The 57,671-nt window shown below is 37.9% G+C and carries 61 protein-coding genes and 1 CRISPR repeat array (2 of these 62 cut by a window edge); of the genes, 23 read left to right on the forward strand and 38 right to left on the reverse strand.

Features of this window, described 5'->3' with window-relative positions:
* The 5 genes in view from BFP77_RS01935 to BFP77_RS01955 are tightly spaced (at most 12 nt apart) and all read right to left on the reverse strand, a layout consistent with a single transcriptional unit that may run on beyond the window.
* Window positions 1-181: the 5' end (the start) of a YitT family protein gene (locus tag BFP77_RS01935; protein WP_099572394.1), read on the reverse strand. It extends 704 nt beyond the left edge of the window; only the first 181 of its 885 coding nucleotides appear in the window; the start codon lies at window positions 179-181; the stop codon falls past the left edge of the window.
* A 12-nt stretch (window positions 182-193) separates the two neighbouring features.
* Window positions 194-1,597, reverse strand: a complete 1,404-nt coding sequence (locus tag BFP77_RS01940; RefSeq protein WP_099572395.1) for a TolC family protein — start codon at window positions 1,595-1,597, stop codon at window positions 194-196.
* 2 nt (window positions 1,598-1,599) lie between these two features.
* Window positions 1,600-2,952, reverse strand: a complete 1,353-nt coding sequence (locus tag BFP77_RS01945; protein WP_099572396.1) for an HlyD family secretion protein — start codon at window positions 2,950-2,952, stop codon at window positions 1,600-1,602.
* A 5-nt stretch (window positions 2,953-2,957) separates the two neighbouring features.
* Window positions 2,958-4,625: a peptidase domain-containing ABC transporter gene (locus tag BFP77_RS01950; RefSeq protein WP_099572397.1), complete on the reverse strand. Its 1,668-nt coding sequence runs from the start codon at window positions 4,623-4,625 to the stop codon at window positions 2,958-2,960.
* 6 nt (window positions 4,626-4,631) lie between these two features.
* Complete coding sequence (locus tag BFP77_RS01955; RefSeq protein WP_099572398.1) at window positions 4,632-5,306, reverse strand: TetR/AcrR family transcriptional regulator; 675 nt, start codon at window positions 5,304-5,306, stop codon at window positions 4,632-4,634.
* Window positions 5,307-5,436: 130 nt separating this feature from the next.
* Here BFP77_RS01955 and BFP77_RS01960 point away from each other — a divergent pair, with 130 nt between their 5' ends.
* Both BFP77_RS01960 and cutA read left to right on the forward strand, forming a co-directional pair.
* On the forward strand, window positions 5,437-5,802 hold the full coding sequence (locus BFP77_RS01960) for a hypothetical protein (RefSeq protein WP_099572399.1): 366 nt from the start codon (window positions 5,437-5,439) through the stop codon (window positions 5,800-5,802).
* 105 nt (window positions 5,803-5,907) lie between these two features.
* Window positions 5,908-6,225, forward strand: coding sequence for a divalent cation tolerance protein CutA (gene cutA, locus BFP77_RS01965; RefSeq protein ID WP_099572400.1), 318 nt, complete (start codon window positions 5,908-5,910; stop codon window positions 6,223-6,225).
* Between the two features lie 15 nt (window positions 6,226-6,240).
* Here the strand turns inward: cutA and BFP77_RS01970 are convergent, their stop codons facing one another.
* Window positions 6,241-7,161 (reverse strand): LysR family transcriptional regulator, encoded by a 921-nt coding sequence (locus BFP77_RS01970; RefSeq protein ID WP_099572401.1) that lies wholly within the window; start codon window positions 7,159-7,161, stop codon window positions 6,241-6,243.
* Between the two features lie 105 nt (window positions 7,162-7,266).
* Here BFP77_RS01970 and BFP77_RS01975 point away from each other — a divergent pair, with 105 nt between their 5' ends.
* From BFP77_RS01975 to BFP77_RS02000, 7 genes are all read left to right on the forward strand, one after another.
* Window positions 7,267-7,575, forward strand: a complete 309-nt coding sequence (locus BFP77_RS01975) for a hypothetical protein (protein ID WP_099572402.1) — start codon at window positions 7,267-7,269, stop codon at window positions 7,573-7,575.
* 28 nt (window positions 7,576-7,603) lie between these two features.
* Window positions 7,604-7,768: a hypothetical protein gene (locus BFP77_RS16885; protein ID WP_164721485.1), complete on the forward strand. Its 165-nt coding sequence runs from the start codon at window positions 7,604-7,606 to the stop codon at window positions 7,766-7,768.
* Window positions 7,769-7,778: 10 nt separating this feature from the next.
* The gene (locus BFP77_RS01980) at window positions 7,779-8,072 is read left to right on the forward strand and encodes a hypothetical protein (protein ID WP_099572403.1); all 294 of its coding nucleotides are present in this window, start codon (window positions 7,779-7,781) and stop codon (window positions 8,070-8,072) included.
* A 29-nt stretch (window positions 8,073-8,101) separates the two neighbouring features.
* Window positions 8,102-9,064: a sodium-dependent bicarbonate transport family permease gene (locus tag BFP77_RS01985; RefSeq protein WP_099572404.1), complete on the forward strand. Its 963-nt coding sequence runs from the start codon at window positions 8,102-8,104 to the stop codon at window positions 9,062-9,064.
* A 36-nt stretch (window positions 9,065-9,100) separates the two neighbouring features.
* Window positions 9,101-9,664 (forward strand): DNA-3-methyladenine glycosylase I, encoded by a 564-nt coding sequence (locus BFP77_RS01990; protein WP_099572405.1) that lies wholly within the window; start codon window positions 9,101-9,103, stop codon window positions 9,662-9,664.
* Window positions 9,665-9,736: 72 nt separating this feature from the next.
* Window positions 9,737-10,264, forward strand: coding sequence for a hypothetical protein (locus BFP77_RS01995; protein ID WP_257212833.1), 528 nt, complete (start codon window positions 9,737-9,739; stop codon window positions 10,262-10,264).
* Complete coding sequence (locus tag BFP77_RS02000; protein WP_099572407.1) at window positions 10,251-10,940, forward strand: DUF2490 domain-containing protein; 690 nt, start codon at window positions 10,251-10,253, stop codon at window positions 10,938-10,940. Before BFP77_RS01995 ends, BFP77_RS02000 begins: the two co-directional genes overlap by 14 nt.
* Here BFP77_RS02000 and aat read toward each other — a convergent pair.
* Window positions 10,923-11,594, reverse strand: a complete 672-nt coding sequence (gene aat, locus BFP77_RS02005) for a leucyl/phenylalanyl-tRNA--protein transferase (protein ID WP_099572408.1) — start codon at window positions 11,592-11,594, stop codon at window positions 10,923-10,925. The two genes, BFP77_RS02000 and aat, sit on opposite strands and share 18 nt — an antisense overlap.
* A gap of 132 nt (window positions 11,595-11,726) precedes the next feature.
* On the reverse strand, window positions 11,727-12,104 hold the full coding sequence (locus tag BFP77_RS02010; RefSeq protein WP_099572409.1) for a DUF3127 domain-containing protein: 378 nt from the start codon (window positions 12,102-12,104) through the stop codon (window positions 11,727-11,729).
* 128 nt (window positions 12,105-12,232) lie between these two features.
* Between BFP77_RS02010 and BFP77_RS02015 the strand changes: the two genes are divergently transcribed.
* Together BFP77_RS02015 and BFP77_RS02020 are read left to right on the forward strand one after the other, a co-directional pair.
* Window positions 12,233-13,381: a sensor histidine kinase gene (locus BFP77_RS02015; protein WP_099572410.1), complete on the forward strand. Its 1,149-nt coding sequence runs from the start codon at window positions 12,233-12,235 to the stop codon at window positions 13,379-13,381.
* A gap of 2 nt (window positions 13,382-13,383) precedes the next feature.
* Window positions 13,384-13,740 (forward strand): hypothetical protein, encoded by a 357-nt coding sequence (locus BFP77_RS02020; RefSeq protein WP_099572411.1) that lies wholly within the window; start codon window positions 13,384-13,386, stop codon window positions 13,738-13,740.
* Here the strand turns inward: BFP77_RS02020 and BFP77_RS02025 are convergent.
* Both BFP77_RS02025 and greA read right to left on the reverse strand, forming a co-directional pair.
* Window positions 13,727-14,119 carry an HIT family protein gene (locus tag BFP77_RS02025; RefSeq protein ID WP_099572412.1) on the reverse strand — a complete coding sequence of 131 codons (393 nt, stop codon included), beginning with the start codon at window positions 14,117-14,119 and terminating at the stop codon, window positions 13,727-13,729. The genes BFP77_RS02020 and BFP77_RS02025 overlap by 14 nt on opposite strands.
* 74 nt (window positions 14,120-14,193) lie before the next feature.
* Window positions 14,194-14,670, reverse strand: a complete 477-nt coding sequence (greA, locus tag BFP77_RS02030) for a transcription elongation factor GreA (RefSeq protein WP_099572413.1) — start codon at window positions 14,668-14,670, stop codon at window positions 14,194-14,196.
* Between the two features lie 133 nt (window positions 14,671-14,803).
* Between greA and BFP77_RS02035 the strand changes: the two genes are divergently transcribed.
* Complete coding sequence (locus BFP77_RS02035) at window positions 14,804-15,241, forward strand: hypothetical protein (RefSeq protein WP_180272286.1); 438 nt, start codon at window positions 14,804-14,806, stop codon at window positions 15,239-15,241.
* Window positions 15,242-15,257: 16 nt separating this feature from the next.
* Here the strand turns inward: BFP77_RS02035 and BFP77_RS02040 are convergent, their stop codons facing one another.
* From BFP77_RS02040 to BFP77_RS02050, 3 genes are all read right to left on the reverse strand, one after another.
* On the reverse strand, window positions 15,258-16,364 hold the full coding sequence (locus BFP77_RS02040) for a PAS domain-containing protein (RefSeq protein WP_099572414.1): 1,107 nt from the start codon (window positions 16,362-16,364) through the stop codon (window positions 15,258-15,260).
* Between the two features lie 87 nt (window positions 16,365-16,451).
* On the reverse strand, window positions 16,452-17,345 hold the full coding sequence (locus tag BFP77_RS02045; RefSeq protein WP_099572415.1) for an ABC transporter substrate-binding protein: 894 nt from the start codon (window positions 17,343-17,345) through the stop codon (window positions 16,452-16,454).
* Window positions 17,346-17,347: 2 nt separating this feature from the next.
* Complete coding sequence (locus BFP77_RS02050; protein WP_099572416.1) at window positions 17,348-19,522, reverse strand: TonB-dependent receptor; 2,175 nt, start codon at window positions 19,520-19,522, stop codon at window positions 17,348-17,350.
* Window positions 19,523-19,865: 343 nt separating this feature from the next.
* On the opposite strand from BFP77_RS02050, the gene BFP77_RS02055 reads away from it, so the two are divergent.
* Entirely contained in the window at window positions 19,866-22,331 is a 2,466-nt protein-coding gene (locus tag BFP77_RS02055) for an ATP-binding protein (RefSeq protein ID WP_099572417.1), read from the forward strand.
* On the opposite strand, the gene BFP77_RS02060 is transcribed toward BFP77_RS02055, so the two are convergent.
* The 14 genes from BFP77_RS02060 to BFP77_RS02125 form a co-directional block, all read right to left on the reverse strand.
* Window positions 22,306-23,667, reverse strand: a complete 1,362-nt coding sequence (locus BFP77_RS02060; RefSeq protein ID WP_099572418.1) for a sigma-54-dependent transcriptional regulator — start codon at window positions 23,665-23,667, stop codon at window positions 22,306-22,308. The genes BFP77_RS02055 and BFP77_RS02060 overlap by 26 nt on opposite strands.
* A 114-nt stretch (window positions 23,668-23,781) precedes the next feature.
* Complete coding sequence (locus BFP77_RS02065) at window positions 23,782-24,177, reverse strand: hypothetical protein (RefSeq protein ID WP_143751819.1); 396 nt, start codon at window positions 24,175-24,177, stop codon at window positions 23,782-23,784.
* A 136-nt stretch (window positions 24,178-24,313) separates the two neighbouring features.
* Window positions 24,314-24,565 (reverse strand): hypothetical protein, encoded by a 252-nt coding sequence (locus BFP77_RS02070; protein WP_099572420.1) that lies wholly within the window; start codon window positions 24,563-24,565, stop codon window positions 24,314-24,316.
* A 60-nt stretch (window positions 24,566-24,625) separates the two neighbouring features.
* A complete protein-coding gene (locus tag BFP77_RS02075; protein ID WP_099572421.1) occupies window positions 24,626-24,814 on the reverse strand; it encodes a hypothetical protein in 189 nt (62 codons plus the stop codon).
* A 127-nt stretch (window positions 24,815-24,941) separates the two neighbouring features.
* Complete coding sequence (locus BFP77_RS02080) at window positions 24,942-25,418, reverse strand: Hsp20/alpha crystallin family protein (protein ID WP_099572422.1); 477 nt, start codon at window positions 25,416-25,418, stop codon at window positions 24,942-24,944.
* Between the two features lie 401 nt (window positions 25,419-25,819).
* Window positions 25,820-26,056 carry a hypothetical protein gene (locus BFP77_RS17195; protein WP_257212834.1) on the reverse strand — a complete coding sequence of 79 codons (237 nt, stop codon included), beginning with the start codon at window positions 26,054-26,056 and terminating at the stop codon, window positions 25,820-25,822.
* A 309-nt stretch (window positions 26,057-26,365) separates the two neighbouring features.
* Window positions 26,366-26,557, reverse strand: coding sequence for a hypothetical protein (locus tag BFP77_RS16790; protein ID WP_143751820.1), 192 nt, complete (start codon window positions 26,555-26,557; stop codon window positions 26,366-26,368).
* A gap of 214 nt (window positions 26,558-26,771) precedes the next feature.
* Window positions 26,772-27,077, reverse strand: coding sequence for a hypothetical protein (locus BFP77_RS02095; RefSeq protein ID WP_099572424.1), 306 nt, complete (start codon window positions 27,075-27,077; stop codon window positions 26,772-26,774).
* A 158-nt stretch (window positions 27,078-27,235) separates the two neighbouring features.
* The gene (locus BFP77_RS02100; protein ID WP_099572425.1) at window positions 27,236-27,439 is read right to left on the reverse strand and encodes a hypothetical protein; all 204 of its coding nucleotides are present in this window, start codon (window positions 27,437-27,439) and stop codon (window positions 27,236-27,238) included.
* A gap of 290 nt (window positions 27,440-27,729) precedes the next feature.
* Window positions 27,730-29,268 carry a DUF4301 family protein gene (locus tag BFP77_RS02105; RefSeq protein WP_099572426.1) on the reverse strand — a complete coding sequence of 513 codons (1,539 nt, stop codon included), beginning with the start codon at window positions 29,266-29,268 and terminating at the stop codon, window positions 27,730-27,732.
* Window positions 29,265-29,828, reverse strand: a complete 564-nt coding sequence (locus tag BFP77_RS02110; RefSeq protein ID WP_099572427.1) for an AAA family ATPase — start codon at window positions 29,826-29,828, stop codon at window positions 29,265-29,267. Before BFP77_RS02110 ends, BFP77_RS02105 begins: the two co-directional genes overlap by 4 nt.
* A complete protein-coding gene (gene pnuC / locus BFP77_RS02115; protein WP_099572428.1) occupies window positions 29,789-30,421 on the reverse strand; it encodes a nicotinamide riboside transporter PnuC in 633 nt (210 codons plus the stop codon). Before pnuC ends, BFP77_RS02110 begins: the two co-directional genes overlap by 40 nt.
* Window positions 30,405-30,665, reverse strand: a complete 261-nt coding sequence (locus tag BFP77_RS02120; protein WP_099572429.1) for a thiamine-binding protein — start codon at window positions 30,663-30,665, stop codon at window positions 30,405-30,407. Before BFP77_RS02120 ends, pnuC begins: the two co-directional genes overlap by 17 nt.
* A gap of 151 nt (window positions 30,666-30,816) precedes the next feature.
* Entirely contained in the window at window positions 30,817-31,452 is a 636-nt protein-coding gene (locus BFP77_RS02125; protein WP_099572430.1) for a 4'-phosphopantetheinyl transferase family protein, read from the reverse strand.
* A gap of 82 nt (window positions 31,453-31,534) precedes the next feature.
* Here BFP77_RS02125 and ahcY point away from each other — a divergent pair, with 82 nt between their 5' ends.
* From ahcY to BFP77_RS02140, 3 genes are all read left to right on the forward strand, one after another.
* Window positions 31,535-32,851: an adenosylhomocysteinase gene (gene ahcY / locus BFP77_RS02130; RefSeq protein ID WP_099572468.1), complete on the forward strand. Its 1,317-nt coding sequence runs from the start codon at window positions 31,535-31,537 to the stop codon at window positions 32,849-32,851.
* A gap of 116 nt (window positions 32,852-32,967) precedes the next feature.
* A complete protein-coding gene (locus tag BFP77_RS02135) occupies window positions 32,968-34,071 on the forward strand; it encodes an SDR family oxidoreductase (RefSeq protein ID WP_099572431.1) in 1,104 nt (367 codons plus the stop codon).
* Between the two features lie 98 nt (window positions 34,072-34,169).
* A complete protein-coding gene (locus tag BFP77_RS02140; RefSeq protein ID WP_099572432.1) occupies window positions 34,170-34,691 on the forward strand; it encodes a 5' nucleotidase, NT5C type in 522 nt (173 codons plus the stop codon).
* Window positions 34,692-34,760: 69 nt separating this feature from the next.
* Here BFP77_RS02140 and BFP77_RS02145 read toward each other — a convergent pair whose 3' ends face one another.
* From BFP77_RS02145 to BFP77_RS02160, 4 genes are all read right to left on the reverse strand, one after another.
* Window positions 34,761-35,342, reverse strand: coding sequence for a DUF3332 domain-containing protein (locus BFP77_RS02145; RefSeq protein WP_099572433.1), 582 nt, complete (start codon window positions 35,340-35,342; stop codon window positions 34,761-34,763).
* A gap of 160 nt (window positions 35,343-35,502) precedes the next feature.
* Window positions 35,503-35,763 (reverse strand): 50S ribosomal protein L27, encoded by a 261-nt coding sequence (gene rpmA / locus BFP77_RS02150; protein WP_099572434.1) that lies wholly within the window; start codon window positions 35,761-35,763, stop codon window positions 35,503-35,505.
* A gap of 63 nt (window positions 35,764-35,826) precedes the next feature.
* Complete coding sequence (gene rplU, locus BFP77_RS02155) at window positions 35,827-36,510, reverse strand: 50S ribosomal protein L21 (protein ID WP_099572435.1); 684 nt, start codon at window positions 36,508-36,510, stop codon at window positions 35,827-35,829.
* A gap of 98 nt (window positions 36,511-36,608) precedes the next feature.
* Window positions 36,609-37,064: a DUF4199 domain-containing protein gene (locus BFP77_RS02160; protein ID WP_099572436.1), complete on the reverse strand. Its 456-nt coding sequence runs from the start codon at window positions 37,062-37,064 to the stop codon at window positions 36,609-36,611.
* Window positions 37,065-37,245: 181 nt separating this feature from the next.
* Between BFP77_RS02160 and BFP77_RS02165 the strand changes: the two genes are divergently transcribed.
* Both BFP77_RS02165 and BFP77_RS02170 read left to right on the forward strand, forming a co-directional pair.
* Complete coding sequence (locus tag BFP77_RS02165; protein ID WP_099572437.1) at window positions 37,246-38,568, forward strand: M16 family metallopeptidase; 1,323 nt, start codon at window positions 37,246-37,248, stop codon at window positions 38,566-38,568.
* Window positions 38,569-38,575: 7 nt separating this feature from the next.
* Window positions 38,576-40,648: a M16 family metallopeptidase gene (locus BFP77_RS02170; protein ID WP_099572438.1), complete on the forward strand. Its 2,073-nt coding sequence runs from the start codon at window positions 38,576-38,578 to the stop codon at window positions 40,646-40,648.
* A 167-nt stretch (window positions 40,649-40,815) separates the two neighbouring features.
* Here the strand turns inward: BFP77_RS02170 and BFP77_RS02175 are convergent, their stop codons facing one another.
* The gene (locus tag BFP77_RS02175) at window positions 40,816-41,559 is read right to left on the reverse strand and encodes a head GIN domain-containing protein (RefSeq protein ID WP_099572439.1); all 744 of its coding nucleotides are present in this window, start codon (window positions 41,557-41,559) and stop codon (window positions 40,816-40,818) included.
* 693 nt (window positions 41,560-42,252) lie between these two features.
* On the opposite strand from BFP77_RS02175, the gene cas9 reads away from it, so the two are divergent.
* The 3 genes from cas9 to cas2 all read left to right on the forward strand — a co-directional run bounded on the left by cas9 (window position 42,253) and on the right by cas2 (window position 47,847).
* Entirely contained in the window at window positions 42,253-46,512 is a 4,260-nt protein-coding gene (cas9, locus tag BFP77_RS02185) for a type II CRISPR RNA-guided endonuclease Cas9 (RefSeq protein ID WP_099572440.1), read from the forward strand.
* A 3-nt stretch (window positions 46,513-46,515) separates the two neighbouring features.
* Window positions 46,516-47,433: a type II CRISPR-associated endonuclease Cas1 gene (gene cas1, locus BFP77_RS02190; protein ID WP_099572441.1), complete on the forward strand. Its 918-nt coding sequence runs from the start codon at window positions 46,516-46,518 to the stop codon at window positions 47,431-47,433.
* A gap of 66 nt (window positions 47,434-47,499) precedes the next feature.
* Complete coding sequence (gene cas2 / locus BFP77_RS02195; protein ID WP_099572442.1) at window positions 47,500-47,847, forward strand: CRISPR-associated endonuclease Cas2; 348 nt, start codon at window positions 47,500-47,502, stop codon at window positions 47,845-47,847.
* 363 nt (window positions 47,848-48,210) lie between these two features.
* Window positions 48,211-52,118: a CRISPR direct-repeat array (repeat unit 46 nt; unit sequence CCTGTGAATCATCCTTAAAATTAAAGAACTGAAAGCAATTCACAAC).
* Between the two features lie 172 nt (window positions 52,119-52,290).
* Here the strand turns inward: cas2 and BFP77_RS02200 are convergent.
* Complete coding sequence (locus BFP77_RS02200) at window positions 52,291-53,169, reverse strand: DMT family transporter (protein ID WP_099572443.1); 879 nt, start codon at window positions 53,167-53,169, stop codon at window positions 52,291-52,293.
* 211 nt (window positions 53,170-53,380) lie between these two features.
* Between BFP77_RS02200 and BFP77_RS02205 the strand changes: the two genes are divergently transcribed.
* Window positions 53,381-53,689 carry a heavy-metal-associated domain-containing protein gene (locus tag BFP77_RS02205; RefSeq protein WP_099572444.1) on the forward strand — a complete coding sequence of 103 codons (309 nt, stop codon included), beginning with the start codon at window positions 53,381-53,383 and terminating at the stop codon, window positions 53,687-53,689.
* Between the two features lie 5 nt (window positions 53,690-53,694).
* A complete protein-coding gene (locus BFP77_RS02210) occupies window positions 53,695-54,114 on the forward strand; it encodes a hypothetical protein (protein WP_099572445.1) in 420 nt (139 codons plus the stop codon).
* Window positions 54,115-54,126: 12 nt separating this feature from the next.
* Here the strand turns inward: BFP77_RS02210 and BFP77_RS02215 are convergent, their stop codons facing one another.
* The 5 genes in view from BFP77_RS02215 to mutY are tightly spaced (at most 57 nt apart) and all read right to left on the reverse strand, a layout consistent with a single transcriptional unit that may run on beyond the window.
* Window positions 54,127-55,074, reverse strand: coding sequence for a pyridoxal-phosphate dependent enzyme (locus BFP77_RS02215; protein WP_099572469.1), 948 nt, complete (start codon window positions 55,072-55,074; stop codon window positions 54,127-54,129).
* 11 nt (window positions 55,075-55,085) lie between these two features.
* Window positions 55,086-55,643 carry a gliding motility lipoprotein GldD gene (gene gldD / locus BFP77_RS02220; protein WP_099572446.1) on the reverse strand — a complete coding sequence of 186 codons (558 nt, stop codon included), beginning with the start codon at window positions 55,641-55,643 and terminating at the stop codon, window positions 55,086-55,088.
* On the reverse strand, window positions 55,633-56,925 hold the full coding sequence (locus BFP77_RS02225; RefSeq protein WP_099572447.1) for a gliding motility-associated protein GldE: 1,293 nt from the start codon (window positions 56,923-56,925) through the stop codon (window positions 55,633-55,635). The genes gldD and BFP77_RS02225 overlap by 11 nt, the downstream gene beginning before the upstream one ends.
* Window positions 56,926-56,982: 57 nt before the next feature.
* Window positions 56,983-57,459 (reverse strand): single-stranded DNA-binding protein, encoded by a 477-nt coding sequence (locus BFP77_RS02230; protein ID WP_099572448.1) that lies wholly within the window; start codon window positions 57,457-57,459, stop codon window positions 56,983-56,985.
* 25 nt (window positions 57,460-57,484) lie between these two features.
* Window positions 57,485-57,671, reverse strand: partial view of an A/G-specific adenine glycosylase gene (gene mutY / locus BFP77_RS02235; RefSeq protein ID WP_099572449.1) — the 3' end only. 863 nt of this gene lie beyond the right edge of the window; the window shows 187 of its 1,050 coding nt (coding positions 864-1,050); its start codon lies off the right edge, out of view — the gene reads right to left on this strand; its stop codon occupies window positions 57,485-57,487.

Below are 57,671 nucleotides of genomic sequence, written 5' to 3' on the forward strand. Positions count from 1 at the left end.
CTGAAGTTTCTGCAATTAGTAGGGATATTCCCGTAGCACCACCATCAATGAATTTGTTGGGCAAAAGAAAGCTCTCCAAGGCGAACGCCGCGGAAAATATCCCTAGAACAATGAAAAATGAATCCTTTAACCATAGCTTATAGTCATTCTTTGAACTACTATTGGATGCTTCATTTTTCATTAACGTTTCGTATTATAGATTCTCTGGATTAACCGCTAGGCTTTTGAACAATTTTGCTTTTGCCGAATAGAATTTATTTTGAACCGAATTCTGTTTTAAAACAGCATCTATCAACTTACTTTCCCTTGAATTGATCAAGAACAGCGAACTTTCTCCAAAACTAAACTTTCTTTCTTCCGCAGAGAGCATCGTTTGGTAATTAGAAACGATATCATAAATCAGAACATTTTGGGTTTCAAAAGACTCTAGTTCATTATAAATAGCCAATACTTTATTGCGAATTTCAATTTGTGCATTGTCCAACTCAAACTGTGCATCGTTCAATTTAAGTTTCGCCAATCTTAAATCCCCTCTTTCTTTACGTAGAAAGAGTGGGAATTGAAACGCTAAACCTCCTTTATACTCCTCCGTAACAAAGGAATTGAGCACATCTGGGCTTTCTGTTAGAAAGTTATATTCTACATCTATTTTTGGGAGTAATTTATTGGTTTTTAGTTGTTTGTCTACACGCAGTCCGTCAATCTTAAATCCTAATGATTTTATCTTAGGATGATTCTCTACCGTAAAACTATCCAAGGGCTTGCCAAGAATTTCCAACGTATAGTCTATATCCGCGGCCAAATCCGTATCCGGGAATACGTTGGGTTGTAGTTCTAGTGGAATATTGTCATTTCCCCATAGAAAATTAGATAACTCTAAAGATTTATTACGAAAGCGTACGTTGGCCTGTTCTAATTCCAAGGCCCTGTTCTGAACGGCGATTTTCGCTTCTACCGTATCTATTGCGGCCTTATCGCCAGCTTCGGCACTTTTTTTGATTCCTTCGAAACGAATTTCTGCATTACTCAGAAAATTAGTAAACACTTCCCTGTCCAAATAAGCTTGTAGCCAATCAAAATAGGCCAAAGAAGCATCAAAAAGTATTTGGTTGACCAATAAATCACGATCGGCCTTGGTCTGCTCCCTGAAAAACTTTGCCTTCTTTAGGGTAGCCATACGCTCATTTATCCACAACCCTCTAGCAAGGGACATTGATATACCCGCACTGTAAAGACCATTATCCGGTACGGTCTCTGTTTGACTTATAAAATCACCTTGATTCTGTTCAAAATTTCCTTTCAATTCTATGCCATACCACGTTGGTATTTTGAAGGTGGCGTTCAGTCTATCCCAATATTCACTTCCCTTAAACTCCTTGCGCTCGTAATCTGCCTCTATCTTGGGATCAAAGCCTCCACGTGCTTTCATTAAATTTGCCTGACCAATACTCAGGGTTAGATCTGCCTGTTTGGCAATTGGATGGAACTTTTTTACATAGCCCAGATATTCATTGAACTCCAATTCTAAAGAATCCTGTACTTGGGCATGGGCCACGAAGAAAAATCCAAAAAATAAACAAACAATATATTTTTGCATCCTTATTTCTTTACTGGTTTACCTTGCGCTCCCTCGGGCTGATAATAATTTGGAGGGAAACCGTTTAACTGTCTCCATAGTTCATACCAGATGGGCACATCTTCCAGAAGTGCAATCGTGTCCGCACCAGAACCCGCTCTTAGCTCTGCCGGCCACTCATGATCGTCCGGATCTGGCGCCAATAAAATTCTATATTTTCCATTATCACTAATAAAGGTTTCAATGGCCACCACAACACCCCCATACGTACCGTAAGAAACATTGGGCCAACCGCTAAAAACTATTGCAGGCCAACCATCAAACTGAATACGGACTTTTTCACCCAGATGCATCAAGGGTAAATCCAAGGGCCTTACAAAGGTTTCCACAGCCATATCAATATCCGCGGGCATAATACCTACCAGGGACTCCCCTTCTTTGAAGGTTTGACCTATACCCCCTTGAATGGCCTTGTTAATGAAGCCGTTCTGTGGCGCTCGCACGTAATACATATCGTTCCGCATGGAATAGTTGGTAAACTCGTTCTCTAGTTTTGTTACTTGCGCCTCAGAATCGAACTGGCTGGATTGAGCGGTGAACATATCACTCTCCGCTTTTGAAATTTTATTGGTGTATTCATTCTGTACACGATTTATTTCTACTCTTGCATTAATTACCTCGTTCCTTGCGGCGAGTAATTTATTCTGCTGCGAGATTAGCTTTGCCTGAGTTTCCTGAAGTTTTAGTCGTTTTTCTTCTACATCCGTCACGGCTTTAAGGCCCTCGCTCTGCAATTGTTGCGTTCTGTTAAACTGCCTTTCTGCAATTCTAATATTGGTCTCAGCCGCTTCTAGATCAATACTATCGCTCTGAACTTTTAGTTTAGACTGCAGCAATTTGTTGCGGGCTTGCTCCAACTTCAATGCCCGCTCATTGGATAAAGCCGACATTTGGTTACGTAACGCTTTTACCTTTCCTTCATAGGAGAGTACAGATGCCGATTTTGCCCTTATTTGATCTCCTGTACGAGAAACCAAGTTAGGGTCAAAATATTCATTTTTAATCTCCGAAATAAAGAGGATGGTATCTCCTTTCTTTACATAGTCCCCTTCTTGTACGTACCATTTTTCAATCCTACCCGGTATGGGTGATTGTATGGTCTGTGGTCGTTGGTCCGGCTTCAAGGTAGTTAAGTATCCCTTTCCGGTCACGTTCTGTGTCCATGGAAGAAAAAAGAGAATTAATATCATGATCCCAAAGCCTTTCAGGAACCTATTAAAGTACTTGTAATACCTTTGATGAAAAACCCTGTTGGTGGATTGATAGCCTTTTAAATCTACTCGCTTGGCTAAGCTATTTTTAGATATGTTCAACATCTTCTCTACTTTTCGCTAATTAATTTTCCTGCATTTAAGGTCAAGATTCGACCACACCTTTTCACCCAATTGGGATTTTGACTTACAACGATCAAGGCCCAAGGATGTTCAACATCAATAAGAAAATCCATGATTCTTGTGGCCTCCTTAGAATCAAATTGGTCAAGAGGATCCTTTAGAATTAATAGTCTTGGTTTTCTAACAATACTTCTAGCTAAAACTATTTTTTTGGCTATTGTGCTTGATATTTGTTTCCCTTCTGGATAAATAACGGTTTTTAGTCCTAACTTCTGTTCTTTGACAAATTGTTTTAAACCAGATTTTTCAATGGCCCAACGAATGTCCTCTTTCGGAATTTCCTTATCTCCAAAAGTGATATTGTCTAAAAGCGTACCTTCAAAGGGAGACTCTTCGGTAAGTGACTGCCCCAATTGAGCCCTGTAGTAATTTAGGTGCAGACCTTTTAGGGAAATATTATTTACATATATGGTACCTTCCGTTGGCTCAATGATACCCGCTATTAATCGCAGTAATGTCGATTTTCCCGAGCCATTGGGTCCACTTAAAAGCACCCTATCTTTTGACTTTATTAAAATAGAAAGATCATCAATAATTTTCTTTTCGGAATTTGGAATGTGATAACTAATGTTACTTAACTCTAGGCTAAATTTATCATCATGTAAGAAAGGAAATTCCCCGTCCTGTGGTTCCAATTCTTTATCCACTACCTGCCCCAGCTTTTCCAAAGAGGTAAGAACGTCATAGAAAGACTCTAGACCTAAAATAAGTTTCTCTACCGATGCAATTACCAATAGTATAATAATTTCCGCCGCTACAAATTGTCCAATATTCATTTCTTGATTCAAGACCAATAGACCACCGATCAGTAAAAGACCAGCGGTTACCAAAATCTTAAAACCGATCATCTGAATAAATTGCAATACTAGAATCCTAAAATGACTTTCCCTGGAAACCAAGTATTTATCTACAAGGGTATCTGTCTTGTCCAAGGCGTGCGATGTTCTACCAGAGAGTTTAAAACTAACGATAGAACGCGCAATCTCCTGTATCCAATGCGCTACCTTATATTTACTTTTAGATTCCGCTAAACTCGTTTCAAGACCTTTCTGTACCGTGAACTTAAAAACCACGTAGATGAGAACGATCAACAAAATACCGTAGATGATGAAGAAGGGATGGTAAAACGACAGCAAGAGCAAACCAAAAATAATCTGTAAAAGTGCTGCTGGAAAATCTATCAACAACTTGGGTAAACCTTTTTGCACATTTAAGGTATCAAAAAACCTGTTTGCCAGTTCTGGCGGATAATTATCACGTAATTCGCTCATCTTTATCTTGGGAAAACGGTAAGAGAATTCAAACGATGCCCTAGTAAAAATTTTCTGCTGTACGTTTTCTATGATTCGTATCTGCATTAATTGCAGTACGCCTACAAAAGCAACTCCCAAGGTCACTAATACAACCAGTACTATCCAAGAAGTACTCACTTGGGCTCCTTGTATTAAATTTATGATGGCCTGGATACCTAGAGGTAGGGACAAACTGACGATTCCCGCAAAAATTGCATAGTAAAAGACTTGAAAAACGTCTCTCTTGTCCAGACGAAGCATGCCTATGAGACGCTGCCAAGCGGTTAAAATATTTTTTGACATTCCTTTTTAGGATTTAAGTGATGAGAACACTAGGTTTAAGAAGTATTGTTTTTGATCGTCATTTTCACGGAAATCCGTCAAAGAACTAAAGTGATCCCTAAGAAAGTGCTGGTGCAAAGAACCCTCTAAAAGCGTACTTGCCAAGCTTGAAGGATAAGGATATTCGGAATCCACACCATGTATCATTTTGCTAAGACGGTTCACCAACCTTTTGTAGATTACAAAGTATCCCTCTTTATTTTCCGTATCCACTTCTTTGGTCAAATAAGATTTCGAGTATTCGTTAATGACGATTTTATTTAAAAGCACCTCGTTAATATGTGAAAAAGAGGTGTCCTCAACTGTTGTTTTGGTCACAATCTCAATGGCCTTCCGTAATTTTTCCTCAGGATCGGCGATACCATTGGTCGCAAAAACCAATTGATACTCCAACCATCCCCAATACCAGGAGGTAAGATACAACAGTAATTTATGCTTGTTTTCAAAATACCTATAAATAGAGCTTTCATTGGATCCTATTTTAGTCCCTAATTTTTTGAAAGTAAAACTCTCAAAACCCATTTTGCTAATCATTAGGATACTATTCTCGACAATGCGCTTGCCCAAATCGGATGATTCCGGGTCTTTTAAAAAAATCTTCTCGTTGATTCTTATTGTTACAGTCTGTAGTAAATGTTCCATTAAGTGCTATTTTGATACGTACAAATATAATAGTAATGCTATTATTAATTAATAGTTTAACTAATATTTAACGATAGTGCTGCATTTATGAGCGTCTTAATTCCTTATATTGTATAAAATTTTTTTTGATATGAAGAAAACTCTACTATTGATACTTATCGTATTATCTCCACTATTTGGCCAGGCTCAAGAAATGTTCTATATACAGTTTGAGGATAATGAGGTCAATAGACGGTCTGCTACTGAACAGGTTAACTTGACAAAGAAACAGAACGGCCCTGCCATTATTATAGGTGGTTTGAACAATTGGGACGGGGGCGGAAATTATATCAATGTCTTTGGTACTAAATTTATTATCGACAGTTTAGATTTAAATTCTGATGGAACTAGAAGGGCGGTTCTCAGAAGAGAGGACGGTGAAAGCTTTTTTAACCATTTAACCACTATCAATGCCAAGTTGACACCTGTAGGCAAGCCCATTGAGGAGACACGCTAAAGTATTTATTTAACGTATAAATTTTTGTTCTCGACACCGGTCATATTAGGATAGTTCTTCGCTAGATATCCTTTATAATATGACCGGTGTTCTAAAATAAACATTATGATACTAGCACATATTATTGCAAAGGATAGAAAGCAAGCGCTTAAAATCATAAATCTATTGATGGACCAAAAATTACTTTTACAGGCCGTAGTATCTGAAAAAACGGTATACGAGAAAAAAAATGCTCAGGGCCAACTTGTAAGTTCAAAACAGACCCTAATCATAGGCAAGACAAAGGCACTTCTATTTAAAACTATCAACGATGTCCTAAAAACAAACTTTAAAACCAACATGCCTATGTTGTATTCCGTTCCTATTGTTTATATGGACGAGGAGCTCGCTTCGCTCATTAGGGAAAACACAGCCAAAGTCTAATTGGCCTTCAGTTCTTTAAATATTTTCGAACCAATCGAAATGTTCTGCTATAATATCCTCTTTTTCTTCCTTTACGTATGCTAAGAAGGCATTGGCGGCAGGAGAAAGGTTCTTTGATTGTAACCACACCAAATTCCATGTAGTAATTATAGGCAGACCTGAAACTTCTATAATCTGTAAATCCCCGTTACGTAATTCATTCTTAATCCCTATTAAAGGCATAATAGAATATCCTAAACCTGCTATTACAGCTTGCTTTACGGCTTCATTTGATGTTAGTTCTATTTTCTTTGATGTAGGTAGATTGTTCTTCCTTATAAATTCTTCCATTGCGCCTCTTGTGGCGGACCCCTGTTCTCTATAAATCAATGGAAGGTCCTTGAAAATCTTATTTTTATTCTTAGAATTAAAGTTGCGTTTCATATCACCCACCAAAAAGAGTTTATTGGTCATCAGGGCTATCTTATCCATTTTTAAATGCGTAGGCAATACGGAAACCAACGCAAAATCCACTTCATTCAACTCCAGTGCCTTAACCACTTTAGACTTATTGGTTACATCCATTAAAAGCTCTACCCCCTCATTGCCCTTTATAAAATTTGAAAGGAAATAGGGCATTACGTATTTACCCGTGGAGACTATCGAAATCTTTAACCTCCCCGACAAATTACCTTCGTACGATGACGATTTATAATTAATCGCATAGACTTGGTCCAAAATCTTTTCGGCCGCCTCGGCAATTTCCCGTCCAAAATCCGTGATATATAGTTTTCTCCCTACCACCTCTGTCAATGGTATGGAAAATTGATCTTGAAAATTTCTTAACTGAATAGATACCGCAGGCTGCGTTAAAAATAATTCTTCCGCTGCCTTTGTAATACTTTGTTTTTCTGACACTTTGAGAAAAACCTGAAGTTGATGTAAGGTATAATTCATAAATAATATTAATGTTTGATATAATAAATATAAATAAAAATTTATGGATTATTATTTTAAACTTTGTGCCAACTTAAAGAATAAGTTAAACTAAAAATTCAAATCATGAAAGCAACAGCAGAAAACGTAAGACCTAAAACTATGCAAAAAATAAATTTAGTGGATGGAAATTTCACTGTATCCGAAGCCTCCGATGTAGTTTTGGCCCTACTTAATGAGAAAATAAACTTTCACAAGCTACAACGACTTTCTTTATGTGAAGGGTATTCTGAGGCTAATACTAAATATCCGGATGAGCGCATCACCGAATTAGAACATGAAAAATCCATTGCAAAAGATTTCTTTGCACAAGCAAGAGCAGAAGGATTAACGCTTAAGATAGACGGCGTACTTAAAATATCAGTGAACAAATAGCCATAAACAACTTTCAAAAAAGAATCTTATGTCACTTAAAAAAGCACATCTGTATCTTGGTCTTGGCTTTGTAGCCATCGCCGGTTTTCTTATTACCTCATATACAAACGATAATCTATTCATGGACCGTCTGCTCGTTGCCTTGGGTATTATTTCCTGTATCCTTGTAGTTAAAGCGCTAGGTAATTCTTAAAAGAGAACTATTGAAACCAGATCAAACCATAAATCTTGTAAAGGGTACGTTTGCGCCCGCTGAAGCGGCGGATGTACTCTTTTCGCTCATAAGCGATAAAATAAAGTTTCATCATCTACAAATTCTTAGTCTTCAAAATGGAGTAGATACCAATACGGAATGGTCGGAACAGCGCATAGCGTCACTCAAGAATTCTAAAAACAGTGTAAAAGACCTTATCCTAAGAGCTAGGAACGAAGGTTATAAACTCCAAATTGATGGGGACATTTCCATCAAACTCATAGCTATCAATGAGAAGGCCTGAAACCTCCTTTTTAAATAATCAACTTACTTATGGATTTACATTTGTTGCTTGACAACCTGACCAACCCTGCCTTACTTTTTTTCTTTCTCGGTATTTTGGCGGTGTCCTTAAAGAGCGATTTAGAAATACCCGCCAATTCGTCAAAATTCATATCCCTTTACCTCATGTTCTCTATTGGATTTAAAGGTGGGATGGAACTTTCACATAGCAATCTGGATCTAGAAATACTGTGGTCATTATTGTACGGAGTCTTCTTGGCGCTATTTGTTCCGGTATTCAGTTATTTTATCCTTCGGAGAAAGTTCAGTGTTGCCAACTCCGGGGCTATAGCGGCCGCTTACGGTTCGGTGAGCGCCGTTACCTTCGTAACCGCTGTTTCCTTCTTGGAGATAGAACAGATACCGTTCGGGGGTCATATGGTAGCCGTTATGGCGCTTATGGAAGCGCCCTCCATCATTATCGGAGTGCTGTTAATGTCGTATTTCCAAAAGGATAAAAAAAACCAGATAAGCTTAACGGGGGTGGTAAAACACTCTTTGACCAACGGAAGTGTACTCCTCATCCTAGGTAGCCTTGTGATTGGATTTTTAGCTAGCGATCAACAGGCGAGAGGTATTGAGCCCTTTACAACGGATATATTTAAAGGATTTTTAGCTGTATTTCTGCTAGATATGGGGATTACCAGTGGTAAAAAACTTAATGATTTTCTAAAGAAAGGTTGGTTCGCATTTCTATTCGCCATTATTATTCCTTTAATTAACGGCATTACTGTTGCCATCGTAAGTGCCGCTTTTACAGAAAGTGTTGGAAACCGTTTTCTCTTTGCGATATTGGCCGCAAGTGCCTCTTATATCGCCGTGCCCGCAGCGATGCGGCTAGCGGCACCAAAAGCCAATCCCAGTTTATATCTGCCCATGGCCCTTGCCATTACCTTTCCGTTTAATATAACATTAGGTATGCCGCTATACTTGTGGGTAGTGCAATCTTTTTAAAGTTGGCCCTATCCTTTAAATTACTAATTTAAGGGCATGGAAAAACACAAATGTGGCTGGTGTGTTGGCGATACGCTGTATGAAGATTATCATGATAGGGAGTGGGGTGTTCCGGTCAAGGATGATGCTATGCTATTTGAGTTTCTTGTTCTAGAGACTTTTCAGGCAGGTCTTAGCTGGATAACCATCTTGAGAAAAAGAGAAAACTTCAGAAAGGCCTTTGATAATTTTGATTATCAAAAAATTGCCTTGTACGACACCAACAGAAAAGAAGAACTTTTACAGAACGCCGGTATTATCAGGAACAAACTTAAAATAAACGCTACTATCTCCAATGCCATAGCCTTTATGGAAGTACAGAAAAGTTTTGGAAGTTTCCATAAATATATTTGGGATTTTCTGGACCACAAACCAATAATAAACAAAATACAGAACTATAAAGAGGCCCCGGCGAATACTCCGCTTTCCGACCAAATTAGTAAGGATTTAAAAAAAAGAGGCTTTAAATTTGTTGGAAGTACCGTGGTCTACGCCTTTATGCAGGCAACGGGCATGGTTAACGATCATGAAATAAATTGCTTTAGGTATGCGCAGGTCTAGATATTAGAAACTATGAAAAATAAATTATTCGGGCTGTCCCTTATCATCATAATTTGCTGTTGCTCTTTTACTATGTCACAGGATAAATATGAACGCGAATTCCGCATTCGAAAATCACAATTTCCGATAGCCGCCTTGGATATGATGGAAAGTGAACTGCAAGAGGTGAAACGGCTCAAATTCTATAAAGAGACCGATAGCGCCAAAACGAGTTTTGAAGCGAAATTCAAAAAAGACAGACTCTGGTATAGTGTAGAATTCGACGAAAAGGGCCATCTGGAAGATATTGAGGTACTCATAAAGGAAGTAGATATCCCTTCCGATGCTTTGGCCAAAATGATAACCTATTTTGAATCTCAATTCTCAAAATATCGAATCAAAAGAATACAGCAGCAATATCCTGCAAACCAAGAACAACTTAAAGAAACGTTTAGGAATGCCTTTCAAAATCTGTTACTGCCCTCACTTAATTATGAACTTATTGTCGCCGGAAAAGTTGATAAAAACTACTTTGATTACGAAATCCTTTTTGATGCGGAAGGAAATTTCAAAAAGATAAGAAAGTCATTACCCCCTAACTACGATCATGTTCTTTACTAGGAAAAGCAGTATTCTATTTATTTGTTTTTGGACCGTTTTTTATACCGTAAAGGCACAGGATAATTGGACCGGTTATTGGCAGCCTCAACTTGCCCTGAATTACAAAGTAACTGCAAATTACTCCCATAACTTTTCCTTAGCAAAACGCACCTATCTGTACCAGGATTCTGCATTGGATTTTGAAATAAGACAATTAGACTTTGTACATTTTTCTAAACTTAAGATCAGTGATAATCAAAGTCTGGGTTTAGGGTTCCAATATAGATTTCGTGAAAATTTTGAACAGGACAAAGAAAATGAACTGCGTATAACGCAGCAGTATAATATTACCCATAAAGCGAGAGTTCTAAGATTTGGGCATAGATTAAGAACGGAACAACGCATTACGGCATCCGCTACCATACATAGGTTTAGATATAGATTTGCTTTGGATCTACCCCTGCAGGGTGTTGAATTGGATATTGGCGAATCTTATTTAGTACTAACCACCGAGTCTCTACTAAGTGCAGGAAAAGCTACGCGACCGGAATATGACCAACGTATAACCGCGCAATTGGGTTGGTTGATCAGTGAAAAAACCAAATTTCAACTTGGAGCGGAATACCGGGCGGAAAATTATAATGCGATTACGGAAAATGTAGCGTTCTTAATCACAAATCTAGTTCTGTCCCTTTAGCCTACTCATAAACAAGCTTCGGGGTATTTCCCTAGCCCCCAAACTCGCCAGATGGTCTGTATATAGCTGACAGTCTATCAACTTATAATGCTGTTCCTGTAGTTCTTCCGCCAATTTTATAAATGCAAATTTAGAGGCGTTAGACTTTAAGCTAAACATACTTTCTCCACAAAATATATGTCCCAAGTCAATTCCGTACAAACCCCCGACCAAATTATTTCCCTCCCAAACTTCATAAGATTTGGCGAAACCTTTTCGGTGCAGCTCCAAATAGGCCTTTTTCATTTCATCCGTTATCCAAGTTCCTTCCTGGTCATTTCTGGGAACGGCGGAACAATGTTCAATGACCTTTTTAAATCTTTTGTTCTTTGTTAAACGAAACTGGTTTGAACGGATTACTTTTTGCATGCTTTTAGAGATTTTAACCTCTTCCGGATACAACACCATTCGCATCTTTGGGCTCCACCACATAATGAGCGAATCATTATTGAACCACGGAAAAATTCCACTTTGATATGCCAATAAAAGCCGTTCGGAGGACAAATCACCGCCTACCGCCAGAAGTCCTTCGCAATTGGCGTTCTCCACCGAAGGAAAGTACAAGCGCTCCGAAAGGAAATGAATTGGTCCCTCTGACGTTTCCTCTTCCACCATTTTTATTCTCAAATTAGGAAAAAGGTCTAGAAAGCAAAAAACTTGTTTAACTTTTTAAGTCGAACAAGTTTTCGTTTTATTCCTTATGCTAGAGGTAAAACCTCTTCTGAAGAGCTATTTATACTGTAACCCTTAAAATGGAAGATCATCGTGATCTTCTTCATTTAAATTATCCGCAGGCTCAAAAGCTTCCATCGGAGGAACAGGTGGCATTCCTTCCGGTTGTGCTTGCTGCTGTAAATTCTCTATACGCCAACCTTGGATGGAGTTAAAATATTTTATTTCGCCTTGTGGGTTTGTCCACTCTCTACCTCTTAGATTTATGCTAACCTTAACATCCTGACCAACGGCATAACTGTTCAACAAATCACATTTGTCCTGAACAAATTCTACCATAATATGTTGCGGATACTGCTCATCGGTAGTTACTACTAATTCTCTTTTTCTGAAACCGTTGTTTCCAAAAGTTTTGGTCTCTCCGACCAACTTCACTTTTCCTTCTATTTCCATCTTAAACGCTCTTTTTACTGTAAAAATCAAAAATACGTAAAATGACACTACAATAAAACAATAGTCTATGAATACAACACAACAATTTTTTACAAATTAGGTTATCTTTAATAGTAGAAATCAAATGGATGCAATTTAATCCTAAGAGTAAAACTTCCAATATATTTTTATTAGCAGGCTCCTTCATCGTTGTGAGCCTTATCTTGTTGAATACCAATAGTTTTTTCAAGACCTTTAAGGAAGAAGAACGTCTAAAAATGGAGATTTGGGCCACTGCACAATCAGAATTCCTTCATTCTGCCGAGGACGTAGATTTGGGAGGTCTACATTTAAAGGTGTTCCAAAACAATACGTCTACCCCAATGATACTGATCAATAAAGACAGTACCATTAGGGTAAATAATATCCCTGCCGAGAAAGCATCCGACTCCATCTATATCCAAAAAAAATTAAGGCAATTTCAAAACGAGAACACTCCGGTATCCATCGACCAACAAGGCGAACATCTGGCTACGTTATATTACGGTAATTCCGAGGTATTGAACAAGTTAAAATATTATCCTATTGCCCTGCTATTAATTATCTTTCTGTTCGGAGCGGTCATCTATTTCCTGTTTAGAACAAACAAAGCCTCAGAACAGAATAAACTTTGGGCAGGAATGGCCAAGGAAACGGCACATCAGATCGGTACTCCGTTATCTTCACTATTAGGTTGGAACGAGTTATTGAAATCTGAACATATAAATCCTGATATCACCAAGGAAATAGCAAAGGATATCGCACGGTTGGAGACCATTACGGAACGCTTCTCCAAAATTGGTTCATTACCCAAACTTTACGAAAGCGATATTGTAATGGAGACGAAGACCGCATTCGAGTATTTAAAAAAAAGAAGTTCCAAGCTAATCCATTTCACCTTCAATTCTAGAATAGAATCACAATCGGTCCTGATAAATAGTTCTTTGTACAATTGGACTATAGAAAATCTAGTTAAGAACGGTATTGATGCCATGCGAGGCAAAGGAAGTATCTCCATAGATATTGTTCCCGACGGGAAATTCGTGAATATTTTAGTTGCCGATACGGGACATGGAATACCTAAAAGCAATTTTACCAGTATCTTTAATCCGGGCGTAACGTCCAAACGAAGAGGTTGGGGTCTGGGCCTATCACTGGTAAAAAGAATCATTGAAGAATATCATAACGGAAAAATAAAGGTACTTTCGTCAGGTAAAGAGGGTACCATAATGCAAATTTCCCTCAAAGCTCACAAGTAGTCATGGCAAAGGAAAAATTGATTGTTATAAAGGAAGCGGACCTTACCAATAATTGTCCCGAGTGTTTTAATCAGGACCTAAAACTTTCTTTTTATCAAAAACATACCTACGGACGTTTTTTTCATAAAACCACCAACGAGGTAAGTAACCAAATCGTTTGTCGTAAATGTAGCTCTATGATATATCCGGTTGCTTGGACGGACGATATTGAACGTATGTTCAACTACTATCAAAAAACAGTAGTACCAGAGAAAAAATCGAGTAAACCTACCTTTCTCTTTTATATATTGATTCTTATAGCACTGATAATCACAGCTATAGGGGTGTATTTTTCCTTGGGAGGAACTATTCAAATTTAGCACTTACGCATGCCGCTATGTCCTTAAATTCTTCTGGAGATAGACTAACCTTATGTTGAAAAGTAGCATCTTTCATAGTGGTCAAGGGAATTAAGTGTACGTGTACATGAGGCACCTCCAATCCAATAACGGACATCCCTACCCGCTTACAATCCAAGGTTTTTTGTAAGGCCAGACCTACCCTTCTGGAAAAAGCCATCAATGCGCCATACGTATCCTCGTCTAAGTCTAACAATTTATCTACCTCCTTTTTGGGTATACATAGGGTATGCCCCTTCGCATTAGGATTGATATCTAGAAAAGCCAGAAAATTATCGTCTTCGGTTATTTTGTAACAGGGTATTTCCCCATTGATGATTTTTGTGAATATGGTTGCCATGGCGGGTTGATTATATGAAACAAAAAATCCCGTTACGGGAAATAACGGGATTAAATATAGTTATTAAAAAGGCGCTATTCCCTAGTAATCTCAAGAATATCAAACTTCAAAGTTCCGTTTGGCACCGTTATTTCTGCCGTATCCCCAACACTCTTGCCTAAAAGACCTTTCCCTATTGGAGAACTGACCGATATTTTTCCCGTTTTTAAATCCGCTTCACTTTCAGCTACCAATTTGTATTTTACTTCCATGCCACTGGTCTGGTTCTTCAATTTTACAGTAGATAACACCAGTACTTTGGAGGTATCTAACTGTGATTCGTCTATTAATCTGGCATTGGCTAAAATTGCTTCCATTTTAGAAATCTTCATTTCTAATAGACCCTGCGCTTCCTTGGCCGCGTCGTACTCTGCATTTTCAGACAAATCTCCCTTATCACGAGCTTCCGCTATTGCCTGTGATGCTTTGGGCCGCTCTATATCTCTAAGATGATTCAGTTCATCTTTTAGCTTTTTTAAGCCCTCTACCGTGTAGTAAGATACGTTACTCATAATTTACTCGTTTAATAAATAAGAAAATCCTCTGCTTTACCCTAATAACGGGGCTTTTTTAGAGAGGATTTAACGCAAATATACATATTTTTTACGCAAATTTGTTCAAGTTTTAGTAAAACCATAACAGCATATGAGCCGTATTCTAGGGATTCTTTTAGTGGTATTGATAGTCTCCTGTTCCAATGAGCAGACCAACAGAAATCCGTTCTTGCAAGAAATAGGTTTTAGGTTCGATGCCAATTTAAATTTACCGCTCTATAGTCCCTTAACCAATACGGGAAGTGTTGTTCTGGTGCAGAGCACCGGTGTGGGTACTCGTGGTGTTTTTATCGTCAATGCAGGTTTTAATCAGTTTAGGGCCTTTGAGGCCAGTTGCCCCAACCACGAACCTAATTCATGCTCTACCATGGTGTTGGACGGACAGGTAGCTACCTGTGAATGCGAGGAGTATCAATATAGCCTTTTTACCGGGCAACAGCTAAACAGACCAGACGATGGTAATCGTTACTACGATATGCTAGAATACAGGGCTACCTTTAACGGAAACACCGTGAGCATATCTAACTAAAACTTAGGAAAAGACATTACTGCTGCGTTCCCATCCATTTATCGTAATAGCTGTCGTTAAGCATTTTAGTAAACTTATCCAATTCTTCCCCCACAGCTTTTAAATAGCCCGCATACATCTTTAAGGACTGCTCGTCCATGTCTTTCTCAATCTCTATGACAGAAATAATACTCATTAAGGTAGTTATCGGTTTTCTAAGCACGTGGGAGATATCAAAAGACATTTGCTCTAAGGTTTTTATGTATTCTTTTTTACCGGAGATGTCTTGAAATGTACCGTACCACATCACTTTACCGTCTTCTTTTTTAACAGGTTTCGCCATACCCTCATGCCAAGAAACATCCCCATTTTCTGATACGATTCTGAATTCTGCCTGCCACATCCTAAGGTTTACACAAGAATCTAGAATGGTCTGTTTTAGATAACTTAGATCATCTGGGTGAATTATTGTGTAAATCTCTTCCGGCTTCTTAAGGATTTTCTCATCATCTAAACTTGCATGCATCTTATTGATACCCTTACTCACGAATAGGAAATTCAACTTCCCTTGTGCATCTATTTCAAATTGTAAAAAGATGCTTGTAGATTGATTAGAGAAACGCTCCAAGGCCATTGTCCCTTTTTTAAGCGTGACCTCTTGCGAATAAATCGCCTTTTTAGACTCAAGATACTGCCCCACTTCTAAGGCCAATAGTTTTAGAGCGTTTATTTTTCTAGGTGTTATTTGCCTCGGTTTTAAGTCCATTACGGAAAGAACTCCCAATACCTGGCCGTCTAAAGTGGTCAACGGTACGTTGACCAAAAAACGAATGGATTTCTTTCCTATATCAAAAGAACTAACGTCAGTAAAGCGCACATCGAGTACGGCATCTTCCACGACCAATACCTTACTAGGATTTTTTATGGCATACGTACAAATATCATTTAGTGAGGCTATTTCATCAATAAACACCCCTTTTTTAGCCTTGAACCATTGCCTATCCTTATCAAAAAAAGAAATAGCGGCAATAGGTGTATCACAGAGCGTTGCGGCAATCTCTACGATATCGTCTAATTTCTTTTCCGAAGGTGTATCTAAAATTTGATATGCATAAAGCTCCTGTAACCTTTTAGATTCGCTCATAGGGGATTTTCATCACTGATTTTATCTTAAAGATACTTAATCTATAAAGAAAATTCCTGCTTTTTATTCGATTGCATTAAAAAAACTTTAAAAGACCACATCCTTATAGGATAAAGGTGCTTTTTCCAAACCCTTATTTTGAAGCCAAGATAAAAAGCTATTGACGTGCTCTTTTTCCATTACACCCCATTTATCCGAATTTCCGTAATAGGGGGAGGTGTACATTTGACTCGCTACCAAATCGATATTGTTATCTTCCTTTGCTACAAATGGCTTGATGCTTTCTATGGCGATTTCCGGCTCTTTCTGTGCAAATAAAAACCCTTTCTTAGTGGCCTTCAAAAATTTTGAATAGATTTCCTTCTGTTTATCCACCGTTTCCCTATTGGCCATAATTACGGGCGAATATCCATAAGGTATACCATAGTCCGCCATTTTAAACAGGTTTAATTTAATCCCTTCTTGCTGTGCACGAATTCCTTCCCAATTGGTAAAAATCCAGGTAGCATCAGCCGTACCATTGAGGATGGTTTCCCATATGCCCAACTTTTCCGGATAAGTAATCTTAAACGTACCGTTTCCACCATCATTCTTTATCATTTGCCTTACTATCTCATCTTCATATCTGGCCTTGTAAGAAGCGTAAGTGCAACCATCCAAATCTTTAGGACCAAGAATTGCACTCTTTTCCAGAACAGCAATGGCACTTATATCCTCCTTAAAAATTGTGGCTAAGGCTACGGCATCAAAAGGTCGTTTTTTAGTTTTATAACTAACAATACTTTCTAAAGGGCAAAGTGCCAAATCTGCTTGACCAAGTTCTACTTTTTTCGCGGGCGTTACCGAATAGTTATCACTATCTGGTGTTATTAGGGCTACTTCCAATCCTAAATCGGAGTAATATCCCTTCTCTTTTGCCACGTAAAAACCAGTATGGTTCGTATTCGCAGTCCAGTCCAATGCAATTTTAAGTTTTTTCATCCCTAAAAATTGACCGTTGCCCCAAGTAAAAAGTTTATTCCCGCCTGCGGATAAAATCCAGCACCTTCAATTGTGGTAATTACATTTGGGTCCGAGAAATCATCATCAAACGTGAAGAAGTATCCGTTAGACTCAAACTTAGCATCAAATATGTTGTTTACCAGTCCGGAGAATACGATACTCTTTAAAAAACCATCACATTTTAACTCATACTGCACATTAAAATCTGTTTGGGAATAGGCATCTAAAATAGATGTCTCCGAATCGATGTTGCCCATGTATTGCTCCCCTACATATTTAGATAAAAGGGATACTTGAAAAGTATCGGTAGGGCTATAGGTAAACATATTGCCAAAAATGATATTGGGCGAATAGGCAATATTGGTATTCCCCAACTCCTGCAGCACACCATCTCGCTGAAAAACGAAATCCTGGTTCTTATTTGTGCTTAGGGCTATGTTGGGTTGTACGCTGAATTTATCATTGAATCTAATGGACGCATCAATCTCCAGTCCCAATCTATAGCTGTCTCCTACATTTTCCCGTAAGGGTGCGCCAACATCGTTTAATTCACCTGTTAGGACCAGTTGGTCTTTATAGTTCATGTAATAGATGTTGGTATTCAATTGTATGTCCGGAGATACATAACGCCACCCCAGTTCAAAATCGTTAAGCCTTTCTGGTCTTGGATTTCCGCTTTCGTAGTCGTTTCTATTAGGTTCGCGGTTAGCTACGGCATAGGAAAAATAGAAGTTGTTGTTCCGGTTTAAATCGAAGGTAACCCCTGCCTTGGGATTGAAAAAATTAAAGGTATCGTCTACCAGACCGGTATCTTCTCCGTTTGCACGGTACCCCACTCTTCTATATTGAAGATCTCCATACAGTGACCATTGCGTATTTAATTGGTAATTGGCCTTGGTGTACATGTTAAAATCTGTCTTGGTAGAGTTATCGTCGTAGTAACGATCCCTAATTTCACTATCGCTGGCAAAACGTGCCCAGATGACCTCACCAAAATGATCTCCTTCATACTTGTTCCAACCGCCACCGATAATCAGGTTTAGTTTGTCCTTAACATAGTTTGCGGAGAACACCGTGCCATAGAAATCATTATCCAGCCATCGTCTGCGAATTAAATCGGTCGTATTTACTACCTCACCATTAACGGTTAACGGCTCAAAACCATAGGTCTCGAAATCGTCATCTTCCCGGAATTGCTCAAAAAAGCCCCTGCCACGAGTGTAGTGTAGGGCCACGTTAGTGCTCCAAGTATCGGATATTTGTTCATTCCATAATAATTGCGCATGATCCTGTTTGTAATTATCTACCTCGTTATCATAGAATTGCGTATTTCCATTTTCGTCCGTATATATACCTGCCGGATTAAAAGTTCGATCACTTTCCAATGTTGCGGCGTCTATACCGAACCAAGATTGATAGGTAATCTCATGCCCACCGAACAACAAGGCCTTGATGAGGGTGTTATCATCCTTATAAGCTCCTTGCAGAAAGTAGGAATCCATATCGGCACGTGCCCGATCTATGTATCCATCCGAGTTTATTTGTGATAAACGTCCGGAAATCTCTACATGATCGTTCAATAATCCGGTGCTGAATTTTATGTTACTCCGCAGGGTATTGAAACTTCCTACGGAAGATGAAATTTGCGCATAGGCTTCTTCCGAAAACCCATCTGTCAATAAATTTAAACTGGCACCAAAGGCTCCCGCCCCGTTGGTAGAGGTACCTACCCCACGTTGCAACTGCAAACTCTCCGTAGAGGAAGCAAAGTCTGGCATATTTACCCAGAACGTGCCTTGAGATTCGGCATCGTTATACGGTATGCCATTAATGGTTACGTTTACCCTCGTGGCATCACTACCACGTACCCGTATACCGGTATACCCTATTCCGGCTCCTGCATCGGAGGTGGTGACCACAGATGGTAGAAAGTTCATCAAAATAGGAATATCTTGACCAAGATTTCGAGGTTTAATATCCTCCTTTGTTAAGTTGGAAAACGTTACGGGAGATTCCTTGGTTACCCTAATAGCGGAAACGAAGACCTCGTCTAGCACTACTTTTTTACCTTCTATGGAATCCGTTGGTTGTTGTTGGGCCTGTGAGGCCATTGTTAGGCCGAATATGGCCAATGTTGTGAAAATAGTGTACTTCATTCGTAAAATAGTTTACGAATAAAAGGGGCTATTATTCTAAGTTAAAATTAAATTTTTAGTTGCCTTCCAAAACTTTTTTGGCGCAACCGTGCGTTACCTAATAGCGATTATCGCTTCCCTTGGCGGCATTACCCGCCCAGGTTCTTTGGGTATAATCTCAGCTTTATCCTGAACTCCGTTCAGGACCAGCCTGATTTTTGTTCGGGACTTAGCACCCCTTTGAGATGGCACAAATGTAAGACAGCATTTTCATCTTTCATACCATAGAATGAAAAAAAATCGCTCCTGAACAATTAACATGTGCTAAAGGCTTAGCAGGCCTCATAAAACGTACATAGTATATATGAGCGGATTCAGCACCAAGCTTACTCAAAAAATTATAATCAGTTATTTGCTGCTGGTGATACTTGCCGTTATCGCTTCTTCTTACGTATACTCTGAAATTAGTGATTACCTCGCTACAGAATCTACCACGGAAAACGATATTAAACTGCTTAAGACAAATACGTTCGTATCACAATTATACGAAGCGGAAAGCCTATCTGAACTGGCACTTCAAACTCGAAAAAAGAGCGATTTCAATACCTATAAACAACATATTGAGACCCTATACAAAGACATCGATGAGCTTAGAGGGTTGAGCACCCAAGAACAACAATTGATACAATTGGACAGCCTACAGCTATTATTGGAGCAAAAGGTGCTTAACACAAATGTACTGAGAAAGTTTAAGACCCAAGACCAGACCAGCGCAGCTATTGATATGGCCTTGGAACAATTTGAACAAATGGAAGCCAACCTTGGCGTTATCACCGCTGAAGGCTTAGCTCCGAATCTGGAAGAATTATCTCCTAAGGCTCAAGAAGCCATCAAAAAAGTAGCCCACTACCTAAACAGCAATATTCCACCCGATGAATCCAACGAGGACAAAGCAAGACGTGCCGATAGTGTCTTAAACGTTTCAAGGTCTTTGTTGCGGGAGGTGAAAGAAGAGAATATGCTTAACCTCCAAGCTTTGACCAAGCAAGAACGCACTATCAACAGAACCAATTTGGAACTCTCGCAACAGTTAGGCTATATTCTAGCTTCCTTTGAAAAGGAAATTTTAGTGAATAGCATCAACGATACAATCAAAAAGGAAACGGCCCTTAAAAGGAGTATTCGGTTAGCAAGCGGTGCAGCCCTCCTAGGGTTTTTAGTTGTGGTGGTTTTTATTTTTATTCTCAATAGAGATTTTTGGAAGGCCAATCTTTACCGTAAAAAATTAGAAAAGGAAAAAAAATTCACGGACGTCTTACTGAAAAGCAGGGAACGTTTAATCCGCACTGTGAGTCATGACGTCCGCACTCCTCTCAACACTATTTCAGGTTACACGACACTATTGGAAGATTCAAAAATTTCACAACAACAGCAGAACTATATTAGTAACATAAAATCGGCAACAGGCTATATGACCAACCTGGTCAATGACCTGTTGGATTTTTCGCAATTGGATGCGGAAAAAATGAAGCCCGAAAAAATTGACTTCAACCTTGCTGACCTATTGACCGAAACAGCTCAGCATATCGCAACGGCCCATGCCAACGAAGACATTTCCTTGACTCTAAAGATTGAGGATACCCTAGAGCGACCTATTGTCAACGACCCGGTTAGAATACGACAGATTATGGCGAACCTTATCGGTAATGCCTTTAAATTTACCTTGGCGGGAGAAATTCTGGTAAAAGCAAATGTCATCGACACTCTAGAACCCAAACTGGTTCAGATTTCAATTTCCGACACCGGGGTCGGTATTTCAAAAGAACGACAAGAGGTTATTTTCAACGAATTTGAGCAAGCACCAGACCATAGAGCCCAAAATTATCATGGTTATGGTCTAGGTCTGAGCATAGCCAAAAAACTAATCCAACTTTTAGGAGGTGCTCTAACACTAGAAAGTGAAGTAGGAAAAGGTAGTGTATTCACTCTAAAGCTTCCGTTAGTTTTTGGACAGGAAGAACAAAAAGATGTAACCAAAGTACCACCAATTGCCCTTCAAAAACCATTGCGAATACTTATTATAGATGACGATACGGCCTTTCTTCATCTATTAGGGGAAATGCTACGTAGCGAGAACATTACGCCAATACTCTTTAGCGATTTTAACCTTGTTCCCATGGCAGATGTCGACCTAACCTACGATCTGGTATTGACCGATATTGAAATGCCTAAGGTCTCCGGTTTTGATATTGTAAAGCAATTGCTCGAAGGTAAGTATGGCCATTATAAAAATCAGCCTATCCTAGCGATGACAGGGAGGAAAGATTTGAAAAAAGAAGTTTTCACCTCCAAAGGATTCCTTACGGTGTTAAGAAAACCTTTTTCTAAATCAGAACTTTTGCAGGAGCTGGGAATTTTGAACCAAGTTGACAAGATGGTTCACCATGAAGTTTCAGCAAATCTTAAGGGAAATGGTCTTTATCATACAGGTTTGCTAGAATCCTTTCTCGGGGATGATGGTATGGCCATTCAGCAACTTTTGGAAACGTTCAAAAAAGACACCATTGAAAATCAGATGTCCTTAAAAATCGCATTTTTAAACAAAAGTGCGACGGCCCTTAGCTCAGCAGCCCATAAAATGTTGCCCATGTTTCGTCAACTTCAAATTACAGAGGCCATTCCAATTTTAGAAGTATTAGAGGAGATTCCCTTGGATTACGATAACTGGAAAAATATAAAAATCGATTTTGATAAACTGCATAGGTTCCTAGATAAACTACTGGAAACCCTTGAGAATGAAACAACTAAATCTCCAGTTTATAATGGCTAATTCTATTATATAAAGTTTTTCTGGTTATCCGAAGCATCTTAGCCGCTTTGGACTTATTATAATTAGTACGTTTTAGAGCTTTTAATATTTGTTCCTTTTCAAATTCTTCCTTGGACAGGTCCCTATTCGCATCATTTTCTAACCCCTTGCTCAATTCTTGGGGCAAAACATTTGGTTCTATTCTCTCCCCTTGAGAAAGTAATACGGCCCGTTTTATGACATTTTGAAGCTCTCTAATATTTCCCGGCCAATTATAGTTTCTAAAAATATCCCAAGCTTCTTCAGAAAATCCCAAGATATGCTTATTCAGTTCAAGGTTGGATACTTCTAAAAAATGATTGGCAAAGACGGGTAAGTCTCCTTCCCTTTCTGTTAATGCAGGTATACGAAAAGAAAACTCATTTAATCTATGGTATAAATCGTCTCGAAAAGTGCCTTTTGCAACACCCTTTTTTAAATCTTCATTGGTTGCGGAAATTACCCGTACGTCTACATTAATCTCCTTGTTGCTCCCAATACGTTTTATTTTGCGTTCCTGTAACGCCCTTAAAAGCTGTATCTGATTTTCATAGGATAAGTTCCCTACTTCATCCAAAAAAAGAGTTCCTCCATTGGCCGCTTCAAAACTTCCAATCTTATCTGAAATAGCACCCGTAAAACTACCTTTTAGATGACCAAAAAATTCACTAGCTGCCAACTCCTTAGGTATAGCGCCGCAATCTAACGCAATAAAAGCTTTATCTTTTCTTTTACTATTTGCATGAATAGCCTTTGCAGAAACCTCCTTCCCCGTTCCGCTTTCTCCTACTATTAAAACCGACATATCTGTTGGGGCTACCAAAGAAATATAGTTGTTCAGCTCTTGGGCTACATCACTTATAAACTGAAGCTTTCCTTTTGAAGAACCTGTTTTTAAGGTTGAGGATGATTCCTGTTTTGGGGATGATTGTTCATTATGCATGTGCTTCTCCTTATCCTCGGATTCAGACACCTTTAATGCCTTGTCAATACTATTGAGAAGCTGATCTGGCGCAAAAGGTTTGGCAATGTAATCGAAAGCCCCCTTTTTCATCGCATGTACTGCGGTAGTTACCTCCGCATAGCCTGTCATTACTATAACTTGGGTTTTCCCCCTTATTTGAGAGAAAAGCTGCAACCCATCATATGATGGAAGCCTTAAGTCTGCAAGGACTACATCGTAAGGGTGGTTCTTTAATCTTTCCTCGCCATCTAGACCTGTGTGGCTGACATGTACCTGAAAATTTTTTCTTGTCAGGAACTTCTGGAGCATTTGTGCGAAGGAGATATCATCTTCAATAATTAAGATTTTGGGCATTGGGGCAATCGTATGTGTTCTCTATATCTACGTAAAAAAAGCAGAAAACAGCTACCTCTCTTTCAAAAAACAGCCTTTTAAGAGGAGTGTGAAAATTAGTCTAGCGCCTCACTATCAATTAATACCTCCATTATCCTGTGCAATTAGGTTTTCTTTGTATGCCCTTGGTTTAGGTATGGGTTGAATTTTTGGTTTAATCCTTAGGTACTCCTGTAAACGATAGGATTCTAGAACATCGGCCATATCAGAAGATTCCTGACTTGACAACCGCTTTAGTAGATTATACTTTGCTTTGGCAGATAGGCTGTTATCTGATTTAACAGCCTGTTTTTTAACCAAATATTTTGCAACGGTAGATTTAAATTCCAATGCTTGATCTACCCCCATTACCAAACGCGGTTGATATTCAGCCGTAATTTCTGTGGCTTCATTACGTATATTCCCATCTATCTTCAGCGCATATAAGGTTTGCCCATGTGAAAACGATGTGTTACACAGGAAAAATAACATAAACATAAATTTGAATTTGAGTATCTGCAAAAAAAATATTTTCATTGTAAAAATTACTTTATCATCAATTAATTACTATCAAAATCTTATTTGAACAAAAAGGCAAACTATTGTGCTAACGCATTTTAGCTAACCCTTATTGACGTAGAGAATCTTTCTTCGATTCTGGCCTCACCAGAGGTTGGTAACGTTCTAGGAATTGTCTTTGAACAGCCATCATTCGCTCATGCATTTGGTCTAGATTCATAAAATCCCTGCCAAAATCGTTCTCAAAAAAATCATTGTTAAAAAAGCGCTTTGTAAATAGAGAGTCTTCCGTAAATAGTTTTCCGTAACCTTCCTTGTCAAAATCGAATTGTGAAAAATCTCTATAGAAACGAGATTGCAAGGACTTTAAAGTGCTGTCGCGATTAAAAGTTGCTAACTCATCTAAATTATTACCGGAGGATCAAGAATAAATGGAATCATAACGTATCATATTTCCCTCCTCGTCAAATTCCTTATTCACCTCCCAGTTACCTTCTGGTTCTTCCATCCCAATTTTCTCTTTCTTTTTCAGTTCTTTCTTGTTGCTTTCTTGGCTATTGCACCCTATAGTCATAAGTGCTACAAACAACGTTATAACAAACTTTTTCATCTTCTAAAGTTTTAGGTTTAACATCCTCATATTTTCCTGTCTTTATAATAATGGAAAGGACATCAATTAAAAAAAGTGGAAATAGCAAAAGGAGGTCAGCGGTGCAGACCTCCTTCATTTTAACTAACTAAGAGATTTTAATACTTCTCGCAGGCTTCTGTTTTGCCTCCTCCTTTTTGGGAAGGTGAATGCTCAACACGCCGTCTGTATATTCTGCTTTAATTTTGTCATCACTTACCGTTTCCGGCAATGAGAAAGAACGTTTAAAGGAAGCATATCCAAACTCTCTACGTGTATAACTCACCTCTTGATTTTCATCGCTCTCTTCCATCTCCGTAGAAATAGATAACAATTGGTTGTCTAGCTCAATATGAAAATCAGATTTTTTTAGACCTGGCACGGCCATATCTACAAAGTAAGCATCTGCAGTTTCCCTGATATTTACCTTAGGCATGGTTAGGCCAGTATTAAAATTTGATGTAAAAACTGAGGGTAAGTCCCTATTGAACACTTCATCGATCCATGAGGACCATGTGGGTAAAGTAAGGCTATTCGAATTTCCATTTGCCTTACTTCCATTTCTTGTCGTTGTTAGATTACTCATAACTACAATAAATTTTAGGTTAAACAATAATTCAAATATTCTTGCTTTTTAAGGACAAATTAAATGCCAAAATAGTTATTGCCCACCTGTGACAGCTATCCTTTAAAATAATTTAAGAATTCTATGAAAAGAGTATTAAAAAAATGCAAAATAAAATGCCAGTCTGACATTTACAAAACCGGGCCTAATGACATTTTTTCAGAAATAGTGTTAACTATGTGCATTAGTTACGTTTCACAATGTTTTGTGCCCATTTCAGAAAATAGAAAGAGGTAGCACAAGGCTACCTCTTTCTGACCAAACCAACTTGATACAAACAAGTTTTACGATTTACATATCCAACCAATTCCCATACTCGTCCGCATACAAGGTACCCGAAGTACCATCCTCCAAAGAAACTTCTAACTTATATTGTTACTCTCATTAACGTAGGCCTTGTTTATGGTAGATGTAGGGTAATTTTTGCTTACTGCTTCAGTCACCGCCGTAGGCAATTCAGTAACATCAATTTCTGAGAAATCCTGATTTATAATTTCAATATTTTCTGCCTCAGGAGATACTTTCACTTCCTGAGCATTCTGTGCCATTACTGAAATACTGACCATTGCGAACAATCCTATTAAAAACGACTTCTTCATGTTTCTTTTCTTTTAAGTTTTACTTCTATTCTATTTCAATTTTAAAAAAGAAATAATAATGCCATAAGTCGAATATATTTTAAGGCATTAACAGTCAGTTATTTACTTGAAAGTGAGCGAATCTTAATTGGGTAAAACTGTTTCCATTTGAACCCTTCTGTATAACTTTTACTCAAAAAAGAAAGGAGCCGCATAAGCGACTCCCTTCACAACCAACCAAAAAAACCGAACTTCTAAACTCATTATTTAAACATCTGCAGGTTAATTCTTCAAAAAAAACCTGCTTCAACTCAATGTCGGGGGGATGTTTTAATTGGTGGCACCTTCATAGTCAATAGTTAGTGTTTCCACAAAGGTTTCATCTATATGTTCTATTCTTTCCGCAACTACTTCATCTGTAACGGTAGTTACCTTATTGTGTTCATTTAAAACTATGGAAGACCCCACCCAAAAACAGATGGTAAAGGTTCCCAATAATAGTGATTTTGATATGTCTTCCATTTATATTTTTTATTATTCTTTTTCCCAACAGATTCTTGCTATAACACAAAAAGAAGTTACACAGACCACTGTTCCTATCGCTGCAAACACCATCGTTACCATTTTTCTTTTTCTTTTGTTCTACATCTTATAAGACACGCTTATATTCACGAAGTCACTTTTCGCCAAAAAAAAAGCTGCGTAAGGCAGCTTTTTTCATATTTTTTTCGCGTATTTAATTCTTTTTGAACCAATTACCGTAAGAATCTATATAAACAGTTCTTCTAGTACCGCTCTTTAAAACCATAATAAGCTTAAATTCTCCTTTGGAATTTTTGTAAACGGCTCCGAGTTTAGAAGTAGGGTACTGTTTCAATAATTCTTCAACTACAGGAGGAGTTAGTTCTTTTGAACTTACTTTTTTGAAATCATCTGTGATTACAACATAAGAATAATTATCCCCTAAATTTATAATATCCTTAGCTCCTGCATTAAAAATCGTTCCAATGGCAACAAGTGCTAGTATCACGTATCTTGTCATTCTATGATTTTAATATGATTATTATAATCTACCCTATGTACGGACGCTAGCGGCTTACAGATGTTTACATACCCAACTTTTATATTTTTTTAACTATCGGAAAATTAAAAAAGCTGCCGAAGCAGCTTTTAACTAAACTAACAAACTATAGAGAAAAATTACATTTCCAACCATTTGCCTTCTGCATCTGCATATAAGGCTGCTGTACTACCATCTTCGTTCGTAATTTCTAATTTATATTGCCCCTCTTCATTAACATAGGCCTTGTTTAAAGTAGCACTAGGAAAATCTGCAGTGAAAGCATCCATTACGGCCTGTGGAAGAGCAGATGTGGAAATCTCCGTAAAATCTAGAACAGACACCTATTCCATGAGAACATTCTGAATTTTTGGGCCTCTGCGGCATTTACAACTATTCCTCCTAATACGATTGCGATGACATAAACTAACTTTTTCATTTTATCTATATTTTAAATTAAACATTCTTGCCAGGTATAATAGAAAAATCATACCACAGAAAATAAATAGATATAACTATTTGAAAATTAGATTTTTACAAACTAAAGCTATTTAAAAAGGATGGGGAAAACTGTCTAGAAACAACAGAAGTGTGTAACGCATACACATTTCTGTTGTTCAAGAAATAGAGTTAATTAACCTTGATGTGAGGGCTTTAATAAGTCGTTTACCGTTTTTACCGGATTAAAGGTGACCAAAGGCACCTCTACAAAGATAGTGTTCCAGTATGCCATGGCTCCATTCCATAGTCCAGGCAGCTCTAAGGCCTTTAACTCTTTACCATCTTTAGTTTTACCGGTGATAAAGCCTTGTTTGTGATCTACGAATTTTAAAAGGTCCAGTTTCTCTCCTTTCTGATTACGTACCCCGCAAACCAAATCTACAGGGTTAAAATGGGTGGAATTCTTTAAAATAGCAACCTGTTTTTGGTCGTCCATATCTATTTGGGCCGATTCTATAATTTGAAGCGATAATTCTCCTTGTGCATTGGTTATCCAAAACGGACCACCTCCGGGTTCACCTTCATTCTTTACCATACCACAGACCCTAATGGGGCGTTGCAACTTTTCTTGAAGAGCTTTTAGTTGCTCTTCCTTTGTAAAACGATCATAATCACCAGCGAATCTAGCATTAAGCTTGGACTCTAAAAATTCTTTTATTTCAGCACTTTGGTTCTCCTCAACACCACCGCCTTGTATTAATCTCATATAATCAAACGCCTTTTTCTGTGTGTTTAGTAATACTCCCGCCAATATCTTTTTGCTTTGGGCCACGGCATCCGAATCGCGCATCACCGCTACATTATCTATGTTCTTGATGAAGATAATATCCGCATCTTGCTCGTTAAGGTTTTCAATCAAAGCGCCATGACCTCCAGGTCTAAACAATACAGAGCCGTCATTGTTCCTAAATGGCTTGTTGTTCATATCTACGGCAATGGTATCAGTGGCCGATTTTTGGAATGAGTAATCCACAGTGAATGCTGTTCCCGTAGCTTCCGAAACCCTAGTCCCGACTTGCGAAAACTCTTCCTTGAACATTTCCTCATGCTGTTCAGAAATGGTAAAATGAAGTTTGGCATTACCATTGGAGGCGCCATAGAGTGCGCCTTCTTTTAAATGCTCTTCAAAAGGCGTTGCCGTATTATTGTCATATTGATGAAAAGGCAGTAACCCCTTTGGATAAAAACCGTAATTAAGTGCATCTTCTCCCATCATTTCAGAAACGAATGCATATACCTCTTCACCTTTGGTAGCACTTTCTTGATTAAGCCTATCCTTGACTTTTTGGTAAAAAGGAAAGTTTTTAATCCCTTCAGCAAATACCTTAAGGTCCTTATCATTGGATCGCTCTAAGTAAGCGTCAAAGGTTTCATCCGTTGGATTGTAAGCATCCAGAAAATTGAACAGGGCTTTGAACATACGGGAGGCGGCACCGGAAGCCGGAACAAATTTTAATATGGAAAGGTTCTTGGCATTGGCCTCGTAACTTGTGACCAAATCTTCTTCCTCTTCTTTGGTAAACCTATAAATGCCATCACCGACTACCGCGGCCCGTTGTAAATTAACGAAGGGGATTCCTTCCTTAAATGTTTCAATCTGTGCGCTTACCTTCGTTTCGGATATCCCTTTGGACTTTAACTGTTCCTTATCTTTCTCCGTAAATTCCATCATTTCCCTAATAATTTATCTATGTGTGCTATGGCCGTTTTTAAACGCTCCTTTTTATTTCCCATTAATATAATAAAATTACGCCCGTATTTCTCTAATGTATTTTTAAAATAAGAAAACATTTCTTCTCGCTCCTCAGGTTTATCCCGTAAATCATCTGCCTCCCAGGGAATATCTATGTAAGTTAAAAAATACAGGTCATATTTGTTCTGCAAGGCATATTTTTCAAGAATAGGGTCACAATTACCAATATAATAGGCCTCCGAATATACTTTTGTCTCCAATAAATCTGTATCGCATATCAGAATTTCTGTAGCTTTTTTGGTCAGACTATTTTCCAATTGCATTTGCCCAGCTGCGATGGGCAACAAATCATGCGGTTCACAGGTCTTCCGCTCATTGTTCCATTTTTCCTGTAAGTACTCCCGCGCGTACTCTGGTACCCAGACCGTATTATAATGTCTGGCCAACTGCTCCGAAAGGGTCGTTTTTCCTGTTGATTCCGGCCCGAAAAGGACAACTTTTAAGAGGTCTGAAGGTTGTTGTTTATACTTTTCTTCCATGCGAGATAACCGTAAATAGCGATAATGGTAAATAAAAAGAACTGGAGCGATGTAAATATAAGTCCTTTGTACAAATACAGAGGAACGGATATGATATCCCCGATTATCCAGTATATCCAGTTTTCTAACTTCTTCTTGGCCATGAGCCACATCCCCACAAAAAAAATAGCGGTCGTAAAGGTGTCTACGTATGCCGTCCAGTTATTGAACTTATCAAAAATCCAATAGACAACACAAACAAATAGGATCGTGGATACAAAGAGGGCAACCGACCATTTTTTTTCTTGCAGCGTAGTTCTGGTAACGGGTGTAAAATGACTGTCATCCACTTTCCTTGTCCAAACGTACCAGCCAAATACACTCATGGAAAAGTAGTAAGCGTTAATTAACATATCTCCCAATAAACCGAATACCAGAAGAATGTAAACGAATATTCCCGTACTTATAATCCCTGTAGGGAATACAAGGATATTTTCATGTTTGGAATACCATACGCTTAGAAAGCCGAAAAATACCCCGATCATCTCCAATACGATTAGATGTGATGGTGTATCTTGATACTGGACAAAAATCCAATCAAAAATGAGGCTCATAATCGCTTCTGTCAGATTTTACCAATTTCATAGACAATAAGCCTTTATCCATAAGTTCAAAGGCTATTTTTATTTCCTGATGTAAAACCTTCATTACAGCATCGTATTCGCCATAAACCTGGGTGCTCAGAGGATTCTCAAGGACGGTTAAGCCAGAATTCCTTAGTTTTTTAATAAAGTTGATAATGTGTTCTTCGAAATCATCCTGCAAGGGTGAGAACGTAAGCTCTACGGATATATTCATGGTTGTTCGGTGTTCGTTGTTCGGTGTTCGGTATTTGTTGTTCGTTGTTTGTTGTTCGGTGTTTGTTGTTCGGTGTTTGTTGTTCGGTGTTCGTTGCTCGTTTTTCGTTTTTCGTTTTTCGTTTTTCGTTTTTTAAGATTATAGTAAGGTCTTACACTTCTCGCAGCGCATATACACAAGTAAACCCTTCAAACTCTAAAAAATTAATATTGTATTGTGATCGGTCTCCTTTATATACTATTTCTGCGCTGGTGCTCTCGTCCGAAAAAGAGAAATCGGAGATGTTTATATGATGTAAAAAACTGATTCCTTGTTGTCCGTAGATTTTATAAAGCGATTCCTTTGCCCCCCACACTATGGTCAACTTTCTAACTATCGCCGCAGTATTGGCCAAAGTTCTGTATTCTTCAAACGGAGTGAATTTATGTGCTATCCTTAATATCTTATCACGTTGCATTTCAATATCAATACCTACTTCATCACTACTACTAATAATGATGCCCGTAAAATTATGGGAATGGGTTATTGAGATGTATTTGCCATCTTTTAAGTGAGGTTTGCCCGCTTCATTATAAATTAAATCTTTATCCACGTAATTGTACAAGGCCAGGAGATGACGAATGCTCAAAAACGCTCTTCGGTGCATTTCAGATTTCATACCGTCATAACGAAGTTGGCAATTTTGACTCAAGAAGATGCCCTTAGACAAATATTCTTCTGATTCTTCAACCTTCCAAATGGCAATGGAAGTATCCTTATTTACTGTTATAGTTTTGTAAAGCGGCATGGGATTCTTTGTCTATTTCGTACCTTTGCAGCGCAATAAAAAAGCTATACGCTTACAAACGAAAGTAAAAAGAAAAAAAGATATGAGCACCAAAACTATTCCATTTGTACCTTATAAAGTAAAGGATATCAGTCTAGCCGGATGGGGAAGAAAAGAAATTGATTTAGCAGAAGCTGAGATGCCTGGATTAATGGCATTACGGGAAGAATATAAGGACGAACAACCTTTGAAGGGTGCACGTATAGCAGGTTGCCTGCATATGACCATACAAACGGCGGTCCTTATTGAAACTTTGGTAGCCCTAGGTGCGGAAGTTACATGGAGTTCTTGTAATATCTTCTCTACACAAGACCAGGCTGCCGCTGCCATTGCAGAAGCAGGCGTACCGGTCTATGCTTGGAAAGGAATGAACGAGGAAGAGTTCGATTGGTGTATAGAACAGACCTTATTTTTTGGGGAAGACCGCAAGCCCTTAAATATGATTTTGGATGACGGAGGTGATCTTACCAACATGGTGCTCGATAGATATCCAGAACTTGCTTCTGGAATCAACGGACTTTCCGAAGAGACTACTACTGGTGTACACCGCTTATACGAGCGGGTAAAAAATGGCACATTACCGATGCCCGCAATCAATGTGAACGATTCCGTTACTAAATCCAAATTCGACAATAAGTATGGCTGTCGTGAAAGTGCGGTAGATGCCATCCGAAGAGCTACGGACACCATGTTAGCGGGTAAAAAAGTGGTCGTTGCAGGATATGGAGACGTTGGTAAAGGTACCGCAGCATCTTTTAAAGGAGCTGGTTCTATTGTTACCGTAACAGAAATTGACCCTATTTGTGCGCTGCAAGCATGTATGGACGGTTTTGAAGTGAAAAAGCTGGAAACCGTTATCGGGAACGCAGACATTGTAATTACCACTACGGGAAATAAAGATATTATTAGAGCTGAGCATTTCGAGGCCTTAAAGGACAAGGCCATCGTTTGTAATATTGGTCATTTTGACAATGAAATTGATATGGCGTGGTTGAACAACAATCATGGCAATACCAAAGATGAAATAAAACCGCAAGTAGATAAGTACACCATTAATGGTAAGGATATTATTATTTTGGCCGAAGGCCGATTGGTAAATCTAGGTTGTGCTACGGGGCACCCTAGTTTTGTAATGAGTAACTCCTTTACTAACCAAACTTTGGCACAAATAGAATTGTGGAACCATAAGGACAAGTATGAAAACGATGTGTACATGCTACCAAAACATTTGGATGAAAAAGTGGCGAAATTACACCTGTCGCGTTTGGGAGCGGAACTTACGGAACTAAAGAAAGACCAAGCAGATTATATTGGTGTAACCGTTGAGGGACCTTTTAAACCCGAGTATTACAGATACTAAGCCCTACGCTCACATAGCTAATGCCATAAAAATTGTACAACCCTTACGCCTTTTCTTGAAAAGGACGTAAGGGTTTCTTTATTTAGTGCGATATTTACAGGCTCAACGGACTTGCTATGCAAATTTTACTTACCGGTGCCACGGGAACTTTAGGCTCCCAAATTTTGTTTTCCTTATTGGAGGAGAAGTTCACCAGCATTCAAAACATATACTTGCCCGTTAGAGATAAAAAATTGGTTTCTTCTAAAGAACGTATTCGCAAAATGCTACAAAGTGATTTTGCTCCTAAATTCATTAAGAACAACCTTACTGCTATACGGGCTAAAATCACGGTAGTGTCCGCAAAGGATATGCTATATCCTGAACGTTTTTTAGGCGGAGTGCGAATTACCCATTTCATACATTCCGCTGGTTTTGTTAACCTATCTACCTCGCCTGATGCGAAAGATGAGATTTTTAGAGAGAATTACGACTTTACAAAATCCCTCTTTGAGGCCCATGCCGAGTATATAGACAAGTTCATTTACATAAGTACCGCTTTCTCCGCAGGAAATGTGGGGGGATTGCTAAAGAACGACTATCTACAGACCGCTCCTACAGCACATAGAAACCATTACGAGGCATCAAAATACGCATCAGAGAAGTACTTGACCCAAGCAGGAGCGGCTGCAGACATTCCTGTTCAAATTTTAAGGCCAAGTGTACTTGGTGGTAATATTATGGATACGCCAAATTTCTTTATTTCTAAATATATGGTGTTTTATCTTTTCGCTAAGTTCTTTCATAGAAACACCTCCCCGGATACCGTTCGTATTACCGCGAACACGGAAAGTGGTTTGAATATAATTCCAACAGATTATGCGGCCAAAGTTATCGTGGCTGTTTTAGATACCGCTATAGACCAACTGAACATCGTACATTCTAAAACAACACATATCACTAAGGGAATTACAAAAATCTTAGAGACGGTAGCTTTTGACAATTTTAGCATTACGCAGAATTTAGTAAACGCCACCTCTGGTTTTGAGTCTAAACTAGAACAGTTTTATTACGACACCATAGGCGTGCACTTAACGCCATACCTCACCTCCGAACCTTGTGAATGGGACACCACATTACTGCAACAAATATTGCCCATGCCAACTTATAATCTCAACGACTATTTAGGAGAAACCATCAAATTTGCCAAGATTAATGGTTTTAAAAATCAGCAGTGGTAGTACCCCAATAAGATTGGCACTTTAATTTAAATTTATCTTTTGTGCAATCTCTTCTAATTTTTCACGGTTTTACCGTTCTTCGTACTAAATAATATGAAATGGTTGTATTTGTAGATATGGATGAGGTGCTAGCGGACACCTACGGCGCACATATAGAAATTTATAATGCTGAATTTAACGGAAGCCTAACTTCAGAAAAATGTTCAGGAACCGAAGTATGGAAAATGGTTCCGGAAGCCCATCAAGAAAGTGTTCGCAAGCATGCGGCCAGGAGAGGTTTCTTCAGGGACTTAAAAGTAATTGAACAAAGCCAAGAAGTACTTCTAAGAATTTCCGAGATACATGATGTATACATCGCATCTGCGGCAATGCAGTTCCCCAATTCACTGGAAGAAAAAAGCGACTGGTTAGATGAGTATTTTCCTTTTATACCTTGGCAGAACAGAATACTATGTGGCCACAAACACGTTTTAAAAGGAGATGTCCTAATAGATGACCGTAGTTATAACCTTAAGAATTTTGATGGGCGGGGAATCCTTTTTACCTCACCTCATAATGTGAATACAGAAGGTTTTGAAAGAGCCGATTCTTGGTTGGAGCTTGGAGAGTTATTAAAATAATATTTCCTTAAACGAAAAACAGCCTTTGCCAAGAAACAAAGACTGTTTTTTATATCTATGTGAATCGATTTAATTTTCGGCCAACATGCCTTCTAAGTAAAAACAATCCGCATGCTCACTTAATAAAGCTAAACCTTGCTCCTTTGAATCTAAGGGATTTATTTTAACCTCTTTTCCATTGGGCATATATACAATGTAGAACCCTTCTTCGAAAGATGACAGCTTAATAATTTCGCCATTTGGTCGTATTGCGTTCCAGGATTTTTCATCTGGCTTGTATACCAAATCAATTTTTTTGCCCTCTTTTGGTCCTTTTACCACGGTAACCTGAATTCTATTTTTAGTTGCAACCATTTCAAAGGTGTTACCATCTTTTTCTACCATCTGTAATTCTTCCTCCCCTTCTTCCATGGCTATGGGATTTGTACCGTCCCAAAACTCTATTACATTAAAAATAATAGTATCCCCTAAAAAGAATAATCCATAAACCGGTATTATGTTAAGACCCCAAAAGACCAAATTATTAACGAATTTACTATCGGAAACACCTTGGTTCCATTCCTTTAGATTATTAAATGCGCTAAACGAGCCTAAACAGCTAGAAAATAATGTTAAACTGGCCATAGCGATGCAAACGATTGATTTTTTCATTTTTCTGTGTGTTTTTAGTTGAGTTTAAAAATAAACTAGTATCGCGTAATTAACTAATCCTTATACTCCTAATTTTAATGCTATTATAAAATACAATGGTCGAAAAACGAAAAAAACCCCCACTATATAGTGAGGGTCTTAATTTTTAAGAAGTGTACTATTAAGCTTCGAAAGGCTCAATAGAAACAAAGGATTTACCTCCTGCTTTCTTTTCAAATTTTACCATACCATCTACACGCGCGTGTAATGTATGGTCTTTCCCGGCATATACGTTTTCACCAGGATTATGTCTTGTTCCTCGCTGTCTAACGATAATGTTACCAGCGATGGCAGCTTGGCCACCAAATATCTTAACGCCTAAGCGTTTCGATTCCGATTCCCTACCGTTTTTAGAACTACCTACACCTTTTTTATGTGCCATTTTGTTACGGTTTTAAGTTCCCGCTCGTTGTCGGGATATAAGTTATACTTAAGCAGTGGACAATTATGCCTTACCGCCGTCTAATTCATCTTGCCATTTCTTCAGCTCGTCCCATTTACCTTCAGCAGCTAATTTAGCTTGTGCAGGCCATGTATCCGTTACGTGGTTACCACGAACATCTGCTATAATTTCTGAGATTTTAGCCGGTTTTGCTTTTGCCAATTCAGCGAATGTTGAAATACCTGCAGCAATTAACGTCTCCGCTATTTTAGGTCCAATACCTTCAACCTTCTTCAAATCGTCCGCCTTAGCTTTAGTTGCTTTTGGCGTAGCAGCTTTTTTGGGAGCAGCTTCTTTCTTGGGGGCTACTGCTTTTGGCGCAGCCTCTTTTTTAGGAGCGGCCTTTTTAGGCTCCGCTTTTACTTTCTTTGCACCTTTCGCAACAATACTTTCTATTACGATTTCAGTCAATGACTGTCGGTGTCCGTTTTTCTTTCTGTAACCTTTACGTCTTTTCTTGTGAAAGACAATTACCTTGTCACCTCTTAGGTGCTTAATGACTTTGGCCTCAACAGCGGCTCCGTCTATAGCCGGGGCGCCAATGGTTACGTTCTTACCGTCGTCTAAAAGAAGAACATTGTCAAAAGTTACCTTTTTTCCTTCTTCTGTTTGCAAACGGTGAACGTACACTTTTTGGTCTTTCGCAACTTTAAACTGCTGCCCTGCCATCTCTACAATTGCGTACATATTGTTAAAAATGTATAATTAAAACCTATTGGATTTTTTCCAAAGGCGGCTGCAAATATACTTCTTATTGATTAATCTACAAGGCTTTTTGTTAGAATTTACGCGCTTTTAGACTTTAAATTATTAGAGGATTTGAAAAGCTGCATAAATGACAGTGTTAATACCAAAGTGGTACTAAAGCCCATTATGGCAACGACCAAGAAAACAATGGCTTCAAAGCTCTCATATTCCTTGGCCCATTTGGTAGAAAGTTCTTCTAGAAAACCAGGATTCAACTCGGTAGCATACAATGCAAAGAACAAGGTAAAAATGAGTGTCGCCACACCCCCTGTTATCAACCCTGCAATAAATCCATTTCCATAACTAAAAGAAGTTCCCTTTTTCAATTTGTAATATTTAATCGCTTCATAAATAGCGAATCCCGTTACCACGGCATTAAAAAGGCTGTAAAAAACGTTTGTGTGAATCCCCAATAGAGAAAGTATTAAAAAATATGCAATTAAACATCCGGAAGCGGCGATACCAAATCTAATGGGAAGCGCGTAATTTTTCATAGTCTAAGATTTTTGTTCATCAGTTTAGAAGAAGTTAATGAATAAGGATCTTAAAAGTATCTAATTTCTTGTTAAATGAAAAAGCTTCTTTAATTAATCTTCCCACAAAACCTTAAATTCGTGTAACAATTAAAACAAACTTCATCCTTATGTGAAGTATGAAAATTAAACACTAGACAAAATGAAAAACAAACTACTCATGGCCTCGGCCATTTTATTTTCCGGTGTAGTAAGCATTGCCCAAGAGGTAAAGTACGAAGAGTACGAATTGGACAATGGCCTACATGTAATACTTCATAAAGATAATAGTGCTCCGGTGGTAACAACCGCAGTCATGTATCATGTGGGAGGTAAGGATAGAACAGAAGGCAGAACCGGATTCGCCCATTTTTTTGAACACTTATTGTTCGAAGGAACAGAAAACATAGAGAAAGGTAAATGGTTTGAAATTGTTTCATCCAACGGAGGTAAGAACAATGCGAACACCTCTCAGGACAGAACGTACTACTATGAAGTTTTTCCCTCCAATAACTTAAAACTAGGCCTTTGGATGGAAGCCGAACGCATGTTACATCCCATCATTGACCAGAAGGGTATCGATACCCAGCAAGAAGTTGTTAAAGAAGAGAAAAGACTTCGTTACGACAACTCGCCCTACGGTCAATTATTACCAGTACTTGGGGCAAACCTCTTTAAAAAGCACCCCTACAAGGACCCTAATATTGGGTATATGAAAGACTTGGATGCCGCTACGTTAGAAGATGTTGTTGCCTATAACAAGAAGTACTATGTTCCCAACAACGCTGCTTTAGTTGTTGCAGGTGATATTGATATCGCAGAAACTAAAAAAATTATCAACGACTATTTTGCACCAATCCCAAGAGGTGCCGATATCGTTAGAAATTTCCCTAAGGAAGACCCTATTACGGAAGAGGTTAGAGTAAAAGCTTACGACGCCAATATTCAAATCCCTGCCGCAGGTATTGCTTATAGAACACCAGGATTTGCGGAACGCGATGCTTATGTTCTTGATATGATATCTACCTATTTAAGCGATGGAAAAAGTTCAAAGCTTTACAAGAAGATGGTAGATGAGCAAAAGCAAGCTTTACAAGTAGGCGCTTTTAATATTCCACAAGAGGATTATAGTATGTATTTGGTTTTTGCCCTTCCTGTAGGTGAAACTTCATTGGAAACTTTAGTGGCGGAAATGGAAGAGGAAATCGCTAAAGTTAGAACAGAACTTATCTCTGAGAACGATTATCAGAAACTTCAAAATAAGTTTGAAAACCAATTCGTAAATTCTAATTCTAGCGTTGAAGGAATTGCCAATTCCCTTGCTAGATATCATGTGCTTTACGGTGATACCGAACTTATCAATAAAGAAATAGAAATTTACCGTTCTATAACTCGCGAAGAAATCATGGAAGTAGCGAAAAAACACCTGAACACCAATCAGCGTGTTCTTATAGATTATTTACCTGAAGAAAAACCTGCAAACTAAAATTGTAATGAAAAAACTATATATATTATTTATCGCGGCTTTGGCCACATTTGGAGTGCAAGCACAAGTAGATCGGTCCATAATGCCGAAACCTGGTCCTGCCCCAGAAATAAATTTAGCAGAACCAGAAAGCTTTGAACTGAGTAACGGCCTTAAAGTGATGGTTGTTGAAAACCATAAGTTACCAAGGGTATCCATACAACTCACCATTGACAACCCACCTATCCTAGAAGGAGATAAGGCAGGGGTATCTAGCTTAACAGGCAGTCTTCTCGGTCTGGGTTCAAAGAACATTAGCAAGGACGACTTCAATGAAGAAATAGATTTTTTAGGGGCGCGTTTAAGTTTTGGTTCCCAAAGTGCCTTTGCCAGTTCGTTATCCAAGTATTTCCCTAGAATGATGGAGCTTATGGCAGATGCTGCCATAAATCCCAACTTTACGCAAGAGGAATTTGAAAAGGAAAAAGCAAAATTGATTACCGGACTAAAAGCCGAGGAAAAGGATGTTTCCGCGATTGCAGGAAGGGTTCAAAGGGCATTAGCCTATGGCAAAGACCATCCTTACGGGGAATTTACTACGGAAGAGACCGTTAACAATGTAAAGTTGACCGATGTGCTTCAGTTTTATCGGAAGTACTTTGTGCCTGCAAATGCCTACCTCGTAGTTATTGGAGACGTAACCTTTGATCAGGTAAAGAAATTAACAGAGGAAAATTTTACCTCATGGACAAAGGCCGTACCACCATCCTTAAGCTTTTCGCAACCCAATGATGCACAGTACACGCAAATAAATTTTGTAGACATGCCCAACGCGGTACAATCCGAAATAGCGGTTCAAAATTTGGTAGAGCTGAAAATGAAAGATGATGATTATTTACCTGCATTGGTCGCTAACCAAATTCTTGGAGGAGGAGGAGAAGGACGCCTGTTTCTAAACTTAAGAGAGGATAAAGGCTATACGTATGGTTCTTACTCGGCAATAGGCAATGATAAGTATGAAGTTTCTAGGTTTCGTGCCACAGCTAGTGTAAGGAACGTGGTTACCGATAGTTCCGTAGTGGAAATCCTCAAAGAAATCGACCAAATAGTTAATGAGCCCGTTACGGAAAAGGAATTGGCCAATACAAAGGCCAAGTACACCGGAAGGTTTGTTTTGGCCTTGGAACAGCCCCAAACCATTGCCAACTACGCACTGAATATTGAAAAGGAAGGACTACCAAAGGATTTTTACAAGACTTATTTGGAACGTATAGACGACATAAGCATTGAAGACGTTCAAAATGCGGCAAAAAAATACTTTAGTACCAGTAACGCCAGGGTAGTTGTAGCCGGAAAAGGAAGTGAAGTTTTGGAGAACCTAGAAAAAGTCAGTGTAAACGGAAAAAAAATACCTGTTCTTTATTACGATAAAACAGGGAAGAAAACTGCAAAACCAGATTACAATGCTGAAATGCCAGAAGGATTAACAGCTACAGCCATCATTGAAAAATATGTTGATGCCATAGGGGGGAAATCAAAATTGGAGAGTGTTGAATCCTATGCAATGAGCGCAACTGCCGAAATGCAGGGTATGAAACTGGAAATGGAAATGAAAAAAACTTCCAAAGACCAGTTTATGCAAGACGTAAAAATGATGGGTAATTCCGTAAGCAAGCAAGTTTTGGATGGCGATAAAGGATACGCTGTTGGTCAAGGACAACGCAAAGATTTGTCTCCCGAAGAAATTGAAAAAGTTAAAGCGGAATCAGCAACGTTCCCGGAGCTCAATTATTTGGCGGTAGGGGGCATAGCTTTAGACGGTATGGAAACCGTAGGTGACAAAAAAGCTTACAAAATAAAAGTTACAGACACTAAAACTGTTTATTACGACGCAGAAACCGGTTTAAAGTTACAAGAAGTTACCATAGCCGAAATGCAAGGTCAGCAAGTAAAGCAGACTTTAATGTTCGATGACTATAAGGAAGTATCAGGCATTCTGTTTCCTTATAAAATTACGCAGAGCATGGGACCACAGAACATAGAATTCATAGTAACCGAGATAAAGGTGAACGACGGCGTGTCCCCAGCGGATTTCGAATAGAACAAACATTTACTCGATAATCGAGATTTATATGCTCGGGCGCTTGCGTTGAAATTAAATGTGATTTTCCTTTGAATGCCTCGCGGGCTTGCCCCGAGGTAGTGTACAGAACCAAAAAAAAACCCGCTCAAATGAGCGGGTTTTTTTATAAACATGAGTAATAAACACTATCCAATCTTTCTAACTTCTGCCTCTCCGATCACTATTCCCTTATCCACATTGGCATCTCCGGTATAATTTATCGTTGTTTCTCCGTAACAAGTTACCTTTAACCTATCGGAAACGTTTACACGAAAATTACTCTCGCCATAAGCAGTTATTTTTGTCTCGCTATTTCCCATTTCAAGTGCATTTACCTCACTCTCGCCATACGCCCTGAACACTTGTCTCTTTACCTCTCCTTCTGCTATCTCCAAGTAACTTTCTCCGTAGATGGCAACGGTTAATTCCTCTAAATTAAGATGGTCAAAATAAACCTTCGACTCCCCATAAATGGATAACTTTAAATCTTCTTGCTCCATAACGCCCTTTACCTTAACAACTTCCTCTCCTCGAATAGACAAGTTCTTTAAGGTCTTGTACGTAATCTTCGCAGTTGCCATAGTACCATTATAAATAGATTTTTTTCCTTTCCATTTGTCGGTTGAAACACGTTCGGATTTGGTCACTGTTTTAGCCCCGTCCAGATATACCCGGAGCGTATTTCCTTCTACCTTGATATTAATCTTATCCAAAGCAACCTTAGCATTTTCAATACGAACGGATTCCTCTGAACCCTGTACCAATTCTACCTCTATATGGGGACTTATAATAACTTTTTCAAAGGCGTCTACTTTTACCGTTTTGGTTTGAGCAAAAGCTCCTAAGGCTAAGCAAAAAAGTGCTATAAATATTACATTTGATTTTTTCATGACTGTTCGTTTTCTTAAGATGATTTATTTTTGTTTTTGATTGGACTTCCCCTTAAAGACTGCATGAAACTTATTTTGTTACACCTTATTTAAAATTATGCGGTTTTCATTCGTTTTTTATTTACCAAATACACTCCGACCAAGATAAATAATGAAGCTCCCAGTTGCTTAATACTGAAAGTTGCACCATCTACCAGCCTCCAACAAGCCAACGAAAAGTGTAAATAAACGAAAAGTGTAAATAGAGGTACTAAAGAATTTAGTACCGCGGTAACACCACTATCTATTTCGGTTTCCGCAAATGCAAAAAGAAACAATCAGTAACATAAATAAAGGAATTGCTCCCCAAAAAACAAAATCTTGTATATCTTTCTTTGAATACTGTAGGGGTTATCTTATCTTCTCCGAAGCTTTGCTCTTAAGCTTTTAAAAAACCAAACAACCATTAGTAACCTAGAACCTAACTCATGAAATCCAAAAAGTCCTTTAATTGGCTAAAAGCCAACAATCACCCTGAGCAAAAACCTTGTAGACTAATAAAACTTGTCTGCGAATTTTAGGCTCAACAATTTTCTATTCATAAGGCTACAAAACGAAAAAATCCCGCGGAGTACGCAGGATTTAAGATTTTTCTTCGGCTTATAGCCTTATTGTGAAAAGCTTTCAGATTATAAATATAAGTAAAAACAAAATATGAGCAACTTAACTTTAGGAATTGACCTTGGCACTAACTCTATTGGATGGGCAATAAGGGACATTACCGCTAGTGACAACCAAATAATTAAAAAAGGCGTATTAATTTTTGACAAAGGAGTTGGCGAAGAAAAAGGTATCGAGTTTCCTAAAGTAAAAAAACGTACAGAAAGTAGGGGAAAACGTAGAAACTACCAAGCAGAAAAATATAGAAAATGGGAGCTGTTAGCTTTTTTAATAAAACAAGGCATGTGCCCCTTGACTTTAGACGAATTAAATGATTGGAGAAAATATACGAAAAGAAAGGGACGTCAATATCCACAAACCGAAGCATTTATAAATTGGTTACGTTTTGATTTTAATAGTGACGGAAAACCCGACTTTCATTTGTTTGGTAGTGATAAGCACGAAAGTTATTATGTATTTAGAGCAAAAGCAATTAGCGAAACTGATACTGACAAAGGTGTTTTTATTGACAACCCCGAAATATTAGGACGTGTTTTTTATCAACTTGTTCAAAGACGTGGTTTTAAAGGCAGGGATGAAGAAGAAGCAAAAACAATGCTCAAAGGTTCTAAAGATGGCACCACCAAAGGTAGAGATGCTATTGCCGAATATATAGTTCAACACAAAAGTTTAGGAGCAGCTTTATATTATTATCAAAAAGAAAAATCTAAAGATTCAGAAAAAATTAGAATTCGTCAACGATACAACCTTCGAAAAGACTATGAAAATGAGCTGAAATTAATTTGTAAAGTTCAAAACCTTAGCGAAGAATTCTACTCAAAACTACACAAAGCAATTATTTGGCAACGACCCTTACGTACTCAAAAGGGTTTGGTAGGACTTTGCACTTATGAGAAAAATAAAAGAAGAGCACCTGTAAGTCATCCGTTGTATGAAGAATATCGCACTTGGGTTTTTATCAATAATCTAAAAATACAAGCACCTGACGGATGGGAACAGGGTAGGTATTTAAATGAAATAATTTATCCAATATTCTATAAATCAGGTAACGATTTTAGCTTAAACACCATCTTGAAACAGCTAAATAAGGACGGTGCGATCATTAATTCTGGTTATTCCAATCGAGACAAAACAAAAGTGCTTTCTGCAAAATTGCTTAAAAATTTTAAAGACTTTTTTGGTGAAGAGTGGAAAGGTAATCTTGGTTGGGACCATGCTTTTCTAAGACAAGAACAACCAAAAAAGAAAGCAACTGCCACCTATAGTTTTGAAGATATTTGGCATGTACTAGCAACCTTTGATAGTGGAGAAAAGTTAAAAGAATTTGCATTGGAAAAATTAAAGCTCAATGAACAAAAAGCCATTAAATTTTCTAAAATCAAACTGCAACAAGGCTACGCCACATTAAGTCTTTCTGCCATAAAAAAAATTCTTCCCTACCTTAAAAAAGGGTTCATCTATTCAAAAGCCGTGTATATGGCGAATATTCAAAAGGTTTTGGGAACACACCAAGTGTCCGCTGCATTTATAGACCATTTTGCAAGTGAAATTGATGTTATATACGAAGAAGTCGCTACTAAAAGAAAACTCAATAATGTTCTAAATGGATTATTCAAATATGAATTAATATCGAATGGGGATTATCATTTGAATAAAAATGGAGATTTAGATGCATCTGACCATGCCCTAATACAACACAAAGTAATTGAAGAACTTGGTGAAAAAACTTGGAAAGAAACAAATATAGAGGAACAGAAAAGTTACTTAGATTACATAGCTAATGAGTATAAGTCTTTTTTACAGAAACCTTTTCAAGCTAAAAAAGGCGCATTTATTGAGCAGCCTCGTATTCATCAACATATTTTTAATTACATACAAGAGCATTATCAAGTTGCCAATGAGAATATAAAGTATTTATGGCATCCATCTGAACAAGAGAAATATCCCAATGCATCAAATCATGAGAAGGTAACACTAAAAAATAAAACGGTCTATGTCAATGAAAATGAAATGGAAGCCTTTTTAAAAAAGAATCCGAATGCTGAGATTGAAGGAATTTCAATCAAATTGTTAGAAAGTCCGGAACCCATTAGTAAGGGGTTTAAAAATCCTATGGCTTTAAAAACCCTGCATAAACTCAAACATTTATTGAATTATTTGTTACAGACCAACCAAATTGATACGCACACCAGAATAGTGGTTGAAATAGCTAGGGAATTAAATAACGCAAATTATCGCGTAGCTCTTGAAAGGTGGCAAAAACAAAGAGAAAGAGAGAATAATAACTTTAAAAAAATTATTGAAGAAATAAATAATGAATCCGGCACTTCTTATAACCCTGAAGACAAACACTTAATAAGAAAAATTCGCCTATGGGAGGAGCAAGGCAAAAAGTGCCTGTATACTGGGGAGACTATAAATAAAAGCGACTTACTCAATGGTGAACATTTTGATATTGAGCACACTATTCCAGCAAGTATCAGTTTTGATAATGAGTTAAAAAATCTAACACTCGCGAATAAAGATTATAACGCTAATATAAAAGGAAAAAGATATCCTACACAATTAAATAATTACAATGCAGATGGTCTATTTAACGGCAGACCAATACAACCCATCATTAAAAATATTGAAGCCATTTTTGGTAAACGAACGGTTGAAAAGAAAACCATAAAAAAGCGTGGTAAAAAAGAAGATATCAGAGTAGTTAAGTGGAGTAAAATTACAGATTTAGAAAAGCAAATTGATGAATACGTTAAAAGAACAAGCTATGCCAGTACTAAAGAAATAAAGGATTCTTATATTCAAAAGCGTCATCAATTAAAATTTGACTTAGATTATTTAAAACAAAAACTAAACACCTTTACCATTGAAGAGTATAAATCGAAGTGGCGTAATAGCCAGTTGAGAGATACACAAATAATGACCAAGTATGCTGTTCCCTACCTTAAAACAGTGTTCAATAGAGTTGAGGTTCAAAAAGGAAATGTTGTAAATATCTTCAAAGAAGTATATCGTGTAAAGGTGTCAAGCGATAAAAAAGACCGCTCTAAACATAGTCATCACGCCATAGATGGTGCTATTCTTACCTTGATACCTAAACCAATATATCGTGACGAAATCATAAAAAAATATCAATTAGAAAAAGATAACCGTACAGGTAAAACCTATCATGAACAACCGCAAAATTGGGAAGACTTTACCCCAAGCTTTATCATAAATATTGAAAAAGAAACCTTTATCAATAACTTAAAAGACTACCGAACACTCACTCCAACTTTTAAAAAGGTTAGAAAACGTGGGAAAATAGATTATGATAAAAAGGGTAATGTTAAGTGGGCAAAAGGCGATACCATAAGAGGGCAATTACACGGTGAATCTCTTTATGGAGGAATAAAACAACCCAAGCGGGATGATTTGGGTAAAATCATTTTCGATGAGAATAAAAAAATGCTACTTGAAAACGAGGTAAGACTTGTTATAAGAAAACCACTTTTGTACGCCAAAGATGCCGCTAGTCCAGGTTTTAAAAAGCTAGAAGACATAGAAAAAGTTATCGTAGACCAGGCACTTTTTCAAAGAATAAAAGGTCAGGTTTCGCAGGCTGAAAGTTTTAAAGATGCCTTAGAAAAAGGCATCTATATGCTTAATAAAAAAGGAGGCAGAGTAAATAGAATAAGGCACATTAGATGTTTTGAGAGGTTAAAGCACGCAACGGCAGTTCAGCCTCATAAACATACTTTTGTTTCAAGTAAAGAATACAAACAAACAACCTATGCCCAAAATGGTGAGAATGTTTACTGCTTGTATTATAAAGGAATTGTAAAAGGGAATGAAGAACGAGCTATCAGCATTATAGGAATTTTTGACCTGGCTAAACTTGACATACAAAGTGAGAAAGATTTTTTTGAAATCCCACACTTTAATTCAGTCATTAGGAAAAAAGTACAGTTGCCCTTATATACGATATTAAAAGCTGGACAAAAAGCAATTTTTTATAAGGAAAGTTTAGATGAACTTATCGAGTTAACAAAAGAGGAATTATCTCAAAGAATTTATAAAATGTATCAGTTTGAAGCGGACTCAAATAAAATAAAATTCAAACATCACTTAGTTTCTGGTTCAAATACTGACATAGTTAAATCTTTACCGAAAGGATATAAGGAAGCTGCATTATTTGGCAAATATGAAAATCAACCTCTAATGAGATTGACATCTGGAAACTGGAATTTTGCAATTGAAGGCAAAGATTTTGAAATGCAATTAGATGGCACTATAACTTGGAAATTTTGAGTTATGATAAAACGCACCCTCTTTTTCGGCAACCCGGCCTATCTGAGTACCCGCAACGAACAGTTGGTGGTCAACTTTCCAGAGGAAGCTAAAAAGGAAGCCACCATCCCCATTGAAGACTTGGGATATGTGGTCTTGGAAGACCCACAAATTACGATAACCAATGGGTTGTTAATGAAGTTGGTACAAAACAAAACAGCCGTTATCACCTGCAACCAACAACATTTGCCCATTTCGTTCTTACAGCCTTTGGTGGGCCATACCGAGCAGACCGAACGCATACGGTATCAATTGAATGCCAGCCAACCCCTCAAAAAACAATTGTGGCAACAAACGGTCATTGCCAAAATTGAGAACCAAGCCAACCATTTATTGGCCCGTTCAAAAAATGCCCTAAAATTGAAACGCTGGGCCAAGGCCGTAAAGACCGATGACCATGAAAATCATGAGGCTTTGGCAGCTGCCTATTATTTTCAAAACCTGTTCGACGAGGTGGGGGGTTTTAGCCGCAACCAAAAGGGCGTACCTCCCAACAATTTGCTCAACTATGGTTATGCCATTTTACGAGCGGTAACCGCCAGAGCCTTGGTCAGCAGTGGCATGCTACCTTCGGTTGGTATCTTCCATCGTAATAAATACAATGCCTTTTGCCTTGCAGATGATATCATGGAGCCTTACCGACCCTTTGTGGATGCCATGGTCTATGAAATTGTAGAAACGGGCGCCCAAATTGCAGAACTGAACACCAATATAAAGAGTGAACTGTTATGCATACCCGCAATGGACGTGACCATTGACGGCAAGCAAAGCCCGTTAATGAATGCTATGAGCCGTACCACCAATAGCTTGTACGAATGTTTTTTGGGCAGTAGCCGGAAAGTTTTGTATCCAGAATTTCAGACAATTGGGCCTCCCTCCTAATAAGGAAGGATTGAGAGAGGTGTAAAATTGGATTCTTGCCAAGGCAGGAATGATAAAGATCATAAAATGAATCAAAACCGTTTAAGCCGTTTAAACCAATACCGTAGTATGTGGGTACTTGTATTTTTTTTTTTACCGACCGAAACTTTAACAGAGCGAAAGTATGCCGCCAGGTTTCGTAAAGATTTATTGAATGATGGCTTTGCCATGTTCCAATTTAGCATATACCTACGTTTTTGCCCAAGCAGAGAAAATGCCACAGTACATATAAAACGAACAAAAAATGCACTCCCTAAAAAAGGCAAGGTGGGCATTATGCAAATTACCGACAAACAATTTGGTATGATGGAATTGTTTCACGGTCAAAAAGAAGTGGAACCAGAACCCCCAAGCCAGCAGTTGGAGCTTTTTTAGAAAACTGATTTTCTGGTCGAGCACAGTCGAGACCTCATCATGGCGGCTCATTTTTAAATTTCCATCCAATCCCATAAAAACAGGATATCAGATAGTTACATCAAGTATCCTGTAAATCATCCTTACCCTTCAACTTTGCTCAGGACAAGAATTAAAGAACTGGAAATCGAGTTTACGGGTTTCAGCGAATAGCATTAAAAATAAAATTCACATGAGCTAAACAACTCTTTTGGAGCATTACTTCTTTTTTTAGCATCACAAAAACAAAAAAAGCGTTTAGTTAAAACCGTCAAATAAAGCTTAATTTCACTACTTCTACAACTAACCATAAAAAACAGGATACCAGCCAATTACAACAAGTATCCTGTGAATCATCCTTAAAATTAAAGAACTGAAAGCAATTCACAACTACATTAGTTGGTAAACATATTATTTTATTCCTGTGAATCATCCTTAAAATTAAAGAACTGAAAGCAATTCACAACTATTTGTCCAGTTACCCAACCCGTTTCTAACCTGTGAATCATCCTTAAAATTAAAGAACTGAAAGCAATTCACAACTTTCTTTCTACAACAATGATAATACAATAGCCTGTGAATCATCCTTAAAATTAAAGAACTGAAAGCAATTCACAACTTACTGTTTTCTACATAATCACAATGTTTCCCTGTGAATCATCCTTAAAATTAAAGAACTGAAAGCAATTCACAACCAACGTGCCTTTGCTTTTCTTGCAGGCTCCCTGTGAATCATCCTTAAAATTAAAGAACTGAAAGCAATTCACAACTATAATCATTCCTTCCCTGTCACAGTTCAACCTGTGAATCATCCTTAAAATTAAAGAACTGAAAGCAATTCACAACTTACAAACACCTCCTACACGACCGAAAAAACCTGTGAATCATCCTTAAAATTAAAGAACTGAAAGCAATTCACAACTACTAACGATTTTAATATTTAAATAAAATCCTGTGAATCATCCTTAAAATTAAAGAACTGAAAGCAATTCACAACTAAGTCGGTTCAACTTTCTTACAATATCCGCCTGTGAATCATCCTTAAAATTAAAGAACTGAAAGCAATTCACAACTAAAGGCATAAGCACAAACACTAAAACTTCCTGTGAATCATCCTTAAAATTAAAGAACTGAAAGCAATTCACAACCGGCCTTGAGTTCATCAATACTATTTTTAACCTGTGAATCATCCTTAAAATTAAAGAACTGAAAGCAATTCGTAACTACGTTAGTTATATACAAGGCTACATTAAGCCTGTGAATCATCCTTAAAATTAAAGAACTGAAAGCAATTCACAACGGTGACCCCGTCCATGCGGTTAGGCTTACCCTGTGAATCATCCTTAAAATTAAAGAACTGAAAGCAATTCACAACTAAAGGCATAAGTACAAACACTAAAACTTTCCTGTGAATCATCCTTAAAATTAAAGAACTGAAAGCAATTCACAACGGTGTTCCAGTCTAAAAATACGTTCATATTCCTGTGAATCATCCTTAAAATTAAAGAACTGAAAGCAATTCACAACCTTGTATCTGAATGAAGGATAGTTTTACTACCTGTGAATCATCCTTAAAATTAAAGAACTGAAAGCAATTCACAACTCACGGAAACGACACGTTCACGAAAACGTCCTGTGAATCATCCTTAAAATTAAAGAACTGAAAGCAATTCACAACTTAACTCAAATAAACGCATATGAAAATTTTCCTGTGAATCATCCTTAAAATTAAAGAACTGAAAGCAATTCACAACCTATGTTAGCCCCCATATTCATGTGTTCCTCCTGTGAATCATCCTTAAAATTAAAGAACTGAAAGCAATTCACAACTAAACCATTACAACAACAAAATCCCTACATCCTGTGAATCATCCTTAAAATTAAAGAACTGAAAGCAATTCACAACCCTATTCCTGTAAAACTGTTATTCCTAACGCCTGTGAATCATCCTTAAAATTAAAGAACTGAAAGCAATTCACAACTATTAAACCTTTAAATTACTTCAACTACTTCCTGTGAATCATCCTTAAAATTAAAGAACTGAAAGCAATTCACAACCCCTAGGCCGTAAAGTATCGACACTACAACCTGTGAATCATCCTTAAAATTAAAGAACTGAAAGCAATTCACAACCAGGCCCAGCAACATAATTGTCTATACCAACCTGTGAATCATCCTTAAAATTAAAGAACTGAAAGCAATTCACAACTATAGGGGGTGCTGAAGATTTTACATATAACCTGTGAATCATCCTTAAAATTAAAGAACTGAAAGCAATTCACAACAATAGTAGTGGTATACAAACTGGAGCAAACCTGTGAATCATCCTTAAAATTAAAGAACTGAAAGCAATTCACAACCGAAAACCATTCTAACGTTTCTTTCCTCGACCTGTGAATCATCCTTAAAATTAAAGAACTGAAAGCAATTCACAACCACAGAACATGATTACCAAGTTCAGGTCTGCCTGTGAATCATCCTTAAAATTAAAGAACTGAAAGCAATTCACAACTAAAAAATGGACGAAAAATATTTTGTGATTCCTGTGAATCATCCTTAAAATTAAAGAACTGAAAGCAATTCACAACTACTTTTTTTATGTTTCAACACTTGATTTTCCTGTGAATCATCCTTAAAATTAAAGAACTGAAAGCAATTCACAACCCGCAGAGGTTGGGTTTACCCGTATATCCTCCTGTGAATCATCCTTAAAATTAAAGAACTGAAAGCAATTCACAACTTAGCATTACGTACAACGTGCTTTGTATAACCTGTGAATCATCCTTAAAATTAAAGAACTGAAAGCAATTCACAACTAATCACGGGCGGTACTGTGGTGGATAATTCCTGTGAATCATCCTTAAAATTAAAGAACTGAAAGCAATTCACAACTAACGCCTTAGCTTCTTTGGTCGTCTATGTCCTGTGAATCATCCTTAAAATTAAAGAACTGAAAGCAATTCACAACTAGTTACTAGTTTTATATTAGGTAGCAATTCCTGTGAATCATCCTTAAAATTAAAGAACTGAAAGCAATTCACAACCTTCGGATAGTTCAAATCTTGCTTTCTTACCTGTGAATCATCCTTAAAATTAAAGAACTGAAAGCAATTCACAACAAGGAGGCTACAGGGGAGGTAAGGGATTTTCCTGTGAATCATCCTTAAAATTAAAGAACTGAAAGCAATTCACAACTACGGACAATATTATACCTGACAACGTAATCCTGTGAATCATCCTTAAAATTAAAGAACTGAAAGCAATTCACAACACCATAGGAACGCAGTCGTTAGAGCCTCCCCTGTGAATCATCCTTAAAATTAAAGAACTGAAAGCAATTCACAACTAGTGAGCTATAACCTTAAGCATTTTTCGTCCTGTGAATCATCCTTAAAATTAAAGAACTGAAAGCAATTCACAACTACTCTGGACAATGATAGGTTTAGTTGTATCCTGTGAATCATCCTTAAAATTAAAGAACTGAAAGCAATTCACAACTAGCCCTTCTTTAACCGTGTTCGACTCGCCCTGTGAATCATCCTTAAAATTAAAGAACTGAAAGCAATTCACAACCAGTTCATGCAATCCGACAAAGCTTATAACCTGTGAATCATCCTTAAAATTAAAGAACTGAAAGCAATTCACAACTCTAACACGAACACCTGCTTTAAACCCCCTCCTGTGAATCATCCTTAAAATTAAAGAACTGAAAGCAATTCACAACTACAACGGTACTTTAAGAGTTGGTAATTTCCTGTGAATCATCCTTAAAATTAAAGAACTGAAAGCAATTCACAACCAATAACTCCTTTGTTGTTCGTAGCGTAGCCTGTGAATCATCCTTAAAATTAAAGAACTGAAAGCAATTCACAACTTATTTTATTGGAAGTAATACCAGCGTTGCCCTGTGAATCATCCTTAAAATTAAAGAACTGAAAGCAATTCACAACCCACTATGACCCACAGTTATACCGTTTCCCCTGTGAATCATCCTTAAAATTAAAGAACTGAAAGCAATTCACAACTCTAATAGATAACTAATATGATGAATATTTCCTGTGAATCATCCTTAAAATTAAAGAACTGAAAGCAATTCACAACTAGTCATCGTATTTTGTGTTTAGTATTTTACCTGTGAATCATCCTTAAAATTAAAGAACTGAAAGCAATTCACAACTACAGGGCGGTAAGAATGTAGGCGAAGCGTCCTGTGAATCATCCTTAAAATTAAAGAACTGAAAGCAATTCACAACCGTAACAGGAGATATAAACAGCCCTTACATCCTGTGAATCATCCTTAAAATTAAAGAACTGACCGAGCGAAGCGACCGATGAATTCCTATAAAAAACAATAAACAAGTCCAAGAATAAAGCAATCTAGTGAGCTCAGTAAAATATTGCTACAAGCGTTGTAAATTACTTTGCTTACCTAGGCTTTTTATTTACCAAATACACTCCGACCAAGATTAATAATGAAGCTCCCAGTTGCTTTATACTGAAAGTTTCACCATCTACTATTCCCCAAAAAATTCCTACAATAGGGATAAGGTAGGTAACCGAGACGGAAAATATGGGAGAAGAAATCTGAATTAACCTATTGAAGATAACCTTGGCAATACAGGTACTTATAACACATAGAATTACGATGTAGCCCAACGAACTCCAGAAAAAGCTCCCATCTAGAACTTCATTATCCAGTGCTCCAGAAAAAGGCAGTAGCACAAAACCGGGAATAAGGATACAGACAAAATTTCCGACAGCAATTCCCATGGGACTGACCTCCTGTAATTTGCTCTTTATAATATTAGCATTGCAAGCATAACAAATAGTGGCTATGAGCACGAAACCTGTATACCAATAATTTTGGTCCGGATTTATACTACTCCCGAACAACACAAGCAAACTAGCCCCCAGTAAACCGATTAAAACCCCAATGAACTGATTTCTGCTAAAGGATATCCCAAATGCGAAAAGCCCAACGAACAAAGTAAATAATGGCACTAAAGAATTCAAAACTGCGGTTACACTACTATCTATTTCGGTTTCAGCAAATGCAAAGAGAAACATAGGGAAAAAGCTACCTATAAAACCGGATAGCGCTAACCATTTCCAGTCCTTCTTTCGAATAGTTTTTAAAGAACCATATCCTATAATCAATAAAAGACATCCAGAAATAATAATCCGTAAGGCACCTAATTGAAGTGGAGTAAAACCCACCAGACCCTTTTTAATGAGTATATAGGAAGTTCCCCAAATAAGGGACAATACTATAAGATAAAGCCACTTTCGGTTTCTAATTTTCAAGTCTCGCAATTTTACTGCAAAAATGAGGTTTTTTAGTGAGTAAAAAAGAAAGCTTTTTTATTAACCGACTTCTTAGGACGTTTTCAATATTTGGTATCTTTACAACCTTGTAGGGAAGCAGTCTTAATATCCTGACCTGAAAAAAGATTAATTGTTCTAAAAGGATTTCTATACTATGAAGCTATTCTTATCTCTTCTTTTACTTGTCATCATGTCCAATTCAATATTAAGACAAGACGTAGTAGAGAAAAACACGAGCATTGAGCACAATCAAAGGACCAGCACTGCCATAGTAGGTATTGATGGTATGGCCTGCCAGGAAGGATGCGCGGATAAAATAGGCCTGAATTTACAAAACACCCCTGGGGTCATTGCTGCAGAGGTTAGTTATGAGAAAAAAGAGGCCCTTGTTAAGTTTAACCCTGAAGTGGTATCTATCGCGGAATTAGAAAGTGTTATTACCAGTACCAAGGTTAAAACGTATGTTTACTCTATAAATTCCATCACCATAAAAGAATAAATAAGATGAAAAAATATCTCCTAATACTCGCCTGTGTGCCTTTTCTTCTATCTTGTAACGAGGAAAAAAAGAATGAAAAAGAGGAGTCTACACAGATGGAACATGTGATGGCCATTCACGATGAAGTAATGCCAAAAATGGGAAAACTTGGAAGTTTAGTAGGCAAATTAAAGCCCATGGCAGATTCTCTCGGTGCCGAATCGCCAGAAGCAAAAACAATGCGCGAATTACAAAGAGCCAATGAATCCATGATGGATTGGATGAAAGGTTTTGGAGACCGATTTGATTCTGAAGAAATCTTAGAGGGTAAAGCGCTTACTCCAGAAAAACAAAAATGGCTTAACGAGGAGGAAGAAAAAGTAAAAGCAGTTAAAGAACAAATCAATACTAGTATTGAAAAGGCGGAGAAACTGCTGGCCGACTAGACTCTAAAGCATTTAAAACGGCAAATTGTTTAAATCTACATTTCCGCCAGATATAATGATGCCTATTTTTTTCTCTGAATACTGTTTGGGATTTTCGGACACTTCTCGTTTCAAAGCAGCTACGGTAACCGCACTAGACGGTTCAATGATGATTTTCATGCGCTCCCATACCAATCGCATAGCCAGAACTATCTCCTCTTCCGTAACCCTGACTATCTTCTTAACGTGCTCCTTTATTATAGGGAAATTATTGTCCCCCAAGGTAGTTTTGAGTCCATCAGCAATGGTATTTACGCTATTATTACCCTCAATTTTTCCACTTTTAAGCGAGCGGTAAGCATCATCGGCCTCAAAAGGTTCGCCTCCTAATACGGCACAATTCGTGCCAAAATGCTTCGCCGCAATAGCGGAACCGGCTATGAGTCCACCGCCACCCACCGGACAAAAAATAGCATTGATATCCGGAATTTGCTTTAAGAGTTCTAATGCGGCCGTCCCTTGACCGATTATGACGTTTTTATCATTTGATGGGTGTAAAAAAGAGGCTCCGGTATCTTTGCCAATCTTATCGGCCATGGCCTGTCTAGCTTCTAGCGTAGGAGCGCATTCGTAAATAATACCATCATATTCTTTAACTCCTATTTTCTTTACCTCAGGAGCAGAGGACGGCATTACAATATGGGCTTTGATATCTAAACTTTTGGCTGCCAATGAAACCGCTTGTGCAAAATTTCCTGAGGAGTGGGTAACCACTCCATTTTTTCTTTGCGCGTGGGTCAACTGCAAAATGGCATTCGTGGCACCTCTTATTTTATACGCTCCGGCCCTTTGAAAATTTTCACATTTAAAATAAACCGATGTTCCTATTTCTTTATCAATCAATCTTGAAGTTAGGACAGGGGTATGATGTATGTACGGTATTATTCTTTCATGACAATCCAATACATCTTGCTTTTGCATGATTGAAGAATTTATTCTTTCCATCGTAATGTTTCCATGATTCGACGGATATCGTTTTGTAGATATGCCGCCGCAGGCAAAATAGAATCGTAGTTCGGTTTTGTATAAAAATACACAGAACCGGTTAAAAAGTGTTCTACACTATCCGTGACAAAGAATTGAGACTGTGATGCGGCATTTCCCTGTACTTCAAACAATGCACCGTAAACACCGGCTTCCGGATTCACATAAGGCTGCTCCACAATGTTATCTGCCTTAACAGCGTGTTCATAGCTTAAACGTTTGGCATCTATGATGAGCTTGTCTATATTGTTCGTCACTTTTTTATAACTGATGAAGATTGCACCCTTCATATCAGGATACGTTAAGGTAAAGGCCTGGTCCTTATTCGCCTCTGCTTTTGACAACTGGTTGTACTGAAAGCTAAAATTTTCGGTTTCTAAAGTAGCTGGTTGTCCTTGAGGATATTCTAACCGTATTTCTGCCTTAGGCTTTGGAATAGGCTCATTCTTGCAAGCACCTATGACACACATTATGGTGATTATAGCAATGACATATCTACGCTTCATGTGGCAAAATAACTTTAATTTGCTTTAACCTCTTTTTATCCAGACTTTCTACAACAAACTTGTAATTCTCAAAGACTACTTGTTCTCCCCTTTTAGGAAAACTCCCTGCTATTTCTAACACAAAACCCGCAATGGTTTCAGATTCTCCCTTATTCTCCTCGAATGGTGTTTCGTCTTCCAGTTTTACAACCCTATAAAAATCCTTTAAAGCTGTTTTTCCTTCGAAGACGTAGTTAAAGTCGTCTAGCTTGGAAAAGATTAAATCCTCATCATCGAACTCATCGCTTATATCACCAACTATTTCTTCGATGATATCCTCTAGGGTAACGATTCCAGAGGTTCCACCATACTCATCTACCACTACGGCCAAATGGTTTTTCTTCTCTTGAAATTCGGATAGCAAATCATCCAACTTTTTATTCTCAGGAACAAAATAAGGCTCACGAATAAGGCTGGTCCAATTAAAGGATTTACGGTCTAAATAAGGAAGTAAATCTTTAACATAAAGTACTCCCAAGACATTATCTATATTATCCGAAAAAACTGGTATTCTGGAATATCCGTTCTTTTTAATCTCTTCCAAGACCTCCGGAAATTTCATTTGGTCGTTCAATGAAAAAATATCTATTCGAGGGCGCATTACCTGCTTGGTATCCGTATTCCCGAAGGAAACAATTCCCTGTAATATTTTTTGCTCTTCCTTGGTGGTATCTCCATCCGAGGTAAGTTCCAACGCTTGGGATAGATGATCAACGCTTAAACTAGATTTTTCCTTTCCAAGTTTATTATACAGAAATATGGTTCCTGCTCGCATTGGAAGGCTAAAAGGCGAGAATAAAAAATCTAAGGTTTTTAACGGGTAAGCCATAAAGTGGGAAAAGTCCATCCTGTTTCTGTTGGCGTAGATTTTGGGTAAAATCTCTCCAAACATTAAAATAAGAAAAGTGGCCGCTACCACCTCTAACAAAAAACGTAAGGAAACCACCCCAAAAAGCGAATAGTTAATATTTGAAAAAAGAGTGTCCCCAATAACATTGAATAATAACACCACGCCTATATTGATTGCATTATTGGCGATTAATATCGTTGCCAAAAGCTTTTTAGGACGCTCTAGAAGTTTGATCAGGATATTCCCTTTTGCCGTTTTTTGTTCTTGAATTTCGTTTACCTCCGTGGGAGAAAGCCCAAAAAGGGCAACTTCTGCTCCAGAAATCATGGCAGAACAGAGCAACAATAGTACAAGCACTCCAATATTAAGTGCAAAGGCACCGTCCATCACCATAAAATTTAAACTATAAAGTAAAGGGTCAGGGTCCAAAAGGTTACTGTTTACAAATATTTAAAAAGGTAGATCGTCTTCCTGTTCGGGTTGACTTACCGGTGCAGGTGAGCTCTGCTGCGCGCTAGGGTTAGCCTGCTGAGCTGTTGGTTGAGCCACAGGTTGAGAGGCTTGCCCTGCGTTATTGGCCATACTTTCCTTTTTGGTAGATAGGAAGGTAAATTCTTGCACGTGAACTTCAGTGGTATACCTTGTATTACCGTCCTCTCCTTGCCACTGTCTATTTTTTAATCTTCCTTCCACATATACCTTGTCTCCCTTGCTCAAATATTTCTCACATATTTCAGCCGCTTTGTTCCTCACCACAATATTATGCCAGTCCGTATTCGTAACACGTTCTCCGGTCTGCTTGCTTGTATAGGTCTCATTCGTGGCTATCGGGAACCTTCCAATGCTGCCCCCACCTTCAAAATAATGCATCTTTACTTCATCTCCCAGATGCCCTATCAGCATCACTTTATTCAATGTACCGCTCATAATTTTTGTCTAATAATCAAAAGTACTAAAATTTAAATGTTTTCATGAAATCCGCTATTAAAACAGGTACTGGAAATTTCTTTATTTCTGTAATAGAAATACCTTCTTCGCTACTTAGGTTTCCTTCTAATATCCAAAACTTAGTGTTCAGATGTTGATGAGATAATTTATGAACTATACTTTTGGTATTAAACAAAGTAATATTCACTTTT

Source organism: Maribacter sp. 4U21, assembly GCF_002742365.1.
In the GTDB taxonomy this organism is placed as follows: domain Bacteria; phylum Bacteroidota; class Bacteroidia; order Flavobacteriales; family Flavobacteriaceae; genus Maribacter.

Coding starts and splice junctions, on each gene's coding strand:
- BFP77_RS01940 (WP_099572395.1), bottom strand. CDS start 1,597: ATGCAAAAATATATTGTTTGTTTATTTTTTGGATTTTTCTTCGTGGCC.
- BFP77_RS01945 (WP_099572396.1), bottom strand. CDS start 2,952: ATGTTGAACATATCTAAAAATAGCTTAGCCAAGCGAGTAGATTTAAAA.
- BFP77_RS01950 (WP_099572397.1), bottom strand. CDS start 4,625: ATGTCAAAAAATATTTTAACCGCTTGGCAGCGTCTCATAGGCATGCTT.
- BFP77_RS01955 (WP_099572398.1), bottom strand. CDS start 5,306: ATGGAACATTTACTACAGACTGTAACAATAAGAATCAACGAGAAGATT.
- BFP77_RS01960 (WP_099572399.1), top strand. CDS start 5,437: ATGAAGAAAACTCTACTATTGATACTTATCGTATTATCTCCACTATTT.
- cutA (WP_099572400.1), top strand. CDS start 5,908: ATGATACTAGCACATATTATTGCAAAGGATAGAAAGCAAGCGCTTAAA.
- BFP77_RS01970 (WP_099572401.1), bottom strand. CDS start 7,161: ATGAATTATACCTTACATCAACTTCAGGTTTTTCTCAAAGTGTCAGAA.
- BFP77_RS01975 (WP_099572402.1), top strand. CDS start 7,267: ATGAAAGCAACAGCAGAAAACGTAAGACCTAAAACTATGCAAAAAATA.
- BFP77_RS16885 (WP_164721485.1), top strand. CDS start 7,604: ATGTCACTTAAAAAAGCACATCTGTATCTTGGTCTTGGCTTTGTAGCC.
- BFP77_RS01985 (WP_099572404.1), top strand. CDS start 8,102: ATGGATTTACATTTGTTGCTTGACAACCTGACCAACCCTGCCTTACTT.
- BFP77_RS01990 (WP_099572405.1), top strand. CDS start 9,101: ATGGAAAAACACAAATGTGGCTGGTGTGTTGGCGATACGCTGTATGAA.
- BFP77_RS01995 (WP_257212833.1), top strand. CDS start 9,737: ATGTCACAGGATAAATATGAACGCGAATTCCGCATTCGAAAATCACAA.
- BFP77_RS02000 (WP_099572407.1), top strand. CDS start 10,251: ATGTTCTTTACTAGGAAAAGCAGTATTCTATTTATTTGTTTTTGGACC.
- aat (WP_099572408.1), bottom strand. CDS start 11,594: ATGGTGGAAGAGGAAACGTCAGAGGGACCAATTCATTTCCTTTCGGAG.
- BFP77_RS02010 (WP_099572409.1), bottom strand. CDS start 12,104: ATGGAAATAGAAGGAAAAGTGAAGTTGGTCGGAGAGACCAAAACTTTT.
- BFP77_RS02015 (WP_099572410.1), top strand. CDS start 12,233: ATGCAATTTAATCCTAAGAGTAAAACTTCCAATATATTTTTATTAGCA.
- BFP77_RS02020 (WP_099572411.1), top strand. CDS start 13,384: ATGGCAAAGGAAAAATTGATTGTTATAAAGGAAGCGGACCTTACCAAT.
- BFP77_RS02025 (WP_099572412.1), bottom strand. CDS start 14,119: ATGGCAACCATATTCACAAAAATCATCAATGGGGAAATACCCTGTTAC.
- greA (WP_099572413.1), bottom strand. CDS start 14,670: ATGAGTAACGTATCTTACTACACGGTAGAGGGCTTAAAAAAGCTAAAA.
- BFP77_RS02035 (WP_180272286.1), top strand. CDS start 14,804: ATGAGCCGTATTCTAGGGATTCTTTTAGTGGTATTGATAGTCTCCTGT.
- BFP77_RS02040 (WP_099572414.1), bottom strand. CDS start 16,364: ATGAGCGAATCTAAAAGGTTACAGGAGCTTTATGCATATCAAATTTTA.
- BFP77_RS02045 (WP_099572415.1), bottom strand. CDS start 17,345: ATGAAAAAACTTAAAATTGCATTGGACTGGACTGCGAATACGAACCAT.
- BFP77_RS02050 (WP_099572416.1), bottom strand. CDS start 19,522: ATGAAGTACACTATTTTCACAACATTGGCCATATTCGGCCTAACAATG.
- BFP77_RS02055 (WP_099572417.1), top strand. CDS start 19,866: ATGAGCGGATTCAGCACCAAGCTTACTCAAAAAATTATAATCAGTTAT.
- BFP77_RS02060 (WP_099572418.1), bottom strand. CDS start 23,667: ATGCCCAAAATCTTAATTATTGAAGATGATATCTCCTTCGCACAAATG.
- BFP77_RS02065 (WP_143751819.1), bottom strand. CDS start 24,177: ATGTTATTTTTCCTGTGTAACACATCGTTTTCACATGGGCAAACCTTA.
- BFP77_RS02075 (WP_099572421.1), bottom strand. CDS start 24,814: ATGAAAAAGTTTGTTATAACGTTGTTTGTAGCACTTATGACTATAGGG.
- BFP77_RS02080 (WP_099572422.1), bottom strand. CDS start 25,418: ATGAGTAATCTAACAACGACAAGAAATGGAAGTAAGGCAAATGGAAAT.
- BFP77_RS17195 (WP_257212834.1), bottom strand. CDS start 26,056: ATGAAGAAGTCGTTTTTAATAGGATTGTTCGCAATGGTCAGTATTTCA.
- BFP77_RS16790 (WP_143751820.1), bottom strand. CDS start 26,557: ATGGAAGACATATCAAAATCACTATTATTGGGAACCTTTACCATCTGT.
- BFP77_RS02095 (WP_099572424.1), bottom strand. CDS start 27,077: ATGACAAGATACGTGATACTAGCACTTGTTGCCATTGGAACGATTTTT.
- BFP77_RS02105 (WP_099572426.1), bottom strand. CDS start 29,268: ATGATGGAATTTACGGAGAAAGATAAGGAACAGTTAAAGTCCAAAGGG.
- BFP77_RS02110 (WP_099572427.1), bottom strand. CDS start 29,828: ATGGAAGAAAAGTATAAACAACAACCTTCAGACCTCTTAAAAGTTGTC.
- pnuC (WP_099572428.1), bottom strand. CDS start 30,421: ATGAGCCTCATTTTTGATTGGATTTTTGTCCAGTATCAAGATACACCA.
- BFP77_RS02120 (WP_099572429.1), bottom strand. CDS start 30,665: ATGAATATATCCGTAGAGCTTACGTTCTCACCCTTGCAGGATGATTTC.
- BFP77_RS02125 (WP_099572430.1), bottom strand. CDS start 31,452: ATGCCGCTTTACAAAACTATAACAGTAAATAAGGATACTTCCATTGCC.
- ahcY (WP_099572468.1), top strand. CDS start 31,535: ATGAGCACCAAAACTATTCCATTTGTACCTTATAAAGTAAAGGATATC.
- BFP77_RS02135 (WP_099572431.1), top strand. CDS start 32,968: ATGCAAATTTTACTTACCGGTGCCACGGGAACTTTAGGCTCCCAAATT.
- BFP77_RS02140 (WP_099572432.1), top strand. CDS start 34,170: ATGGTTGTATTTGTAGATATGGATGAGGTGCTAGCGGACACCTACGGC.
- BFP77_RS02145 (WP_099572433.1), bottom strand. CDS start 35,342: ATGAAAAAATCAATCGTTTGCATCGCTATGGCCAGTTTAACATTATTT.
- rpmA (WP_099572434.1), bottom strand. CDS start 35,763: ATGGCACATAAAAAAGGTGTAGGTAGTTCTAAAAACGGTAGGGAATCG.
- rplU (WP_099572435.1), bottom strand. CDS start 36,510: ATGTACGCAATTGTAGAGATGGCAGGGCAGCAGTTTAAAGTTGCGAAA.
- BFP77_RS02160 (WP_099572436.1), bottom strand. CDS start 37,064: ATGAAAAATTACGCGCTTCCCATTAGATTTGGTATCGCCGCTTCCGGA.
- BFP77_RS02165 (WP_099572437.1), top strand. CDS start 37,246: ATGAAAAACAAACTACTCATGGCCTCGGCCATTTTATTTTCCGGTGTA.
- BFP77_RS02170 (WP_099572438.1), top strand. CDS start 38,576: ATGAAAAAACTATATATATTATTTATCGCGGCTTTGGCCACATTTGGA.
- BFP77_RS02175 (WP_099572439.1), bottom strand. CDS start 41,559: ATGAAAAAATCAAATGTAATATTTATAGCACTTTTTTGCTTAGCCTTA.
- cas9 (WP_099572440.1), top strand. CDS start 42,253: ATGAGCAACTTAACTTTAGGAATTGACCTTGGCACTAACTCTATTGGA.
- cas1 (WP_099572441.1), top strand. CDS start 46,516: ATGATAAAACGCACCCTCTTTTTCGGCAACCCGGCCTATCTGAGTACC.
- cas2 (WP_099572442.1), top strand. CDS start 47,500: ATGAATCAAAACCGTTTAAGCCGTTTAAACCAATACCGTAGTATGTGG.
- BFP77_RS02205 (WP_099572444.1), top strand. CDS start 53,381: ATGTCCAATTCAATATTAAGACAAGACGTAGTAGAGAAAAACACGAGC.
- BFP77_RS02210 (WP_099572445.1), top strand. CDS start 53,695: ATGAAAAAATATCTCCTAATACTCGCCTGTGTGCCTTTTCTTCTATCT.
- BFP77_RS02215 (WP_099572469.1), bottom strand. CDS start 55,074: ATGCAAAAGCAAGATGTATTGGATTGTCATGAAAGAATAATACCGTAC.
- gldD (WP_099572446.1), bottom strand. CDS start 55,643: ATGAAGCGTAGATATGTCATTGCTATAATCACCATAATGTGTGTCATA.
- BFP77_RS02225 (WP_099572447.1), bottom strand. CDS start 56,925: ATGGTGATGGACGGTGCCTTTGCACTTAATATTGGAGTGCTTGTACTA.
- BFP77_RS02230 (WP_099572448.1), bottom strand. CDS start 57,459: ATGAGCGGTACATTGAATAAAGTGATGCTGATAGGGCATCTGGGAGAT.